This window comes from Microbulbifer sp. Q7 (genome assembly GCF_001639145.1).
Lineage (GTDB): Bacteria > Pseudomonadota > Gammaproteobacteria > Pseudomonadales > Cellvibrionaceae > Microbulbifer.
The window spans coordinates 861,543-919,213 of sequence record NZ_LROY01000002.1 but is presented as its reverse complement, the minus strand read 5'-3'; the positions used below and the strand labels follow the sequence as shown (position 1 = coordinate 919,213).

Below are 57,671 nucleotides of genomic sequence, written 5' to 3'. Positions count from 1 at the left end.
GACAGCATAGACTACGAACGGCGTGCCAACCCCTGACTGGGCTGCGCATATTGCGATCCCCATTTGTTATCCCCACAGCCATCTGCATTTCCACGAAGAAAGCGCCTATACCTGCCATTTGGCACATAAAGTAAGTTGTGCACCCCTTAAGCCGAAAATGCGTGTATTACACTTTTTGTTCCATGGGTATAAAAGGAGTTACCTTAAATGAAACGGATTTTGAAATTTTCGCCTATCCTCGCGCCATTGGCTTTGGCGCTGAGCAGCACCGCCTCGGCGAACCCGCTAGGCTTGACCGGACCACAGGACTTTATTGTCCGAGTGGGCGGCTATTACATTGAGCCCAATACAGACCAGGTTAGCTTTGTCGACGAGACCTTCGAGTTCTTCGATGCGTTTCGCTCGACCGTTGACCCAGGTTCCGAGTGGGGCTGGTATGGGAACCTCGAGTGGAAAGCGAACGAACACTGGGGCATCGAGCTCGGCTATATGGATGGCGACAACCATACCAGCAGTCACGGTGACCGCTTTTTCACCTTCGGCTTCGACGATGTCGACTATCGCGACGTGGTCAGTTTTGATGCCGACATCACTACCCTAAGCCTGAAATACTACCCCCTGGATGAGACCTGTATGGTTCAGCCCTATATAGGTGGTGGGATTAGCTATACCGACTTCGGCGACGGCAGCCTGAGACGAGAGCTGCGGGACGACCTGGCAGACTTTGGCCTGCGTGGCGACTTCAACATGGGGTATGCCTGGGGCTATACCTGGCAAATGGGTATGGACTTCAACTTCGGGCGCGATAGCTCCTGGCTGGTCAACGTCGCCGCAATGTACGCCAGATCCGAGACAGATCTGCGGGTACGGGTTTTTGACGACGTACCGCCGCCCCCGGATGTAGATCCCATTTTTGAGTCCTATTCCGGGGACTACAGCTATGATCCCTGGATGTTCAATCTGTCAGTAGGCTACAAGTTCTCCTTCTGACACTCGGAATTCGGCAGGTTAAATCGGGCGTTTCGGCGCCCATTTTTTTGGACAGGATCAATCGATCTGACGGCGGGCGCCATCGGTCCGGCGGGGCAGCGGCTCACGAACCCGGCGTGCCTGATCGCGCTTATCTGCTTTCTTTCTGGACCTCTTTTCCTTTTTCTTTGGTTGCTCGCGCTTTGCTTGCTCACGTTCCTTACGCGGAGCTGGCTTCGCAGCAGGAGCGCGCTGCTCATCTGACACATTGCGCTGGCGCTGGGGCTTGCCGCGGTGGTTTTCTGGTTTGGACCTGTCGCGTACCGCGCGGCGATCGATTGCCGGGCGTTCCACTGCAGGAACGACTCGCGGACCGCGGCTACTGGCCGGCTTGTCCGTAACTTTAACTACCCGCTCGTCCTTGGTTAATTTTCGGTCTGGATTCCGGCGCTCATAACCGCGGTCATTACGGCGATCCCCACTCCGGTTATCTGCCTGAAACGCCCGCCCCTTTGGCTTGGCTACACCAGCAAACCCATGCACGCCGTCTCGGCCAAGATCCTGGCGCTCCTCACGACGATCCTGGCGTTCCTCACGACGCTCCCAGCCCTTCTCACGACGATCATGCCGATACGCCTTGCTGTCATACCGATCCCGCTGCTTGTATCCGTGATCATGACCGTGCCGGCGCGGCGGTCTGTGGTGGTGACCTCCAGCGTAGTAATGGCCGTGACGACGCAAGCGCGTATGCCAGCGATCATTGAAGTTTACCGAGAACGTGAGATTCCGGGCCGGATACCAGGGGCCACGCCAGTGGCTGGCACTGATCCAATGGTCCTGATGCCAACGATAGTAATGCCCCTGTCGATAGAAAACGTCACTGCGGTCGTAGAACACATAAACGCCGAGGGTATCGTCGTAGTAGCGATAGCCGGGGTCGGTGATCACTGAATAGGAGTAAACCGGAGGAGCCGCGCGGACATAAGTGCTCCCGCCGATGACCGGCGGAGCTACTGGGTAAGTGACACAGCCACCGAGCGTCAAAGTGATGGTGAGAGCGGCGAGTAATCGGTATGGGAGCTGGCGCATGGTGCGTTTTCCTTGGATTCACACCTGCTTTTTAACCCGGCGCAACTGAATCAACCCTGAATCAGCGCACAAAAGAACAGAAAACAACCAATAACGAGAAATGCGTACAACCCCACAAATCAATTATCATCCAGAGAGCTCAATTTTTATACGCTCATCCTCATTGGTAATAAATGGCAACATACGGCTCGCCGTCATCCATGCAACACCAAATGCCATCAATCCTGTTGCTTCGACATAGTAAGTCACCCGCTGGGTAATACCGCTAAAGTCTACCCCCAAAATATCGAGCAACTGCACGGCCATAGCGCCAACCATGGCTACTGCGCAGATTCTATAAATTCGCCCCCTAACCTTCGCCTCTTTAGATTTCTTACCTTTAGCTCTCAGATAAAATAGCCAACAAAAAATTGCGAGGATAATGAACATTGAAATTGCCGAGGCGGTATGGAGAATCCCAGTCAACGAGGGTTCTGCAGCTGCTCCCTCAACACCCCGACCTGTAAAGCAGTCGCACGGGAAAAATGCCACGGCTGCGACAGCGACTGCTGCAACTTTACTTAAGACAGCCTGAAACAAAGAGTAGCCATTGTACGACCAGAGAAAAGCCGAGATAACGCAGAGAGAGCCAACGAATACATTTCGGGCATTATCCGTTAAATGATAGGACAGACTTATCGAGCTAATACTGACCCCAGGCGTCAGTAAGTCCGTGAAAATCGCGAGTGACAAAGCGATAAACCCCACGATGAATTTAGCCGTGTGGTGATCAATTTCGGTGTCTAACGGTTTCGCTTCCATGATCCCAACCTCATACGATTGAATTCACCAGCAGGTGGACGTGGCTGCTCATCAATACGAGGCATGTACTTGGATATCGAACTGCCTTGCATTCTACTTGAGTCACCCGGGCAGGCGATTATGGCCTGACAAGTCGAGAAGCAAACCTGCCGATTGCTACCCTGGTGTATTACAGGCTGCGGAATCGCGGCAGGCCCGAGGCGCGGCAATCTGGCCCTTCGAGATTTCCTTTTCTCTTAGCTTTGACCAAAGTCTAATGGACCGGAAAGCGCAGCCAGTGCAAATGGGTGCCACACTGGTGATTCGACCACATCTATTCCAATTATGGCGTCGAACGCACTCTACCCGATTTATACCACGATGATTCATTAACCAATTTGGACGACGCTGCACCTGCCTGATCTAGCATCCCGAGGCGTCTTTTCTACTCGAATAAGCTAATAATCCTATCGACTCCCAATAACTTTGCCCTTTTGTCTTCTAATTATTTTTTCCCGATTGATAAGATGCCAAACATATAAATATTAACGACATTTCGATTGAGCTGCGGGATACTACTGTCCTCGCCCCGCCACTCGGACTCCATTTCCGGGGACATAAAACGAATAACAGGCACGGGGACATCTTTTCGGGAAGCCGAAAGCAAACTCTTTCAGAACCCAAGCCATCTACAAGAGCGTCCAGGCTCAAGACACACGCTTTCGATAATTGCATCTACTAAAAAGGAGGAAATTAATCAAATTTAACAATAGCCATACTATGTGAGCAGTTTTGGAATACTAGAAAATACTTCAATAAGGACATTATTCAATGAAGCTAATAAACAGGACTGGGCAAGTCATCACTATAAAAACCTACAAATGGGAAGACGGCTTGAAATCTTACGACAAAAGCTATGAATACATACACAAGGACCAACACTGGAGCAGCAATCAAGGATTTGCAAACGCCGCCGTTTCCGTTTGGCATGGAAGGGTATCCCCATCTGACTTCTTCTTGATGGCAAAAAATACACTCGACCCAAACCGACTAATTGATGCCGGCCCGTGCTCTAACACAGAAGCTCACATAATTCGCAAAAGCGGAAAAACCTTTAAGATTATTCACTGGAGCAAGGTGGAAAAGAAGTGGAAAGGCAACTCAATAAAGCTGGGTGGTGACAACGACGGCAATAATGCAAACATTGAGAAAGGACTACAAGCTGGAATGATCTTACTCAGCGGTCTGGCAACGGGAATCGCTGCTTTAGGGCCCGTTGGCGCTGCCCCCTCTGGATTAATCATGGGATTCGGTAATTTAATTCTTTTTGCTTTCATGCCTGACAACATACAGCCGCCGCCCCCACCAAACCTGGAGGAAATCCAAGACGCGGTCAGGAAGGTGGTAAAAGAGGAATTAGATATCACTGAAGCCGAAAAAGTAGCCACCAGTTTCGAGCAAACTTCAAACTGGTTTTACAATCTCGGCAACTTGGCTCACTCTCAACTTCAAGGGAGAGGCGCAGGAGAACCCCTAACTGAACTCTCTCAACACGACAAACAGGATGCCATCAACAAGATTGAAAACATTATTAGCGGGCTCGATCCTTTCGAAATCAATCTAGCGCACATGAACAGGTATCCAGAAATAGCCCGTGCTATTCTTCCCGCTTACATTAGTGGAATCGCAAGTAGCCTACACATTCGCCGATTACATGAGTGGCTACGTCGGAAAGACGGATCAAGAATTACTGACGATACATTAACTGCCTACCTGACTCATTTAAATAGCTGTATTACCGGGCTGGATAAAGCACGCACTTCCTTTGTCGAACATTGCAGCGCCTTGATTGCAGCAGACGGACTCGATGGAATTGCCGAAGCAGAAGTGCTCAAAAAACTATACAACAAAACTCGTTGCGGCGAAGAGACACTGGACTTCGTAGATAAAGCAATAGGTTTACTAGACGGTATCCGCCAGGATATTCAGTCTGACATTGACAGCCTGAAACGCGGCGAAAACCCCATTCACTTCTGGAAGGAAGAGTGGTTCAAGTCAGCCGAAACTGAGCCTGCATAATTGTTTAGAGCGTCACGCATTTGTTGTTTACCAATTATTGGCAGACCAAAATGAGCCTCGTATGAGGCTCACTTTCCTACTGCCGATGTCAGTTTAGGCAGCTTTCAACTTGATTCGTGATTTTTACAATACAGACTAAAAGCAATCACCAGGCACCCGCACCCACCCCTCCATCAAAACCCGCGCACTGCGGCTCATAATGGCCTTGGTGGCAGTCCACTGCCCATTGACGATTTCCGCTTCCGCGCCAACCCTTAAGGTGCCGGACGGATGGCCAAAGGTCACGGCATTGCGCTCCCCTCCCCCAGCAGCCAGATTGACCAGGGTGCCGGGAATGGCGGCGGCGGTGCCGATGGCTACCGCAGCGGTGCCCATCATGGCGTGGTGTAGTTTGCCCATGGACAGGGCGCGCACCAGCAGGTCGATATCCCCTGCTGCCACTTCCTTGCCGCTGGATGCCGTATAGCCCTCGGGTGGCGCGACGAACGCGACCTTGGGGGTATGCTGGCGAGCGGCGGCCTCTTCCACCATTGCGATCAGGCCCATCTTCACCGCGCCATAGGCTCGGATGGTTTCGAACATGGCCAGCGCCTTGTCGTCACCGTTGATGGCCTCCTGCAGTTCGGTGCCGGTGTAGCCGATATCCGCGGCGTTGACGAAGATGGTCGGGATGCCGGCGTTGATCATGCTGGCCTTTAATATACCGACGCCGGGCACTGCCAGGTCGTCCACCAGGTTGCCGGTGGGGAACATGGCCCCTTCGCCGTCCGCCGGGTCCATGAATTCGATCTGCACTTCCGCCGCCGGGAAGGTGACACCGTCCAGCTCGAAATCACCGGTCTCCTGCACTTCCCCATTGGTGATGGGGACGTGGGCGATGATGGTTTTCTTGATGTTGGCCTGCCAGATGCGCACGGTGCAGATGCCATTCTCTGGAACGCGCGCGGCATCGACAAAACCGCTGTTGATGGCGAAGGCGCCGACGGCGGCGGTGAGGTTGCCGCAGTTGCCGGACCAGTCCACGAACGGCTTGTCGATGGAGACCTGGCCGAACAGGTAATCCACGTCGTGCTCCGGCTGCTCGCTCTTCGACAGGATGACGGTTTTGCTGGTGCTGGAGGTGGCTCCGCCCATGCCGTCGGTCTGCTTGCCGTAGGGATCGGGGCTGCCGATCACCCGCAGCAGCAGGTTGTCGCGCGCGGCCCCAGGAACCTGTGCGGATTCCGGGAGGTCCTGCAGGCGGAAGAACACGCCCTTGCTGGTGCCGCCACGCATATAGGTGGCCGGCACTTTGATCTGTGGGGCAAAAGCGGTCATTGCGCGGCACCCTCGGCTTCAAGGAAGTCGTTGGCGAAGCGCTGCAGTACGCCGCCGGCGTCATAAATGGAGACTTCTTCTGCGGTATCCAGGCGGCATTTCACCGGCACTTCTACTGTCTCACCGTTTTTGCGGTGGATCAGCAGCGTGAGGGTTGCGCCCGGGGTGCGGTCGCCGAGTACGTCGAAGGTTTCGGTACCGTCGATGCCGAGGGTCGTGCGGGTGGTGCCCGGCAGGAACTCCAGCGGCAGCACGCCCATGCCGATCAGATTGGTGCGGTGAATGCGCTCGAAGCCTTCCGCCACAATCGCTTCCACACCGGCCAGGCGCACGCCTTTAGCGGCCCAGTCGCGGGAGGAACCCTGGCCGTAGTCGGCGCCGGCGATAATGATCAGCGGCTGCTTGCGGTCCATGTAGGTTTCGATGGCTTCCCACATGCGGGTGACCTTGCCTTCCGGCTCGATACGCGCGAGAGAGCCCTGCTTCACTGCACCGTTTTCGTCACGCACCATTTCGTTCAACAGTTTCGGGTTGGCGAAGGTGGCGCGCTGGGCGGTGAGGTGATCGCCCCTGTGCGTGGCGTATGAGTTGAAGTCCTCTTCCGGCAGGCCCATTTTCGCCAGGTATTCACCGGCGGCACTGCTGGCCAGGATCGCGTTGGACGGCGACAGGTGGTCGGTGGTGATGTTGTCACCCAGCACCGCCAGCGGGCGCATGCCTTTCAGCGCGCGCTCACCGGCCAGCGCACCTTCCCAGTACGGTGGGCGGCGGATGTAGGTGCTCTGCGGGCGCCAGTTGTACAGCGGCTCGCCCTTCTCTGCTTCGGCCTTGTTCAGGTCAAACATCGGGATGTAGACCTCGCGGAACTGCTCGGGCTTCACGCTTTGTTTGACGATCGCGTCGATCTCTTCGTCGCTCGGCCAGATATCTTTCAGGGTGACCGGGTTGCCGTCTTTGTCGTGGCCCAGTACATCTTTTTCGATATCGAAGCGGATGGTGCCGGCGATGGCGTAGGCAACGACCAAGGGCGGCGAGGCCAGGAAAGCCTGCTTGGCGTAGGGATGGATACGGCCGTCGAAGTTGCGGTTGCCGGAGAGTACGGCGGTGGCGTACAGGTCGCGGTCGATCACTTCTTTCTGGATTTTCGGGTCCAGCGCGCCGCTCATGCCGTTGCAGGTGGTGCAGGCAAAGGCGACTACGTCGAAGCCCTGTTGCTGCAGCTCCGGCAGCAGGTTGGCTTCTTCCAGGTACATTTTTACGGTCTTGGAACCGGGAGCCAGGGAGGTTTTTACCCAGGGCTTGCGGGTCAGGCCGAGCTTGTTGGCGTTGCGCGCAATCAGGCCCGCGGCAATCATGTTGCGCGGGTTACTGGTGTTGGTGCAGCTGGTGATGGCGGCGATGATTACCGCGCCGTCGGGCATCAGTCCTTCTTCTTCCTTCCAAGCCTTCGCTATTCCACGAGAGCCCAGTTCGGATACCGGCAGCAGTGCGTGCGGGTTGGACGGGCCGGCCAGGTTGCGGCCTACGGAAGAGAGGTCGAACTTGAGTACGCGCTCGTATTCGGCATTCTTGAGGGTGTCTGCCCAGAGGCCGGTTTCTTTTGCGAACTTTTCTACCAGGGCTACCTGCTCGTCGTCGCGGCCGGTGAGTTTCAGGTAGTCGATGGTCTGCTCGTCGATGGCGAACATGCCGGCGGTGGCACCGTATTCCGGGGTCATGTTGGCGATGGTGGCGCGGTCGCCCAGGCTCAGGCTGGAAGCGCCTTCGCCGAAGAATTCGAGATACGCACCCACCACGCGCTCGCGGCGCAGGAATTCGGTCAGGGCCAGCACCATGTCGGTACCGGTGATACCGGGCTGCAGTTTGCCGGTCAGTTCGACGCCGACGATGTCGGGCAGGCGCATGTAGGAGGCGCGGCCGAGCATCACGCTTTCGGCCTCTAAACCGCCCACGCCCACGGAGATTACGCCGAGCGCATCCACCATCGGGGTGTGGCTGTCGGTGCCGACGCAGGTATCCGGGAATACCACTGTTCTTCCGTCTGGGCCCTCTTTCTTCTGCACTACCGGAGACATTTTCTCCAGGTTGATCTGGTGCATGATGCCGTTGCCGGGCGGAATGACGTCGACGTTTTCAAACGCGGTCTTGGTCCAGTTGATGAAGTGGAAGCGGTCTTCGTTGCGGCGCTCTTCCACGGCGCGGTTCTTTTCGAACGCGTCTTTTTCAAAACCGGGGTGTTCGACGGCCAGGGAGTGGTCGACGATCAGCTGGGTGGGCACGACCGGGTTTACTTTGGCGGGGTCACCGCCCTTTTCGGCGATGGCGTCGCGCAGGCCGGCGAGATCCACCAGTGCGGTCTGGCCGAGAATATCGTGGCAGACGACGCGCGCGGGGAACCAGGGGAAGTCGAGGTCGCGCTTGCGTTCGATGATCTGCTTGAGGGCGTCGGTGAGCATTGCTGGCTCGCAGCGACGCACGAGGTTTTCTGCCAGGATACGGGAGGTATACGGCAGTTTTTCATAGCTGCCCGGCTGGATGTTTTCGACCGCTTCTCTTGTGTCGAAATAATCCAGGTCTGTGCCGGGGAGTTTTTTTCGGAATTCGGTGTTCATTTGGGGTCACCCAGTCGGGTCGTTGAGTGGCGGCTCTGCTGACGGGTAGCCCTTTGCTGGACACGCCGTGAACCCATCCATGGGGGCTTGGCTGCGAGATCCCTCTCGCAGACAGTCCAGCAAAGGGCTACCCGTCATCAGCGCCTTAGCATCATACTTTCCAGGAATCTTTGAATAACGTAGCGAGCGGGTGGCTGGTGGTGGCCGCCTGCGCGGAGGAAGCGGAGCGTACTTAAAGTACGTGAGCATTCTGACCGGGCTGGCGCACCAGCACAGCCGGACGCCGCCAGGCGCCCGCGCAGTAGTTATCCAATGGTTCCTTAGCGTTCGGCGATCGGGGTCACCTTGCGCGGTTCCGGGCCGACGTACTCGGCGCTCGGGCGGATGATGCGGTTGTCGGCGCGCTGTTCGAATACGTGGGCGGCCCAGCCGGTCAGGCGGGACATAACGAAGATCGGCGTAAACAGTTTGGTGGGAATGCCCATGAAGTGATACGCGGAGGCGTGGAAGAAGTCGGCGTTACAGAACAGCTTCTTCTCGCGCCACATGACTTCTTCGCAGCGTACGGATACCGGGTACAGCACGTCGTCGCCGACGTCGGCAGCCAGCTTCTCGGACCACTGTTTGATGATGGCGTTGCGCGGGTCGGATTCGGTGTAGACCGCGTGGCCGAAGCCCATGATTTTTTCCTTGCGCTCCAGCATGCCCAGCAGTTCTTTTTCGGCTTCGTCGGCAGAGGAGAAACGCTCGATCAGTTCCATGGCCGCTTCGTTGGCACCGCCGTGCAGCGGGCCGCGCAGGGAGCCGATGGCGCCGGTGATGCAGCTGAACAGGTCAGACAGGGTGGAGGCACAGACACGCGCGGTGAAGGTGGAGGCGTTGAACTCGTGCTCTGCGTACAGGATCAGGGAGACGTTCATTACCTGTGCGTGCAGGTCATTGGGCTTTTCGCCGCGCAGCATGTGCAGGAAGTGGCCGCCGATGGAGTCGTCATCGGTTTCGGTTTCGATGCGCACGCCGTCGTGGGTGAAGCGGTACCAGTAACAGATGATGGACGGGAATGCGGCCAGCAGGCGGTTGGCGCGGTCCTGTTGCTGGTCGAACGATTCTTCGCCTTCCAGGTTGCCCAGCATGGAGCAGCCGGTGCGCATGACGTCCATGGGGTGTGCGTCGGCGGGGATGCGCTCCAGCACTTCGCGCAGGGCCTGCGGCAGGCCACGCATGGTTTTCAGCACGCCTTTGTAGTCCGCCAGTTGGGCGGTGGTGGGCAGTTCGCCGTTAAAGATCAGGTAGGCAACTTCTTCGAACTCGCAGTTTTCTGCCAAGTCTTTGACGTCGTAGCCGCAGTAGGTCAGGCCGGAGCCGGATACGCCTACGGTGGACAGTGCGGTTTTACCAGCGACCTGGCCACGCAGGCCTGCTCCGCCAACTTTTTTCTCTGCCATCTCTTTTTCCCTTTTCTCTAATTTACGGAAGGTTTATGTCTTGAACGCTTACTTCTTGAAGAGCGCGTCGAGCTTGTCTTCAAACTCGTGGTAGTTCAGGTAATCGTACAGTTCGGCGCGGGTCTGCATGGTGTCGACCACCGCTTGCTGGTCGCCATTGGCCAGGATACTGGTGTAGACGTTTTCCGCGGCCTTGTTCATGGCGCGGAAGGCGGACAGCGGGTACAGCACCATGTCGGCACCGGATTCGCCCAGCTCGGCCTTGTTGTACAGCCTGGTTTTGCCGAACTCGGTGATGTTGGCGAGGATCGGCACATTCAGTGCGTCTTTGAACGCGCGGTAGTGTTCCAGTTCGGTCACGGCTTCGGCGAAGATGCCGTCGGCGCCGGCTTCGATGCAGGCCTGGGCGCGTTCGATAGCGGCTTCCAGGCCTTCCTGCGCGAAGGCGTCGGTGCGGGCCATGATGAAGAAGTCGTCGTCGGTGCGCGCGTCAACGGCGGCCTTGATGCGGTCGACCATTTCCTCTTTAGAGACGATCTCTTTGTTCGGGCGGTGGCCACAGCGCTTCTGCGCAACCTGGTCTTCGATATGTACCGCGGCAGCGCCGGCGCGGATCATTTCCTTGATGGTGCGGGCGATGTTGAAGGCCCCACCCCAGCCGGTATCGATATCCACCAGCAGCGGCAGGCTGGAGGCGGCGGTAATACGGCGTACGTCTTCCAGTACGTTTTCGAGGCTGGTCATACCCAGGTCCGGCAGGCCGTAGGAGGCATTCGCCACACCGGCACCGGACAGGTAGATGGCCTGGTGGTCGATGCGCTCGGCCATGATGGCGGTGTAGGCGTTGATGGTGCCCACGACCTGCAGCGGCTGGTTGTCTTTCAGGGCCTGGCGAAAGCGTGCGCCGGCGGATTCTGTTCTGCTCATAGGCTGCCCCTGTTCTCTCATTTAATCGGTTTGGGAAAGTTTCTTTTCGATGTTGCTGCGCGACGCCCGAATGTGGCGGCGCATCAGGATTTCGGCCAGTTCGCCGTCGCCGGCTTCGATGGCTTCAATAATGTGGCTATGTTCGCGGAAGGCGCGGTGCGCGCGCGGGCTGGCCATGCCCAGCTGGTAGCGGTACATGCGCACGCGGTAGTAAAGCTTGTTGCACAGGGTGTCGATCAGCAGGTCATTGTGGGAGGCCTGCACGATGCGGAAGTGGAAGTCGAAGTCCCCTTCCGGCTGGAAATAGGCGGTGCCCTTTTGCAGCTCTTCCTGCTGTTCGTGGCGGGCGAGCATCTGGCGCAGTTCGGCGAGGTCTTCCTGCGAGCGGTTTTCTGCCGCCAGGCGACAGGCCATGCCTTCAAGCGCCTCACGCACGTCGTAAATTTCCAGCAGGCCGCGTTCGGTGAGGTCGACGACCCGTGCGCCTACATTGACCCGGCGCTCGATCAGGCTGAGGGATTCCAGGCGCATCAGCGCTTCGCGCAGGCTACCGCGGCTGGCATCAAACCGACGCGCCAGTTCCGGCTCGCTGATTTTGCTACCCGCGGCGATCTGGCCCTCGACAATCTCACTGCGCAGGGTGAGGAACAGCCGGTCGGCAAGGCTCTGGGAGCCACGGGCCGCTCTCGCGCTGCCAGCGGTGCTGTCCGCGTGACCCGCGATGTCGCCGCTACCCACGGCACCCTCTGCCGATGTTTTCTGCCCCTGCCCGTCCATTCTCTACCGCCCCGGTCGCGAGACCACTCGTCCAATTCTTGCCGGTGTTGTACAAACCACACCAGATTGTCGACACTTTATAGGAGAACAGAGCTTAAATAGCCAATTTTTCTGCGTCAACCTCAATTTTTGTCAACACATTGCGACTTGATGGCTGACTTATCGGTCATGATTCTGCGCGGGAGCAATTTATTGCGTCACTGAGGGCGAGAGCGAGAATAGTAGTCTTGAAAAAGTGATGTAGGCATAATAGCGCCGGCGTTGGCTGCATTGGCTGCTGCGAGGCATCAAGCAGCGCTGATCACTCTATTCTTAATAGGGTAACCGGGGCGCGAACTGCCAGGGTCGAACGTTCCCGGTCGAGAAGATGAGTCGCGATTCTCATTCGCGGAGATTAATCGAGAGTATCGAGCAGATTTGAATCATGCCTAAGAGTGTTATCAGGCGCTGGCTGCCAACTCCCGAACAAGTGCGTGCAAATAACGGCCTGAAGATACTCGGCACCCTGCTGCACGACCCCAACCTGTTCCACCTCAACCGCCACTCTGTGTCTGTCGCATTTGCGGTGGGCATCTTTACCGCCTTCCTTCCCCTGCCCGGCCAGATGCTGATTGCCGCCCTGCTGGCACTGTGGTTCCGCTGCAACCTGCCGCTGTCCATGGCGCTGGTATGGATCAGCAACCCGGTGACCATGCCGGCCATTTTTTACAGTACCTACAAACTCGGTGCCTGGTTGCTCGGCACGCCACCCATGCCGTTCAAAATAGAATTGTCGTGGGAGTGGCTGACGGAGGAAGTAGGAAGAATCTGGCTGCCGTTGTTTTCCGGCTCACTGATCGCCGGCATCTTTTTTGCTGCCGTGGCCTACTTTGTTATGCAGGCGATCTGGCGCTGGCAGGTGGTCAAACGCTGGAAGGCTCGCCTGGAACAGCGCAAGACGCAACTCGGTGAAGATAATTAATTCGTCGCAGAATTAAACCCCCCGCTTTTTTCAATTCAAATTCCCGATTAATCACTCTTTGCTCCACAACCCGCATGGTAGTTCGTTGCCGTGCCGGCCAGGCATTTATTGGTCGACCAATTTCTGCATTTTTTCTTGATTTTCATTGACGAAGTATTTTTTGCTTCAGTAATGTGACCCCCGGTTAAACGAAACACACATAATAATTATCGGTTTAATCTTTATTACATTAACCACGTTCGTGGTTTCGCAGTTTGTAATAATTTCTTCAATCAATTCATCGCGCGGCACACTCGTTCGGCAAGCCTCTATATGGCTCGCCTGTGGGATCGTGCGCGCCTTGAAAATAATAACGCAAGGAATTATGTAATGAATGCGCAAAAGTTTTCGCCTATGAAGTGGGCCGCAGCCCTGCTGATTGCATCGCAATCTGCACTGAGTTTTGCTGCCGATCCCGTAGGTGTTACTGCCTCTAGCGATGATGGCAATGCACCCGAAAACACACTGGATAACAGCCTGTCGACACGCTGGTCTGCCCAAGGTAACGGTCAATGGATCCGCTATGACCTGGGAAGCAGCTATACGGTGGAGGCTCTGGATATCGCGCTGTACAAGGGCGATCAGCGTACTGCCACGCTGGATATCCAGACGTCGTCCAACGGTACAGACTGGCAGACGGTTTTTTCCGGCAACCAGCCTTCGAGTACCGCAAATCAACAAACCTTTGACGTGAGCGACTCCGTTGCACAGTTCGTACAGATTGTTGGGTATGGAAATTCCTCCAACGACTGGAACAGCATCACGGAAGTGGATATCACCACCTCTCCAGCGAACGGTGGTGGCCCCGGTGATCCACCGGACTGTACCGCCTGCGTACCCGCCGTGGTGGCCACCGCCAGTAGTGACGACGGCAACGTGGCAGACAATGTGCTCGACGACGATCTCAACACCCGCTGGTCCGCCAACGGCAGTGGCCAGTGGTTGCAGCTCGACCTCGGCCAAAGCCAAGTTGTGGGCAGCGTAAATATTGCGTTCTACAAGGGCGACCAGCGGACTTCATCGTTCGATATTCAGACCAGTGATGACGGCACAAGTTGGGAAACCGTCTTATTCGGTGGCGTCAGCAGTGGCAATTCCACCTCACTGGAAAACTTCTCACTGTTTGAAACCGAAGCGCGTTATGTCCGCTATGTTGGTTACGGCAATAGCGATAGCTCGTGGAACTCGCTGACCGAAGTGGGCGTGAGTGCCGATAACGGCAACTCAGACCCAGTGGGTGGTGGCAGTAGCAGTAGTAGTAGCGGCGGCAGCAGCAGTGGCGGGTCCGGCAATTGCGAAACCTCCAGCACGTCCAGCAGCGTTACCGTGGGCTGCCTGGAATATGGATCCGGCGGCACCTTGCCCATGGCCAACCTGAACCCCGCCAATGATCCTGGTGAAAATTTCGACCTGAGCAACTGGAAAATTACCTATCCCGACGCCAGTGAAGAATTCCCGCCACAGGTGAGCAACAACGAGTTCTACACCGACAGCTCAACGGGCGCGATGGTCTTCCAGTGTCTCAATACCGGTGGTTCTACCTCAAACTCGTCCTACTCACGCAGCGAATTGCGCGAAATGCTTAATGCGAGCGCGGGTACCACGAGCCTCGGCAATAACTGGGTCATCTCCACCGCGTCCAGCTCTGACCAGAGCGCTGCGGCGGCGGTTGACGGGAACATGAAGGCCACCATTTCCGTGGACCGTGTTTCCGATACTTACGACTCGGGTTCCGAGTGGCGTGTTGGCCGAGTGATTGTGGGGCAGATTCATGCGTCCAACGACGAGCCGCTAAAACTCTACTACCGCAAGCTGCCGGGGCACACCAAGGGTTGGGTCTATATGGCCTATGAAGACTCGGATACCGAAATCTTTATTCCGCTGTTCGGTGAGTCTGGAACCGATCAATACGGTCTCACTTCCACCATTGAACCAGTTGAAGATGGTATTGAGCTCGGTGAAAAATGGGGTTATGAAATCGACGTGGTTGGCCGCGAGATGACGGTCACCGTCACTAAATCCGATGGCACCTGGGCTCGCCAGACCATTTTCTGGGCCAACGAGTACGACTCGGACTGGTTCTACTTCAAGGCCGGCGCTTACAACCAGAACAATGGTGGTGAAAGCGGAGACTACGCACAGGTTTCGTTTTACAACCTTGAAGTTTCCCACGGCGCTGACGGCGGTTCAGGTTCGAGTTCCGGTGGCGGCTCCAGCTCAAGCTCCAGCAGCAGTTCGTCCGGCGGCAGCAGCGGTGGCTCCTCGGGTTCAGGCCCGGTTCCATCGGATTTGATGGATAACTGCAACCAGTGGAAGATTACCTACCCAGACGGTGTCGAAGACAAAACACTTTGCGGCGAGAGCAATAACGAGTACTTCTATGTCAATGCGGAAGGCGATGGCATGGTGTTTTATGCCCCCATCCGCAGCGACAACGGTACCACGCCGAATTCCAGCTACATTCGCTCCGAGCTCCGTGAGCGCGAGCCGGACGGCAGTGTGGATGTCTACTGGACGACAACAGGCCAACACACGGTTTATGTAAACCAGGCCATTACCCACCTGCCGATGGTGAAGAACCATCTGGTAGCCACTCAGATTCACGGCAATAAATCCGCAGGTATCGATGACGCACTGGTACTACGCCTGGAAGGTAGTCACCTGTTCCTGAGCTTCAATGGCGGCAAGCTGAGAAGTGATGTCACTATCAAGGAAGACTACGTGCTGGGCACCCGCCACGAAGTAATGTTTGAAGTGATCGATGGCAAGCACTACGTCTACTACACCGAAGATGGCAACCTGGCCAACGCTTACGCGGCGGGTAACGCCGATCAGTATCTGGTGAGAGACGGCTCCAATGACTACGTCATGGATCGTGACTACGGGGAAGCCTACTTCAAAATCGGTAACTACACGCAGAGTAATGCCGACCGCGAAGGTGAATTCGCCGACCACCCCGACAACTACGGTGAAGTTGTGGTGTACGATTTCTGGATAGACCACCAGTAACGGATTGGCTTCCCCATCGCCACAAGGCGATGGGGAAGTTTTCACTGTGTGATTACTCGTTGCGCAATGCCGCAGCCGGCTGTACGCGGCTGGCCTGAAAGGCAGGATAAAGCGTGGCGATCAAACTGAGCAGGAAGCCTGCACCCACCACCAGGGCGACATCGCCCCACTCCAGTTCGGACGGCAGGTAATCGACCGGATAGACGTCGGACTTGAGGAACTGGATACCGAACAGCGATTCCAATCCCGCCACCGCATCAGTGACCACCAGCGAGCCAAGCACACCCAGTGCGCCCCCCACCAGCACACCGACCAATCCAACCAGCGCCCCCTGGCTGACAAAGGTGAGCAAAATCTCACGGGTACTCGCCCCCATGGTGCGCAAAATGGCAATGTCACCGTGTTTGTCGATGACCACCATGACGAGGGTGGAAACCACGTTGAATGCAGCAATCGCAATAATCAGAAATACCAGCAGGCTCACCAGGTTGCGCGACATCTGTATCGCCTGGTACAGGTTGCCGTGGGTACCGGTCCAGTCATTGCCGTAAAAACCTTCCACCGGCAACTGGCGCAACAGCTGCTGGAATACCGCAAACGAGCGCAGCATGTCGTCCACACGTACCTGTACGCCAGCGCCGCCCGCGCCACCGGCCAGCGCTTTCGCCTGCGCCCAGTCCACCAGTGCGAGGGAGTGATCCAGTGCGGTACCGGAGTGGAAAATATCCACCACGCGGAAGCCCGCGAGCTGCGCCGCCGTACGTCCGCTGCTTTGCGGTGTGCCGCTCTGGGGAACGATGACGGAGAGCTGCTCACCCACCACGATACCCAGCTTGTCCGCGATCCCCTTACCGAGAATGATGCCGGGTTCTGCCGGGTCACTGGTCAGCGCGGTGAAACTTCCCGGCTGCAAAAAATCGCCAATGGACGACACATCGACAATGGTTTTCGGATTCACGCCCTGTACCAGCAGCGGCGTCACCTCAAGCCCGTTACGGGCCAGGCCGTTGACCTGCCACACTTCGGCAGCAGCAGTGACACCCGGTTCTGTAGCGATCTGGTCGCGCACCTGTGTCCAATTGATATCGGGACTGGCGTTGTACACCGTGGCGTGAGGCATGATGCCCAGAATACGCTCGCGCAATTCGCGGTCGAAGCCGTTCATCACCGACATTACGACGATCATCAGCGCCACGCCGAGGATAAGCCCGATCATGGATAGCCCGGAGATAAACGACACCAGCCCGGCGGAGTCCTCGCCGCTGCGTTGCGCGCCCGCGTAACGCAGGCCGATAAAAGCAGGTAATGGTCTAAACATGCTTCACCTTAGGCGCCGCCGCTCTGCTGCCCGTCGGGAACCAGGTCCCCGTCCACCAGATGCAGGCAGCGGTCGAGTGCGCCGGCAAGGTCGGGGTCGTGGGTGACGATGACAAAACTGATTCCGGTTTCACTGTTCAAACGGTCCATCAGCTTGTGAATGTCGCGGGCGGTGGTGCGATCCAGGTTGCCCGTAGGCTCGTCCATCAACACGCAGGCCGGCCGCGCCACCAGCGCGCGAGCGATTGCCACCCGCTGGCGCTCGCCACCGGAGAGCTGTGCCGGCTTGTGCGTGAGGCGCTGGCCGAGGCCTACGGCCTCGAGCATTTCCTGTGCGGCAGCGCGAGATTCTGCAATCGACTGCTTGCCAATCAACAGCGGCATGGCGACATTTTCCAGCGCGTTAAATTCGTTCAGCAGATGGTGGAACTGGTACACGAAGCCCAGGCTGCGGTTGCGCAACCAGCCGCGCTCGTTCGCGTTCAGGGCGGCAAGGTTTTTGCCCTCCACCCAGACCTCCCCGGAAGTCGGTGTATCCAGCCCGCCCAGCAGGTTAAGCAGTGTGGACTTGCCCGAACCCGAGGCGCCGACAATCGCCAGCCGCTCGCCTTTGGGGACCTGCAGTTCAACACCGCGCAACACGTCCAGCTGGTTGGCACCCTGCCGGTAGGTTTTGGTGAGTTGATGGCAGGCCAATACCACATCAGCGGCCGCCTGCGGGCGGGACTCTTCCGGGTGAATTTCCACTTGGCTGTTCATCTTATGCTTCATTTACCTTGTGGCGTGCAGACGTATCGGCACGCCGAATTATTTGGGTTTATTCGTAGCGCAGTGCTTCTGCCGGCGCAATCTGGGCCGCGCGCCAGGCCGGGAACAGGGTTGCCAGCAGGCTCATGATGACCGCGGCACTCAATACCATCACCGCATCCCCGACACGAAACTCCGAGGGCAAAAAGCTCACGAAAAATACCCGCGGGTCGAAAATCTGTGCGCCCACCACCCCCTCAATCCAGGAAACCAGGTCGGTGAGATTGAGCGCGATCAGGGTGCCTAACAGGCCGCCTATCAGTGCGCCGATAATGCCAATGGCGCTGCCCTGCACCACGAACACCGCCATAATCTGCCGGGAGGTCAGGCCGAGCGTGCGCAGCACCGCGATATCCGAGCGCTTGTCCGCCACCATCAAGACCAGTGCCGAGACAATGTTGAAGGCGGCCACGGCGACAATGATCATCAGCATCAGGGTCACCACGGTCTTTTCCATCTTCACCGCCTGGAACAGGCTGCCCTGGGAATGGCTCCAGTCTTCGCCGGTAAACCCGTCTCCCAGGGACTGGGCGTAACCTTCCACGCGCCCCAGTGCGTTGTTCATGTCATCAAACTTGAGCTGCAGGCCCTGCACTTTGCCGCGCATGCGCAGCAGGCGCGCGGCATCGTCCAGATGCATCAGCGCCATATTCTGGTCCACCTGCGCACCGACAGAGAATACGCCGGCGACGGTGAAGCGTTTGGTGCGGGGAAAGATACCGGCGGGCGTGATGACCACTTCCGGCAGGGTGAGAATGACACTGTCGCCGGGAATCACGCCCAGCTGACGGGCGAGAATACGCCCAAGCACGATGTTGTAACTGCGCGACTGCAGGGCATCCAGACTGCCCATCAGCATGTGTTCGCCAACTTTGGAAACTTCGCGCAGGGCAACCGGGTCCACGCCCTGAAACTCAACCCCCTGGGACTGGTTGTTGGCTCCGAGCAGCGCAAAGCCGCGTACAAACGGGCTGGCGGCAACCACGTGGGGCTTCTGGCGCAGCGACTCTGCAGCGGCATTCCAGTCTTCCAGGCCACCCTTTTGTTCCACAAACCCGTGCGGCACCACGGACAGAATCCGGGTTTTCAATTCCCGGTCAAAGCCGTTCATCACCGAGGTCACCACGATCAGCGCCAGCACGCCCAGTGCCATGCCCAGCAGGGAGAATCCATTGATGAAGGAAATAAACTGCTGCCGACGGCGGGCGGCCACGTAACGCAGGCCGATATAAAGAGGAACTGGTTTTATCATGGGTTGATTTAAGCGGAAAAACGCCAAGAAATCCAAGTATTTACGCACATCCGGTGCAGGGTATGGCTACTTGGACCACAGCGGTCACTTGGGATTCCACTTGAGCAACTTTTCATTCAACCGCTCGATCCTGGCTTCGTCCCAGCCCTCAGGCTCGGTCAGTCGTTGCCAGGCGCGCACATAGTCCGCCGGCGCGTAGCTGTGCCCATACCCCATGGGTGCAATACCGGCGTGCATATCCATCGCCAGCTGCAACATGGTGACGATGGGATACCACTGGAGGTCCGGCGAAACATCCTGCGCCCGCGGCTCGGCCATCCACGCCGGCCGGCGCCAGGCTGCAGCGGGGTCAAAGAACACGATGGGATCACTGCCGTGCTGCAGGTAGGCAATGCGGAACCGGCCCCAGGGTACGCTTCCCTTGTCGTACCCGCCAAAATGGTTGCCAAAGCGCACCATCGCGCCGCCACGAAATTCCGGCAACCAGGCGGGCGAGCCCTCATCCCGGTGGGCAGTCACCTGGCGCCAGGTGTCACTGCGGAACGGCGGGCCAGTCCACAGGGCACCGTGAAACGGGTCGTCGAGGATGTCGTAGAAATCGAAGGAGCGGTCCGAGTTGAGCGCGCCCAGGCTGAGGCCGAACAGATACAGCTTCGGCCGCGTGGCACGCGGCAACGTGCGCCAGTAGCCGTAGATACTGCGAAACAGCGCCTGGGCTGTTTCGCGACCGTAGGCGTCTTCGGTCATCAGCGCAATCGGGCTTGGCAGGTAGGAATACTGCGCGGCGACGCTGGCGATATCACCGGCAAACAGGTATTCCACGGAGTTGATGGCTCCCGGGTCCACCCAGCCGGTGCCCGTGGGTGTGATCAGCAGGAGCACCGAGCGCTCGAAGCCCCCGACCCGCTTGAGCTCTTCCAGCGCCAAGCGCGCACGCTCATCCGGTGCATCGGCGGCATTCAGCCCCGCGTATACCCGGATGGGATCTTTTGCCTCACCGGTGACCTCCGCGATGTCCTTGGCCGTGGGGCCAAGCGCCAGATACCGCCGCCCCTGATGCCCCATATCCTGCCAGCGCAACAGGGAGTCAGGCCCCCCGGCTTTCAAACTTCCCTCGGGCGCCTTCATGTCGGGCACAATGCGCGCGTCGAGCCGCTGGTATATGCCATCCACCTGGTGGAGCGCTGCGGTCAGCAGCACATCATTGAACACTGCCCAGAACAGCCAGAAGGCAGCAAACAGGCCGAGGATACCCGCGATACGCCGGGGCACGCGGTGCGCCAGCTTGCCGAAGACGAACGAAAACAGGAGTTTAAAGAGTTTGCCCAGCAGTAGAAACAACAGAAACACCAGGCCGGCGACCAGCGCGATGGTCAGCGGCCGCACCCCGGAAACGGTTTCCAGGCCCATCAGGGCGCGCACCGAGTTCTGCCATTGCGTGGCCTGCCAGAGAAAGCTGAGCGCCAGCAACACACAGAATCCGGCTGCCAGCCAGCGCAACAGGCGCGCGGTTTTCGCACTGACGGAAGGCAGCTCGAAGAAATGCCACAACCACACCAGCAACACGCCTACCCCGTAGCCCGCTGCCAATGAGGCACCGGAGATCACGCCCTGTACCACGCCTTCGCGGGGAATGAGGGAGGGGGTAAGCGAAAGCGCGAAAAAGAGCGTACCGACCAGCAGGCCCGCTGTAGAGAAAAAGTGCCGCCATTGCATGCGTGACTGTCCAAAGAGTCAAACTCCTAGCAGCCTAGCACAAGCGGGTTTGCCGGCCCGGTACCCGCGCAGATACGCCATCAGACGGTAGCCACCAACAGCACCGTGCAGCAGGAAAAACGTGAAGAATTCCGCATGTTTGGGCACAATATCTGCTTTAATGTCTGACACTTAGAACAACATAATTCGGAGAAGGACCATGCTCAGCAGACTCCGCAAACAGATTCCCGCACTGGCCGGCGCCGCCTGCCTTGCCCTGTCTGCAACGGCCACCACCAGCATCCACGCGGAGACGCTTGAAGTACCGGTGGGTAGTCAAAGCAGCGACACTTATGTGGAGCAGGTGCGTGGGCTCAAGAAAGACGAGGTGACCGCGCGGCTGGGCGAGCCACTGGGGATTCAGGGGCCGGTGGGCGAACCCGCCATCACCCGTTGGGAGTACCCGGAGTTCTATGTGTATTTTGAGAAGGATGTTGCCCTGCATACGGTGAAAAAACACCGGGGCTGAAGGCAGTTCGGGCGGATCACGTCATGGATCCGCCCTCTTCCGCGATCGAAACAGGGTTCGACGCCGATTGATAATCAATAAAGGAAGGTAGCGGTTCCGGTAGAGATCAGCTCTTCACGGTCGTTATGTAATTCCATCCGCGAAACCACCAGCTTGTTGCCGACCCGCAAGATAGACCCGCTGCAGACAAAGTGCTCGCCGCGGCCAGGCTTCAGGTAATCCACCCGCATATCCACAGTGCCAAGGCGCATCAGGCGTTGCACCTTCTCCTCCCAGTCGATGGCACCTCCCATACGCTGATAGGCCGCCACCATCGCGGTAAACCCACCCACCGTGTCCAGCGCCGTGGCAATCACGCCACCGTGCAGAATATTGTGAAAGTGGTTGCCGATCAGCTCCGGCTTACGGGCAAATTCTGCCGACAGCGTCTGCGCTGCAAAATCGAAGGCGTGAAGCTTGAGGCCGACTTCACGCACAAAGGGCACCTGTTCGAAGACGCCCTGCACCAGTGTGCGAAACTCTTCCGAGGATGGCTCCGTCACAGTCGGGTAATCCGGTTGAGACCATCCAGTGCCGCGCTGCGGTACGCTTCCGCCATGGTCGGGTAGTTGAAGGTGGTGTTCACGAAGAAATCGATCGAATTGTTCGGCGCGGGCTGTTTCATGATGGCCTGCCCGATGTGCACGATCTCCGCCGCCTCAGCCCCGAAACAGTGGATGCCGAGAATCTCGCGGGTTTCGATGTGGAACAGAATCTTCAGCATGCCCACACGCTCGCCGGAAATCTGCGCCCGTGCGGTGTGCTTGAACAATGCGCGACCGACTTCGTAAGGCACCTTGGCGTTGGTCAGCTCGGTTTCGGTTTTACCTACGGAAGAGATTTCCGGCAGCGTATAAATACCGGTCGGGGCATCTTCAATCACACGATGACCGCGACCGACGATGGCGGCCGCCACTGCGCGGCCCTGGTCATAGGAAGCGCTGGCGAGGCTCGGCCAGCCGATGACGTCACCAGCCGCATAGATATTTTCCACCCCGGTGCAGTAGTGGTCGTCTACTGCCAGCTGGCCCCGGTGATTGGCCTCGAGGCCGATATTTTCCAGCCCCAGTGAGCCGGTGTTACCAGAGCGGCCGTTACACCACAGCAACGCATCCGCTGAAATCCGCTTGCCGGACTGCATTTCCATGGTCACACCACGGTCGGTGCCGATCACCTTGGCATACTCCTCGCGGTGGCGCACGGTAACGCCCATATCGCGCAAGTGATAGCTCAGGGCATCGGAGATTTCGTCGTCAAGAAATTCCAGCAGGTGGCCGCGGCTGTTGATCAGGTCCACTTTCATGCCGAGAGCGGCAAAAATGGAGGCGTACTCACAGCCAATCACGCCGGCACCGTAGATGATGATCGCCTGCGGCGTGTGCTCCATATCGAGAATGGTGTCACTGTCGTATACCCGCGGGTGGTCAAAATCCACATCCGCCGGACGGTATGGACGCGAACCCGTGGCAATGACAAATTTTTCGGCGGTAACAATTTCCTTGGCGCCGTCGGTCAGCTGCACTTCAACACTGTTGGCATCGCGGAAGCTGGCTTCGCCGACAATCAGGTCGACCCGGTTGCGCGCATAGCAGCTGGTGTGCATTTCCACCTGGTAGGAAATGACTTTGTTCACCGTCTGCATGACCTGCGGGAAGGTCAGGCGACGCGGTTCACCGAGGGCGCGGAACACACTGTGGGTGTTGTAGCGCATCAGCTGCTTCACGGAATGCCGCAGCGCCTTGGAGGGAATGGTGCCCTTGTGGGTACAGTTGCCGCCCACTGCGGAACGCCGCTCAATTACCGCCGCACGCAGCCCCTTCTTGGCCGCGCTCATGGCCGCGGCTTCCCCCGCCGGACCGGAACCAATTACTACCAGATCGTACTTGGAATCTGCCATTGATTTACTGTCTTTGTATTTTTAGTGGAATCAGGCTTGGATAACTCAAGACTGCTTGTTGGGCTTTTGGGTTGCATCGTACGCGAGGTCAGACGGCGCAGCGGCTTTTGCCAGTGCGGCCTGGCGCTGACGCTCCTGCTCTTTCTCGCACTCGTCGTCGTCACCACCACAAACTTCGCAGTCTTTCTTCATACCCAGTGTGTTCAGACCACCGCAAGTGCCTTTTATCGGCTTGTTTTGCAGGATGGCACCAATAGCCATACCGGCCACCAGCAGCACCATAAGAAAGAATGCAAAAATATAAATAGTCACGGTTACCTCCCCTGACTTTCTAGATAGGGCTGAAACGCACTACTGGCGCGCTCTTCGAACCCGGAATCGGTTTTTACCAGCAGGAACACCGCCAATTGCCGCTGCTCTGCCAATTTTAACGCTTTATCGGCGCCGATCACATTCAGCGCTGTGGCGTAGCCATCCGCCTCCGCACAGGTGTCGGCGATAACCGTGACCGAGGCCAGGCGGTGCTCTACCGGCCGCCCGGTGCGCGGATCTATGGTATGCGCATAGCGCTTGCCGTCCCGCTCGTAGTAATTGCGATAGTCACCGGACGTCGCCACGGCCTTGCCACTCACCACAATCGGTTTCTGCACCACCTGCCCCGCCGTCGGGCGCTCGACGCCAATGCGCCAGGGGTTACCCTCGGGGTTTACCCCCGCGGTGCGCAGCTCACCACCCACCTCCACCAGGTAATTGACGATACCGCGCGAGGACAGCAGCTCGGCCACACGGTCAACGCCGTGGCCTTTGGCAATGGCCGACAGGTCAATCTGCACCGGGCGGGTTTTGGTGAGCGTCGAGCCCTCAACAAGCAAGGCATCCGAACCGATCACATCGAGCAGCGCCGCAATCTCGCCATCATTGGGTATGGTTTCCGGCTCCGGCTGCGGGCCAAAACCCCACAGGTTCACCAGCGGGCCCACGGTCACATCAAACGCGCCGTCGCTGTGCTGATAGATCTCCAGGGCGCGTTCTACCACCTGGGCAAGATGCGGTGACACGGCCACCGCTTCGCCCACCGGTGCGCGGTTGAAACGCATCAGTTCCGAGTCGGGGATGTAGGTCGACATCTCCTGATTGACCGCAACCAGCTCCGCATCAATGGCACCCTGCAATTCTGCACGCTGCACCCCTGCGGGCACATCCACCACGGTAACGTGGTAGGCGGTTCCCATGGTGGGGCCGGTGAGCTTCCAGGTCTGCTTCTGCGGACTACAAGCGGCCAGGCTGACGGCAATGACCAGCGCCAGGCCGAGCCCAAGCAGCCCGACCAAGGAAGAAAACCCGCGCGGCACAAACAAAAACAGGGCCGAAAGGAGCGGCCCTGTTTTTGTGGATGTATTGTCACGTCCAATCATGCGTGATCAGCCACCGAAGTCGTCGAGCAGGATATTGTCATCCTCTACGCCCAGGTCTTTCAGCATATTGATCACCGCCGCGTTCATCATGGGCGGCCCACACATGTAGTACTCACAGTCTTCCGGCGCCGGGTGGTCCTTCAGGTAGTTTTCGTACACCACATTGTGGATGAAACCGGTGTAGCCTTCCCAGTTGTCCTCCGGCTGCGGATCAGACAACGCAATATGCCACTGGAAGTTGTCGAACTCTTCCTGCAGGCCGTTGTAGTCATCCTCGTAGAACATCTCGCGCAGGGAGCGCGCACCGTACCAGAAGCTGATCTTGCGGCTGGAGTGCAGACGCTTCAGCTGGTCAAAGATGTGCGAACGCATGGGCGCCATGCCGGCACCACCACCGATGAAGACCATTTCGTTGTCGGTATCCTTGGCGAAGAACTCACCGAAGGGACCGTAAACGCGCATGGTGTCACCTGGCTTCAGGTTGAAGACGTAGGAAGACATCTGACCCGGCGGAATACCTTCGGTACGCGGCGGCGGTGTCGCGATACGGATGTTGAACTTAACAACGCCCTTCTCTTCCGGGTAGTTGGCCATGGAGTAGGCACGAACCACCGGTTCGGTGACTTTGGACTCCAGCTTGAAGAAGCCAAAGTGCTCCCAGTCACCGCGGTACTCTTCTTCGATATCGAAGTCGGAGAACTTCACGTGATGGGGCGGCGCTTCCAGCTGAACGTAACCACCCGCACGGAAGTCGACGTTCTCGCCTTCCGGCAGCTTCAGGGTCAGCTCTTTAATGAAGGTGGCCACGTTGGGGTTGGATTCCACAGTGCATTCCCACTGTTTCACACCAAACACCTCTTCAGGCACTTCGATCTTCATGTCCTGCTTGACCGCAACCTGACAGGACAGACGCTTGCCTTCTTTGGCTTCACGCGGAGTGAAGTGTGCCGCTTCGGTCGGCAGCATGTCGCCACCGCCCTCTTCAATCACACACACACACTGTGCGCAGGAGCCACCACCACCACAAGCCGAAGCCAGGAACAGGTTGTTGGCAGCCAAAGTCTGCAGCAGTTTACCGCCGGCCGGTACGGTGAGCGTTTTCTCACCGTTGACCACGATATTGACGTCACCGGTGTTTACCAGGCGAGAACGGGCAACGAGGATAACCGCCACCAGTGCCAGCACAATCACGGTAAACATCGCAACGCCGAGAATAATTTCCAGATTCATCGTATTGCGCTCCCCGATTAGATATCGATACCACCGAAGGACATGAAGCCAAGCGACATCAGACCAACGGTGATAAAGGTGATACCCAGACCTTTCAGGCCATCGGGTACATCACTGTACTTAAGTTTTTCGCGGATACCGGCCAGTGCGGTAATCGCCAGTGCCCAGCCGATACCGGCACCAAAGCCGTAGGCAACACTCTCACCGAAGTTGTATTCGCGCTCGACCATGAACAGTGACGCACCCAGGATGGCGCAGTTCACGGTAATCAGAGGCAGGAATACACCCAGGGCGTTGTAGAGCGCCGGTACATACTTATCCAGGAACATTTCCAGGATCTGCACCAGAGCCGCGATTACGCCGATGTAAGACAGCAGCCCGAGGAAGCTGAGGTCAACGTCGGGATAACCCGCCCAGGCGAGCGCACCATCTTTCAGCAGGTAGGCGTAAATCAGGTTGTTGACCGGTACCGTAATGGTCAGTACCACAACAACTGCAACACCCAGACCGATCGCCGCATCTACCTTCTTGGATACCGCCAGGAAGGTACACATCCCGAGGAAGAAGGCCAGCGCCATGTTTTCAACGAAAATGGCGCGGATAATTAGAGAAATATAATGTTCCATCTATCAGGCCTCCTGCTGCGCCAGCGGCACTTTGGAATTGGACGTAATCTTGAATTCGTCCTCTTCCACCTGCGCAGGCTTCCAAGTACGGATCGCCCAGATGAACAGACCGATCAGGAAGAATGCGCTCGGCGGCAACAGCAGCATGCCGTTGGGGACATACCAGCCACCGTTATTAATGGTTTCGAGAATCGGATAACCAAACAGGGTGCCGGCACCAAACAGTTCACGAATAACCGCGAGACCGATCAGGATCACGCTGTAACCCAGTCCGTTGCCGAGGCCGTCGAAGAAGCTCTCTTTCGGGCCATGTTTCATGGCGAAAGCTTCCGCGCGGCCCATCACGATACAGTTGGTAATAATCAGACCAACGAATACCGACAGCTGCTTGGAAATATCATAGGCAAGCGCCTTGATCACCTGGTCCACCAGAATTACCAGCGAGGCAATCACGGTCATCTGCACGATGATACGGATGCTGTTGGGGATCTGGGTACGGATCAGGGACACCAGTACGTTGGAGCAGCAGACCACTACGGTCAGTGCCACACACATTACCAGTGTCACCTTCAGGGAGCTGGTTACCGCCAGCGCGGAACAGATACCGAGGATCTGCAACGCGATAGGGTTATTGGTAAAGATCGGCTCCAGCAGAGTATCTTTCAATTTCATGATGTTACGCCTCCCCTGCTTTCAGGTTTTTCAGGAAGGGGCCGTAACCTTCACTGCCGAGCCAGAACTCGACCAGGTTATCGACACCCTTACTGGTCAGGGTTGCGCCGGACAGGCCATCGACCTTGTACTCGGCATTCGGAGTGTTTTGATCAACACTGCCCTTGATCACGCTCAACGCCACGTCACCATCTTCGGCATAGACCTTCTTGCCTTCCCAGATCGCTTTCCAGTTGGGGTTGTCAACTTCGCCACCCAGTCCCGGTGTTTCCTTGTGCTCGTAAAAGCCCAGGCCGGCAACGGTATTGAGGTCATTTTGCAGCGCGAGGAAGCCGTACAGCTGACCCCACAGGCCGTAACCGCGCACCGGCAGAATCACCTTCTGCAGCTCGCCGTTCTCTTCCACCAGATACACTTCTTTGATGTGCTCGCGGCGGATGATTTTGGCAACGTCCTGCTCCGGAGTCAGCTTGTCGCTGGCGGAGGGGATTTTCGCAGCGGCGCGACCGCTGCCGCCTGCCGGCGCCTCATCGGTGAACTTGCCAGTGCGCAGGTCCACATACTTGATGGTGACATTGGCAAATGCGGACTCAACCGCATCCTTACCAGCCTGGTTCGGATCGATCAGGTCGCCAGCCAGCAGCACGTTGCGCTTGAGGTCCAATGCAGCATTTGCCTGCTGCATGGGCTTCAGCATCACCGCGGCGGTGGAAACAATGACGGAACAGACGATACACAGCACCAGGGCTACGATCAGTGTTCCCTTGACGGAATCTTTATTAGCCACGTGCCAACCTCCGTTTGATATTGGACTGCACCACGAAGTGGTCAAACAGCGGCGCGAACAGGTTGGCGAACAGGATCGCCAGCATGATGCCTTCCGGGAAGGCCGGGTTCACGACACGGATCAGGACGGTCATCACACCAATCAGGATGCCGTAGTACCAGCGACCCATATTGGTCATGGCTGCGGACACCGGGTCGGTGGTCATAAAGATCAGACCGAACGCAAAGCCGCCTACAACCAGGTGCCAGTACCAGGGCACATTGAAGAAGACGTTGGTCTCGGAGCCGATAAAGTTGAACAGCGTCGAGGTAGCCATCATACCCAGCAGGGTACCGGCCACGATGCGCCAGCTGGCAATCTTCATGCCCATCAGGATGACGCCGGCGATCAGGATCACAAAGGTGGAGGTCTCACCGATGGAGCCGTGCATGTTGCCGAAGAACGCATCCCACCAGGTCAGCGGGCCCGCTGCGGCATTCACCACACCGTTTACGACACCTTCGTTCGCCAGAACGGACAGCGCGGTAGCGCCGGTATAGCCGTCGACCGCGGTCCACACCATGTCGCCAGACATGGAGGCCGGGTAGGCAAAGTACAGGAAGGCACGACCAGTCAGCGCCGGGTTGAGGAAGTTCTTGCCGGTGCCTCCGAACACTTCCTTACCGATCACCACACCGAAGCTGATGCCCATGCCCACCAGCCACAGGGGCAGGTCCGGCGGACAGGTCAGCGCGAACAGGATCGAGGTCACGAAGAAGCCTTCGTTGACTTCGTGGCCGCGTACCGCTGCGAACAATACTTCCCAGATACCGCCGACGATGAACGTCACCAGGTAAATTGGCAAGAAGTACATGGCCCCGTAGACGAAGTTGTCCCAGACGCTACCGGCATTGTAGCTGGTGAGCGCGCCAATAATGGCGTGGCGCCAGCCTTCAAACTCGGTGGTGCCCATATCGGCGATGATCAGGTTGGACTGATAACCGATATTGTACATACCCCAGAAGGCCGCCAGCATGGCACAGGCCCAAACGGTGATCATGATGCGCTTCAGATCGATACCGTCACGTACGTGAGCGGTAGTCTTGGTGCGATCGGCCGGCTGAAACAGGCCGGTATCAATCGCTTCGTATAGCGCGTAGAACTTTTCGTATTTGCCGCCCTTGTGGAAATGCGGCTCGATGGAATCGAGGAACTTGCGCAACATCCTTAACCCTCCTTCTCAATACGGGTCAGGTTATCCCGCAAAATGGGACCGTACTCGTACTTGCCTGGACACACGAAGGTGCACAGGGCCAGATCTTCCTCGTCCAGCTCCAGCGCGCCCAGCTGCTGGGCGGTCGCGGTGTCACCGACAATCAGTGCGCGCAACAGTTGCGTCGGCAGCACGTCGAGGGGAACCACGCGCTCGTAGGCGCCGATCGGCACCATGGCACGCTCGGAGCCATTGGCACTGGTGGTGAAATCGTACAAACGATTCTTGAACAGGCGCGACAGGTAAATCGGCAGTGCAGAGAAACGCTTGTTGCCCGCCCGCAGGTAGTGCAGGAACGGACGTTCTTTGCCTTCCACCAGCACGCTCACCTGATTGGCGTAGCGGCCGAGATAGGCCAGCGGGCCGGTAGCAGTAAGCCCACCGAACACAGAACCGGAAATGAGACGGTTGTCGCCGTCTTTCAGTTCACCCGCAGTCAGCGCTGTCAGGTCGGCGCCCAGACGGGTGCGGATCAGACGCGGATTGTTGACCTGAGGGCCACCCAGGGCAATCACACGGTCGGTGAACAACTTGCCGGTTTCGAACAGTTTGCCCACGGCAATCACGTCCTGGTAACCGATGGTCCATACCTGACGGCCGGGCTTGACCGGGTGCAGGAAGTGGATATGGGTTCCCGAGAGACCTGCCGGGTGCGGGCCTGCAAAGGCTTCGCGCTGCACGGAAGCCGTGCCCGGCACCGGAATGTCAGCATCCGGCGCGGTGCAGACAAAGGTCTTGTCAGCCAGCTTGGAAAGGATCTCAACACCCTGAGCGAACGCATCGCGCTGCTCGGCGATGACCACAACCGGGTCAGCGGCCAGCGGATTGGTATCCATGGCATTGATGAAGAGCGCGGATGGCTGGGCATCAAGTGCCGGCACCTTGCTGAAAGGGCGGGTACGCAGAGCCGTCCACAGGCCGGACTCCACCAGGTTTTCACGCACCTGCTCCGCAGTCAGGCTGCCCAGCTGGTCAGCGCTGTAGCTGGCAAACTGCTCGGCCTCATCACCTTCGACTTCGATGACCACAGACTGCAGCACGCGACGGGCGCCACGGTTGATGGCAACCACGCGACCGGCGGCCGGTGCAGTGTAACGCACGCCTTCGGTTTTCTTATCGGTGAACAGCAGCTGTCCGAGTTTGACGCTATCCCCTTCCGCAACCGCCATGGTGGGCTTCATCCCGTTGTAATCGGGACCGACCACCGCAACAGTTTTGGCAGCAGGGCCATCGTGGATGACCTGCTCGGGCGCGCCGGATATGGGTAAATCCAATCCCCGACGGATCTTTCTCATACGCCTATGCCTAAGTTCTAAGTTGGTAGGTTTATAAAAATCTAGAGTTAGAAAACACTAAAAATGAAAAGCAGAAACCCATGGCGGGGACTTAGGCCGTGGTACTCCTGAGGATAGCCCCGAACTACCGGCGCTATGGCTCCCGCTCGCCTGGCGACCTCTGTGGCGCTGCAGGCAGCGGCTGCTGCACTCCGGGGGGCGTAAAGTCTCGCATTGCGACCGCAACACGCGGCCTTCACGCAAACACACTCCCGGCGCACGGCGGCCCCGCAAAATCGCGCGCATTATAAGGATGGGGCCGTGGCTTTACCAGAGCAGATAGAGCCAAATCGACTCAGGATGAGGAAAATTTTGCTGAAAAAACAACGACTTTAGTTGGAGGCGCCGACCGGGGAACCGGCTCGGCTGGCGTGAATGGCGTGGCGCGGAATTGATCTGCCTGACCAATCGACCGCGCCACGGGCACCACAGAGAAGAGCCAGCGCCCTCCCCTGCGGCATCAGGACCCGTTAGTCCTTCTTCGGGAACAGCTCGTAGCGTACGCCAGCCATGTCTTCCAGGCAGCGCACCACCTGGCAGCTGTAGCCGAATTCATTGTCGTACCAGCAGTAGAGAACCGCATTGTCCTCTTCCACGATGGTGGCAATGGAGTCGAATACACAGGCGCGACGGGAGCCCACGAAGTCACTGGATACCACTTCCGGGGAATTGGTAAAGTCGATCTGCTGACGCAGCGGTGAGTGCAACGCAACCTCGCGCATGTACTCGTTCAACTCTTCCTTGGTGGTGTGCTTGCCCAGGCGCAGGTTCAGGATCGCCATGGACACGTTCGGGGTCGGTACGCGGATCGCGTTACCGGTGAGCTTGCCTTTCAGCTCCGGCAAGGCCTTGGACACCGCTTTGGCCGCGCCAGTCTCGGTCAGTACCATGTTCAGCGCAGCGGAACGGCCGCGACGCTCGCCCTTGTGGTAGTTGTCGATCAGGTTCTGGTCATTGGTGTAGGCGTGTACCGTCTCCACGTGACCGTGCTCAACGCCGTATTTGTCCATCATGGCCTTCAGCACCGGCACAATCGCGTTGGTGGTACAGGAGGCCGCCGACAGGATCTTGTCTTCCGGCTTGATCTCGCCGTTGTTGATGCCGTACACGATGTTCTTCAGGTCACCCTTGCCCGGTGCGGTCAGCAACACCTTGGCGGCACCCTTGCTTTCGAGGTGCTGGGACAGGCCCTCTTCATCGCGCCATACACCGGTACTGTCGACAATCAGCGCATTGTTGATACCGTGCTGGGTGTAATCCACTTCCTGCGGGGAGTTGGCGTAGATCACCTTCACTTCGTTGCCGTTGCAGATCAGGGAGCTGGTCTCCTCGTCTACACGGATGGTGCCGTTGAAGGCGCCGTGTACGGAGTCGCGACGCAGCAGAGAGGCGCGCTTGACCAGATCGTTGTCGGCCTTGCCCTTGCGCAGCACGATGGCGCGCAGACGCAGCACATCACCACTACCTGCTTTTTCAATCAGCAAGCGGGCAACCAGACGACCGATACGTCCGAAACCGTAGATAACCACGTCCTGGGTTTGCGGCAGCGGCTTGCCCGCGCCCCCGGCGTCGGCGAGTTCTTCGCGCACGAACTCTTCAATGGAGAGGCCACGCTGGTCGCGCATGTACTTATTGGTCAGCGTACCCAGGTCGATATGTACGGGACCCAGATCCAGCTTGCAGATAGCCTCGAGCACCGGATAGGTTTCAAACTCAGACAGCTCGTTCTCTTCCACCTGACGTACAAAACGGTGGGCTTTCATAATGCTGAGTACGGAGCGGTTCACCAGGTTTTGGCCGTACATATAAATGCCGACGTTGCTTTCCCGGTTGAGCTTGCCAATCATCGGAATCATGGATTCCGCCAGCGCTTCACGCGCTTTCCAGTCCTTGAAGAAGTCAGCGGGCTTCGGTCGCTTCTGAGTCACAGTCGGACACCTCTGCAGAGTGATAATGGGGGTCGCGCCTCCGCCCGGCCCGGACGATCAGAACGGCTCTGAATCTCGCCTCGGGGGTGAAGGCCGGCGCATTATGTGTATTCACTTGGGGCCACGCAACCGCGTAAAAAATAGGCTAAAAACTGTAGTTAAACTACATTTTCCCGACGCCGAAAGCACCGGAGAATCCGCTCTCCGTCCCGCGCTCATAACCGCAAATTTTGCCCCGCGCGGAGCCCAAACCTGCACCGGCCACGTTTCACCGCTACAATAGCCGCCCCCGGGCCGTCAGCGGTCAGAAAGCACGGAATTATAAGGAAACATGAGTCAATTCCCCCCTTTGTCACCCCCCGCCTTTCGCGCACCCAATGACCGCCAATTCTGGGGCCAGCTGCACGGCGCCAGCGCTGCCCTGGCCATCCTGACTGCCGCGAGAAACAGCAGCGCCCCCACCCTGTTGATCGCGCGCAACAGCCAGGAAGCGCAGCAACTGGAACTGCAGCTGAAATTTTTTAACAAGCCCGGGCGAGATGACGGCGCCGAAGCGGCGCATTCAGGGTTACCGATTTTCCAATTTCCGGACTGGGAAATTCTGCCTTATGACACCTTCTCTCCGCACCAGGACATCATTTCGGACCGACTGGCGACGCTCTACCGGCTGCCACAGATGCAGAGCGGGATTGTCATCGCGCCGGTCAGCACCCTGTTGCACCGGCTGGCCCCCAAAGATTACGTCGCGGGCAATGCCCTGATTCTGCAGGAGGGCCAGAAATTCGACCTCAACAAGCAGCGTCGACTGCTCGAGCAGGCCGGTTACCACTGTGTCGATACGGTATACGAGCACGGCGAGTTTGCGGTGCGCGGATCGCTCATGGACATATTCCCCATGGGTAGCAACCTGCCCTACCGGATCGACCTGTTCGATGACGAAATTGAATCCCTGCGCACATTTGACCCGGAAGATCAGCGCACCATCGACACGGTGGAGCGCATTCACCTGTTGCCCGCACGGGAATTCCCGATGCACAAGCCAGGCCTGGCAAAATTCCTCGAGCGGTGGCACGAGCAGTTCGAGGTAGACCCGGGCCCTGTCTCCATCTACCAGGACATCAGTGCCGGCATTGCACCGGCGGGTATCGAATACTACCTGCCGCTGTTCTTCGACCAGTGCGCGAGCCTGTTCGATTACCTGCCGGAGGGCAGCCAGGCGTTTATCCAGGGCGATTTGCAGCAGCCGGTCGAATCATTCTGGCGGGAAACCGATAACCGTTACCAGAGCCGCCGTGGCGACCTGACACGGCCGATTCTGGAACCGCGCCAAGTGTTGCTGGACATCGACGAGTTCTATGCCGCATTGAAGTCGCTACCGCGCGCCTTCTTTTCCCCGGAAACACTCCCGGATACAGCCGGCAACTACAACTTTGCCAGTGCCGTGCCGCCCAACCTGCCCGTCGACGGAAAATCCGAGCAGCCGCTGAAAGCCCTGGAAGCCTACCTGATGGAATACAGTGGCCGCGTGCTGTTTTGCGCGGAGAGCGGGGGCCGCCGCGAGGCATTGCTGGATCTGCTGAGCGGCATCCGCCTGGCTCCCAAAACCTTCGACAGCTGGCAAAGCTTCCTCACAAGCGATGCCCAGTACGGCATTACCGTAGCCGCCATCGACAAGGGGCTGTTGCTGGAACAACCCCCGCTGAACCTGATCGCCGAACCCCAGCTGTTTGGCGAACGGGTACTGCAACAACGCCGCCGCAAAAAGGCCAAAGACGATGCCGACAACGCGGTAAAAAACCTCGCCGAATTGCGTGTGGGCGCACCGGTTGTGCATATCGATCACGGGGTTGGGCGCTATAAAGGCTTGCAGAGCCTCGACATCGACGGCCAGCAGGCGGAGTTCCTGACCCTAGAATACGGCGATGGCGCCAAGCTCTATGTGCCGGTGGCCAGCCTGCACCTGATCAGCCGCTACTCTGGCGCGGACGAAGAGCTGGCGCCGCTGCACAAGCTCGGCAGCGAGACCTGGCAGAAGGCAAAACGCAAGGCCGCCGAAAAAGTGCGTGATGCCGCGGCCGAGCTGCTCGACATTTATGCCCGCAGGGAGGCCCGTGTTGGGCATGCCTTCGGTGACCCGGGCCTCGCTTACCGCGAATTCACCGCCGGCTTCCCCTTCGAGGAGACACCGGATCAGCAGCTGGCCATTGAATCGGTGGTTGGCGATATGCTGTCGGACAAGCCGATGGACCGCCTGGTATGCGGCGATGTCGGTTTCGGTAAAACCGAAGTTGCCATGCGCGCTGCGTTTGTCGCGGCACATGGCGGCAAACAGGTGGCCATGCTCGTGCCCACCACCCTGCTCGCCCAGCAGCATTTCCAGTCGTTGCAGGACCGCTTCGCGGACTGGCCTATCACTATCGAAGTCATTTCCCGCTTCCGCAGTAACAAGGAAGTGGATGCGATCAAGGAGCGTGTGGCAGCTGGTAAGGTGGATATTCTTGTGGGCACCCACAAATTGCTGCAGAGCGACCTGAAATTCAAAAACCTGGGCCTGCTGATTATCGACGAGGAACACCGCTTTGGCGTGCGCCAGAAAGAAAAGCTGAAGAGCCTGCGCGCCGAAGTGGATATCCTCAACCTCACGGCAACGCCGATTCCACGCACGCTCAATATGGCTATGGCGGGGATTCGCGATCTCTCGGTCATCGCCACGCCGCCCGCGCGCCGGCTCTCGGTAAAAACGTTTGTGCGCGAGCGCGACGAAGCCCTGATCAAGGAAGCCATCCTGCGGGAAATCCTGCGCGGCGGTCAGGTGTACTTCCTGCACAATGAAGTGAAAAGTATCGAGCGCCTTGCCCGTGAGCTGGAGGCTTTGGTTCCGGAAGCCCGCATCGGCATTGGCCACGGGCAGATGCGCGAGCGCGAGCTGGAACAGGTGATGAGCGATTTTTACCACAAGCGCTTCAATGTGCTGGTGTGCACCACCATCATCGAAACCGGTATCGACATTCCAAATGCCAACACCATCCTGATCGAGCGCGCGGACAAGTTCGGGCTCGCCCAGCTGCACCAGCTGCGCGGCCGCGTGGGGCGTTCTCACCACCAGGCATACGCCTACCTGCTTACGCCCAACAAGCGCGCCATGACGGCGGACGCGGTGAAGCGCCTGGAAGCCATCAGCGAGGCCCAGGACCTGGGTGCCGGATTTACCCTGGCCACCCACGATTTGGAAATCCGCGGTGCGGGTGAACTACTGGGCGAGGAGCAGAGTGGCCAGATCCAGAGTGTTGGCTTCAACCTGTATATGGAAATGCTCGATCACGCGGTAAAGGCCATTCGCGAGGGGCGCACCCCGAACATCGACGAGCCCCTGGAATCCCCCGCGGTCGACGTTAACCTGCGGGTACCCGCGCTGATCCCGGAAGACTACCTGCCGGACGTGCACAGCCGCCTGATCATGTACAAGCGGATCGCTAATGCGGAGGACAAGGCGGCCCTGAAAGAGCTGCAGGTGGAGATGATCGACCGGTTCGGACTGCTGCCAGAACCGGTGAAGCACCTGTTCCGCATTACCGAGATCAAGCTGCAGGCCAACCGCATGGGCATTCGCAAACTGGAGGCCTCGGCCACCGGCGGACGCATCGAGTTTTCCGAAAATGCCAAGGTCGATCCGCTGACCCTGGTGAAGATGGTGCAGACCCGCCCCACCACCTACCGATTGCAGGGCGCCAACCAGTTGAACTTTACCCTGGATGAGAGCGGCCCGGAGCAGCGCTTGCAGCAGGTCAATGAGGTTTTGCAACAGCTGTCCCAGTAACCACAACCCCACGGTCGACAAGCGCCGCCAGCGGTGGCGCAGTCGACACATTCGCCAATCAATCAATGTTAATATGGGCGAATTCGTCGCCATCACGCGGCTCGGACAGCCCGGTACCAGACCGGGCGTCCACACCTATGTACATCGGCACAAAGAATAAGCGGTATCAACATGACCCTTAACCACAAGCAGGTCGCAGCTCGCCTGAAACAGCTGACCGGAACGGCTCTCCTTGCCCTGTGCGCTGCAGGCGCGGAGGCGGCGGGCTATGCGGGCACCCAATTCGAGGTTGAAATGGTGGTGTTCAGTCGCGAGAGCGGTATGAGCCAGTCGCGCGAAACCTGGCCCGCGACCCCCCGGCTTGCTTACGACAGCCACTGGGTGGACTTTGACACCCCCTCCAAGGCCGACCCGATGATTCCCGCCCTGCAGCCAGCGCCCAACCAGCTGGACAACAAGGTGGCGGCTTTGGCGCGCAGCGCGGGCTATGAGGTCCTGTTCCACAAGACATGGCGCCAGGTATTACAGACCGAGCGCAATGCCCCGGCCATCCTGATAAACGGTGGCCCGGTGGACGGCAATCACCACCAGCTGGAAGGCAGCGTTACCCTGAGTGTATCCCGCTATCTGCACCTGAGTACGGATCTGTGGCTGAGTGAATGGCTACCAAACGGAAGCGACTCGTCCAGCTACGGTGCAATCGCCCCCATGACCAACACCGACATCCCGGCGCTGGCCGCGCCCGCCGCACCAAAGGGTATTTCTGTCCCTACGCGGCCGCGCGCGCCCGTCGACCGCACCGCTGCCGCGCTGGCCGGTGACGAGCCCATGGACCTGGGCAACCTCGGTGGCGCTACCGCGCAGACTGACGATTATGAATTCAGCACCACCAGCGGTTACAGCACAGCAGCCGATGCCGCGGTATTTCATGGGGAAGACGCCCAGCAAGATGCCGCAGCGGCCGAGCCCGCCGCGAAGTTGGCCGCGCGGGTTGCGGTGCTCAACGAGGAGCGCCGACTGCGCAGCGGCGAGCTCCATTACATTGACCACCCCAAGCTGGGCGTGTTGATCGAGGTGCGGGCCATTGAACAGATCGAAGAGCCGGCAGCGCAGGAAGGCGCCATCGACATCACGCCCTGAGCCTGAAAACGCATTCTCCACAGCGGCCCGCAAGGGCCGTTTTCCGTTGTAAACAGCAATACGTTCAGACACACACTAATAACAATCGGATTCAGCATGATAACGAATGACGCAATTATTCTGGGGATGCTCGCGGCCATCCTCGGCCTGGTGTTTTATACGGCAAGCAGCGAGCAACGCTTCTGGAAGCGTTTCTACCGCTTTGTGCCCGCCCTGTTACTGTGTTATTTCCTGCCTTCCCTGCTCACCACCTTCCACATTATCGACGCGCACAATTCCAATCTTTACTTCGTCGCTTCACGCTATTTGCTGCCGGCCAGCCTGGTACTGCTCACGCTCAGTATCGACCTGAGAGGCATCGTCAATCTTGGCCCAAAAGCGTTGATCATGTTTTTAACCGGTACCGCCGGTATCGTTATTGGTGGGCCACTCGCCCTGCTGATCATGTCTGCGATCGATCCGGGTATGCTCAACGGTAACGGCCCCGATGCCATCTGGCGCGGGATGACCACGGTTGCCGGCAGCTGGATTGGTGGCGGCGCAAACCAGGCGGCAATGAAGGAAATCTTCGATGTCGGCGGCAATGTTTTTTCCGCGATGGTGGCGGTGGATGTCATCGTCGCCAACCTGTGGATGGCGGTGCTGCTGATTATGGCCGGTAATGCGAAGCAGCTTGATGCGCGCCGGGGCGCAGACACCTCCAGCATCAACGCGTTGCGCGAGCGTGTGGAGACCATGCAGCGCAAGCACTCACGCAACCCCAGCCTGCAGGACCTGATGCTGATTGCCGCAGTCGGCTTCGGCATTACCGCCATCGCTCACGCCTGCGCCGACTTCCTGGCCCCGTGGTTCCAAACCCATGCGCCGCACATGGCCCGCTTCAGTTTAACCAGCCCGTTTTTCTGGCTCATTGTTGTGGCAACCACCCTGGGCATTGCCATGGCGTTTACCCCGGCGAAAAAACTGGAGGGCGCAGGCGCGGCGAAAGTCGGGTCGGTATTTATCTATTTCCTGGTGGCCACTATTGGCACCCACATGGATATCACGGCGCTGAAAAACAGCCCGGAGCTGTTTGTGCTCGGCGTGATCTGGATGAGTATCCATGCCGGACTGATACTGCTGGTTTCCAAGCTGATCAAGGCACCCACCTTCTTCATGGCCGTGGGCAGCCAGGCAAACGTGGGCGGTGCCGCTTCCGCGCCGGTGGTGGCCGCCGCCTTCCACCCATCACTGGCACCCGTAGGGGTACTCCTCGCAGTAATGGGGTATGCCCTGGGCACCTATGCGGCATGGTTCTGCGGGCAGCTGTTACGCATCGTTGGCGCCGGCTGACCGATACCGGCAAGAAAGACACAAAAAAAGCCCAGGCGGCTTCGGAATCTACCCGAGCCGCCTGGGCTTTTTAGTTGCCGGTGTCACTCAACTATCGCTGTCATTGCACAAAGCACTTGCTTTGGCTAACGACGCAACCCGCGATATTCCATCGAGGCCGACACGGCCAAAATGTCTACGGAATCGAGTGTGCGATCAATTGCGAATTACTCGCAGGGCACTACATCTTCCGCGAGCAGGCCTTTATCCCCCTGCTGCATTTCAAACTCGACTGCCTGCCCCTCGTTGAGGGTTTTGTAGCCGTCACCGCGGATGCTGCGGTAGTGAACGAAGATATCCTCGGAACCTTCAGCGCAGGTGATAAAGCCATAACCCCGGGCATTGTTAAACCACTTCACTGTACCCGTAACGCGATCACTCATTAAGCCAACCTCATTTATTGTTATTGCGCTCACCCCGGTTGCGGGCAATACGCCTACCCCAATTGCCGAAAGCCACCAGTCGACGGTGGCCTGCAGTCTCGAAGCGCCTGTGCGGTCATCCGCAGAGGTCGTTACCGATTCTTAGATAAAACAGCGCCACTGTCTAGGTTTCCGCGTGAAATTAATGTTACTTGCCGCCTGCGATGCGCAATAAATCACCAAAAATGCAACAAAAGGGTCACATGATTTGACAATGTATGCCGTTGCGGAAAATGTCACTTAACTGTCATTCAGGACCCAGCCGGCACCTCCCGCGCTCCGGCGATTGCCAGCTCCGGCAAATCGGCAATATGCAGGGTGGAGGTCGGGAAGGCACAGGAGGCGCCGTGCTGCTCGATAATCTTCAGAATCTGCAACAGGATATCCTGCTTGATCTCGTGGTAGCGCACCCATTCGGTGGTTTTGGTAAACGTGTAAATAAAGAAGTCGAGCGACGACGGCGCGAAGGAATTGAAATTCACAATCAGCGTCTGATTGGTATCGATTTCCGGGTGCTGCTCAAGCATCGCGCGCACATCTTTCACAATGGGCGCCATCAGGTGTGCGTCGTCGTAGCGGATACCGACCGTTTCGTAGATCCGGCGGTTCAGCATACGCGAGGGGTTTTCAACGGAAATCTGGGTGAAGATCCCGTTGGGAATGTACAGCGGACGCTTGTCAAAGGTGCGAATACGGGTCAGGCGCCAGCCGATGTCCTCTACCGTGCCTTCTATTTCTTGGTCGGGAGAGCGCACCCAGTCGCCCACCTTGAACGGGCGATCCAGGTAGATCATCAGCCCACCAAAAAAGTTGGCCAGCAAATCTTTTGCCGCAAAACCAATCGCCAGGCCGCCGATACCGCCAAACGCCAGCACACCGCTGATGCTGTACCCGAAGTGCTGCATGATCACCATGGCCGCGGTAATGATGATGGAAGCACGCACCAGCTTGCCAACGGCACGCACCGTTGTGGCATCCATCGGCTTGCCCATGAAGCGCGGGTCCGCAAGGTTCGTTTCTACCGCCTTGGCAAACCGCAGGGCAAACCAGGTAATCAGTACAATGAAGCCGATTTCACGCACGGTACCGGCGTAACTGAAAATTTCTGCGCTCGTTGCCTTGCCGGCACGCGCCGCTGCCAGCGACAGCCCCACCAGCCACACCACAATGGATGCGGGTGGGTTGATGGCCCCGCACAGGGCGTCATCCCATGGGTTGACAGTGCGTTCCGCCCTCGCCTGCAAGCGCGCCACAAACAGCGCCAGCATCCACGCCGCAAAGGCGGTGGCGAGAACAATCAGAAAAACTTCAGCAATCCAGAAACGATCTTCCCCCACCAGGGAGCGTATAAACGCCTTAGCCTGCTCCACAAATCACTCCATACGTCGACGATGTTCAAGGTTTATAAGTTTCTGCCGGTTTCTGCCGACTTAACGTTATCTGGCAGAGTCAGCAATACGGCTCATTATTCTGCGCATTTACATCCAGGATGCCAGCCACGCCCGGGTGGCCTGCCAACGGGGTGACTGTTCGAGCGAAGCCCAGTTTTCAATGACCGGCTTACCGCGCATGCGCTCGAGCCGCCGGCTGGATTCTGGGTTTGGTTCGTAACCTTCCAGTGCCGAGAGCACTTCCAGCGCACCCTGCCGGTTGTTGCACACAACCCCCATATCGCAACCTGCCTGCATCGCCGCCCGGATCCTCTCGGCATACCCACCGGCCGCGCCGGCGCCTTCCATGGTGAGATCATCACTGAAGATCACGCCGTCAAAGCCGAGCCGTTTGCGCAGGATCTCCTGCAACCAGAAGCGTGAAAAGCCCACCGGGTTCTCATCCACTTTCGCAAACCGGATATGCGCCGGCATGACCGCTTCCAGTTCTCCAGCGGCAATACTCTCGGCAAATGGTTGACCATCGGCCGCCAGCACCTCTTCCAGCGTGCGATGATCCACCGGCAGCTCTTCGTGACTGTCTTCAAGGACCTGCCCGTGTCCCGGGAAATGCTTGCCGGTGGTGGCCATACCAGCCTCGTGCATGCCCGCCATAAACGGGCGCGCTTTGGCCGCGAGTGCCAGCGGGTCACAGGCGAAACTCCGGTCGCCAACAATACGGCAGAAGTTGTCATCGGCATCCAGCACCGGCGCGAAACTGAAGTCGACACCCACCGCCAGCAACTCGGCCGCAAGCAGCCACCCCACGTCTTTCAGCTGTTGCCTATCCGCCCGCGCACTGAGTGCCTGCATGGACGGTAAACGGGTAAAGGAATCCCGGAAGCGCTGCACCCGCCCGCCTTCCTGGTCCACTGCCAGCAGAATCCCTGGCCGCACACTGCGGATGTCGGCCACCAGCGCCTCCAGCTGCGGACGATCGTGGTAGTTGCGCGCAAAGAAAATCAGTCCGCCAACCTGCGGATGACGCAAGAGTTCACGGTCTTCCGTCGTGAGTTCCGTACCCTCGACATCAATCATCACCGGACCAATCTGATCGGACATGAATTCCAGCTCCCACTCTCAGTCAATGTTGTTGCCGCGAAGTTGTTGCGCCGAAGGCCCGCAGTATCGGGTCCGTTGACTTCCACAAGTCGCAATGAGGGATTATGTATCTTTGGGCTCCGCAGCCGTCAGCATCGCCGCTGCGGCGGGGGCCAGCCGCGCCAGGGTCTCGTCGAGACTGCTCTCGGCACCGAAGTCTTCCCGAAGGATAGCTTCGATTGCGTCGAAGCTCGACAGGGAAAAGATGGTCGCGCCCAGCATGAAATACAGCCGCCAGTAAAAAGTGACCGGATCCACGTGCGGCAAGGTATTGGCGAGCAACCCGGCAAACCGACGGTAGCTGGCCCCGTAGCGGGACACGATGAACCTGCGCAGGTGTCCCTGTGACTGGGTGTAGGCCAGGCCCAGCAGCCCCATAAAACGCTTGGGGTCTCTCCCCTCCTTTGCCAGGCCAGCAAGGGCCACGCTGTACAGGCTGTCGAGCAGGTCATCTACCTGCAATTGCTCCCCCGGGGACGTTTCCAGCTGGGCCTGCCGGCGGCTGAGCTCTTTATCCAGGTTCTCCGTAAACGGGGTCAGAAAGCGCTCGAATACCGCCTGTATCAGTTCCTTTTTCGAACCAAAGTGATAATTCACCGCCGCCAGGTTCACGCCCGCCGTGCTGGTGATGGTCCGCAGTGAGGTCTCGGTAAATCCGCGCTCGGCAAACAGCACCTCGGCGGCATCCAGTATACGGTTGACGGTGTCCAGCTGACTCATGCCCTACTCACAGTTTCAAACTGATAATTAAAACGTTTGTTTAAACCGAGAGACTAGCATAGTCATCCCCGCGCGGCAGCCCACCAGCGCTCACTGGTCGACACAGAAAGATCGCCACGGGTGAAACCGACCTCTCACCGTCACGCGCCAAGGTAACACTGCATGCCATTTGCGACCTGCCAGTTACCGAGACTCCCGCCTCCACACTAGATTGAGTGCAGAGGCTCTGTTAATCCGAGCCACAACGCATTGACCCGGGAGGGCCACATCATGGCTAGAATTGCTCCTGAAATTGGTAGCTGGTTTGAAAATTTCGACAGTGGGGACTTGTTCGAAGTGGTGGCCGTAGACCATCCGTCCCGCACCATCGAAATCCAGTACCTGGACGGTTCACTGGGGGAAATCGACTTTCAAAGCTGGCCAAGGCTGCCGGTGATTGGCGCCGCGGAACCGGAAAATGCCAATGCCGGTTACGGCATCCTCGCGGAAGAAATGCAGGACGAAGAAGACTCAGGGTTCCGCAGCCCGATTCTTTCGCCGGTGCAGAGCGCCATCGACAGGTTGGAGGGCGACTCGTTTCCAGGGACCGACGATTCCTTCTGATCTCGAAACCGGTGATCGCGAAACCGGCCGCAGGCTTGCAGCCTCCCCCAGCAGATAGTGTCCGCAGACAGGGGCCGTTGAAATACCGATAAATGGGCGATGGATTAACGGGCTTCCCCGTCACACTCGCGGATAAACTCGATTATGATCTGTGCCGCTTCATCGACGGTGTCTACCAGCGTAAACAGGCTCAGATCGTCGGCATCAATACAGCCGCGCGTCAGCACGGTATTGCGCATCCAGTCCACCAGCCCTGCCCAATATTGTTTCCCCACCAGAACAATGGGGAAGCGCCGGACCTTGCGCGTTTGCACCAGCGTAAGTGCCTCAAATAACTCATCCAGGGTGCCATAGCCGCCGGGCATGGCAATAAAACCCATCGCGTGTTTGACGAACATAAATTTACGCACAAAAAAATAGCGAAAATTCAGGTTGATATCGAGATAGGCATTGGGCAGTTGTTCGTGCGGCAACTCGATGCTCAACCCGATGGATTCCCCAGACTGGCAAAACGCACCGCGATTGCAGGCCTCCATAATTCCCGGCCCACCGCCGGTTATCACCGGCACCCCTTCACGGGCCAGCAACTCCCCAAGGCGTAGGCCCTCCTGATATTCTGCGGCTTCTTCGGGAAACCGCGCACTCCCGAACACGGTCACCGCACCCTTGAGGGTAATCAGCCGCTCGATGCCATCCACGAGTTCAGACTGAATACGCAGCACTCGCCATGCTTCGGGCATTTTTGCATCCAGCATATGCCTGCTCCTTATCCGTATGCCTGGCGAAGCGCATGGGCAATGTCAGCGATACACACCAAACCCCATACACCAAACCCGCTTACAGTCTAGCAGTTCCCGCAATCCACCCGGCGTTTGCGGCTTCAGCAAATCTGTATATAATCACAGCAACTGTATAAAAATACAGACCCCGGGAAATCGGGATGGAAGATCTCGAATAACAGGAACTGCCCATGACAAACCTCACTGCCCGCCAGGCCCAGGTACTTGCGCTGATCAAAACGTACCTGGACGACACCGGTTACCCCCCCACCCGCGCGGAAATTGCCCAGGAACTCGGCTTCCGCTCCCCCAATGCGGCGGAAGAACACCTGAAGGCGCTCGCGCGCAAGGGTGCCATCGAGATGGTCGCCGGCGCCTCCCGTGGTATCCGTATCCCCGACCACCACACCGGCCTTCCCATTGTCGGCCGTGTTGCCGCTGGTAACCCGGTGCTGGCAGAGGAAAATATTGAGGAATATTGTGAGATTCCCGCCGAGTTTTTCCACCCTCCGGCGGATTATCTACTGCGGGTGCACGGTATGAGTATGAAGGATGCGGGTATTCTCGACGGCGACCTGCTGGCGGTGCAGCGGACTGACAACATTCGCAACGGCCAAATCGTGGTGGCGCGAATCGAGGACGAAGTGACAGTGAAACGATTCAAGCGCCGCGGTAACCAGGCGACGGTTCAGCTGTTGCCGGAGAACGAAGACTTCAATGTAATTGAAGTTGACATGCGTGATCGCAACTTTGCCATTGAGGGGTTGGCTGTGGGTGTTATCCGGCAAAACCCGGTTTGATAAACGTGCAGCGCACTACGGCAAACGCCGACGCATAAAAAAACAGGGCCTTGGCCCTGTTTTTTTATGCGTCCGAATCAACCGGCATCAATGGATCGTGTGCTCGGTCAAATCCACGTCCTCTTCTTCAAAAGGCTCTGGCTCCAGGGCATTGATTTCCTGTACCGCTTCGATACCTGCCTCCAGCATGGCGCGCGCAATGGTCACTTTGTGCTCACGCAGAAAATCGAGGCTCTCGGCAGAAAAATGGATACGCACCAACGGATCATCTTTGTGACCAGCACGCCGCAGCGCCACATCACCATTGGACAACTCGATGATTTCGTAGGTCTCAGAAGACATTCATCTCTCCACTTATCTTCCCGGGAAGCGCCTGCCACCAGCCGGCGCGATTTTTGGCAGTGTATCACAGGGAGGGGTGATTAATCAGAGGACAGACCCGAATCCAGCTCGGGTGGGCTTACCACTCCTGCCCGTGGGCCCGCTGGCGCACTACCAGCTCGTTCAGCGCGCGCAGCCACTTCATCAGCAGATCCCGGCTCAGGGGCTCAGGGGCTGCTCGGTCAAGCTGCTGCACAGGGATCAGGGTCTGCACGCCCGCGGCGCCTTCAGACTGAGCCGCTTCCGTACCTGCCGGCCGCCACAGGGCCTCCCAGGCGGCCTGCATGCCCTGAAACCAGCTTTCCGGGTTTTCCGACAGGCTCACCAGCTCATTGACTTCGGCGCTGAACTTACCGCGCGCTGACACCAGTTGCGCCAGTGCCTGCGCAGTATCCGGCTCGGCCCCGGCTCGGAACCCCAGCTGGAGCTGCTGCCCCTGCTCCGCAAGAAATGCTTTGTAGGCCCGCCACAGCTGCATCAGCGCCGCTTCCTGCAAAGCACTTTCCAGCAGCGCCTGCTGACTGTCTGCCGCCTCACCCGGGACGGGGGCCTGGAGGATCAGCTGGGCTTTGCGCAGTGCTGACGCAACGCTACCGGTATAGGGATTACTCAACCTGCATACTCCCTATTTCTCCCTGTTTCTTACAACGACCTGCTGAGCAGAGTAACCGGCCAATTACTTGGCCGGGGATTTTTTAGTGGTGGCCTTTTTCTTGGCTGGTGCCTTTTTAGCGGCCGCTTTTTTAGCCGGTGCTTTTTTCGCCGCAGCTTTCTTCTTGGCGGGTGCTTTCTTCGCCGGCGCGTCTACCTGCCATTTGCCATCGCGATAGAAGGCCTTCCAGCCGGTGGCCTTACCCTCTTCCTCGCTCTGGACATACTGCTCCTGAGTCTTGCGGCTGAACCGCACCACCGTGTCGCGGCCTTCGTTGTCTTCCGTGGGCGCCGAAAACAGGAAGCTGTATTTCGGGTCGATCTCGTCCTTGTGTGGCAGCAGTTCCTTCACCAGCGGGGCGCGTGTCTCACGGTTTTTCGGGAACTGGCTGGCCGCCAGAAACAGACCGGAGGCACCGTCACGCAGAATGTAGGTATCGTCCACTTTTTCGCAGGGCAGCTCCGGCATGGGTACCGGATCCATTTTGGGCGGTGCCGGCTGGCCGCTCTTCAGTAGCTTGCGGGTGTTCTTGCAGGTCTCGCTGGTACAGCCGAAGTACTTGCCGAAACGGCCGGACTTCAACTGCATATCCGCCCCACACTTGTCACACTCGATCAGCGGACCGTCATAGCCCTTGATCTTGAAAGTGCCTTTTTCCACTTCAAAGCCGGGGCAGTCCGGGTTATTACCGCAGATGTGCAGCTTGCGCTGTTCATCCACCAGATAACTGTCCATTGCCGTGCCGCACTTGCCACAACGGCGCTTCTCGCGCAGCTGGCGTGTTTCCGCCTCTTCATCTTTATCGGCGTCAACGGCTTCTTCACCAGACACCAGGTTCATGGTGTTGGTGCAGCGCTCCTTGGGGGGCAACGCATAGCCGGAGCAGCCCAGAAAGACGCCGGTTGAACCGGTGCGGATCTGCATATGGCGGCCGCACTGGCTGCACTCAATGTCCGTATCCGTGGGCGAATTACGGCGCATGCCGCCTTCTTTATCCTGCGCCACTTCGAGACGCTTGCTGAAACCGGCATAGAAATCATTCAGCAGGTCTTTCCAGCCCCGCTTGCCCTCTGCAACCGAGTCGAGGGACTCCTCCAGGCTGGCGGTAAATCCGTAGTCCATCAGGTCGGTAAAGCTCTCGCTGAGGCGATCAGTGACGATGTCACCCATTTTCTCCGCGTAGAATCGACGGTTTTCCAGACGCACGTAACCGCGATCCTGGATCGTGGAAATAATGGATGCGTACGTCGATGGACGGCCAATACCGCGCTTTTCCAGCTCTTTTACCAGCGCCGCTTCGCTGAAGCGCGCGGGAGGCTTGGTGAAGTGCTGCTTGGGATCGAGCTTTTTCAGGTTCAGCTTTTCACCGACCTTGATGTCCGGCAATACCAGGTCTTCGTCTTTCTTGCTCTGCGCCGGCGCCACCTTCAGGAAGCCGTCGAAGCGGATAACGCGACCGCGGGTGCGCAATTCGAAGTCCCCTGCCGTGACCACCACAGACGTCGAGGTAAACTGCGCCGGTGTCATCTGGCACGCCACAAACTGCTGCCAGATCAGGGTGTACAGGCGCTCGGCATCCCGCTCCATGCCCGACAGCATGTTGGGTTTCACCCGCACATCGGACGGACGAATCGCCTCGTGCGCTTCCTGTGCGCCCTCTTTGCTGCTGTAGCGATTCGGATTTTCCGGAAGGTACTTGTCACCGTAATTTTCTTCGATGAACTCGCGCAACGAGGACACCGCTTCCGCACTCAGGTTGGTGGAGTCGGTACGCATGTAGGTGATGTAGCCCGCCTCATAAAGCCGCTGGGCCATCATCATGGTTTTCTTTACGCTAAAGCCCAAACGATTACTGGCAGCCTGCTGCAGCGTAGAGGTGATATAGGGTGCGCTAGGCTTGGAGCTGGTGGGCTTGTCATCCCGCGCGCTCACCGTGAAGTCGCTGGTCTGCAGCGCCTTCAGCGCCGCCATGGCGTGCTCTTCGTTGGTGGGCTTGAAGGCCTCACCGGCCTGCTTTTTCACTTCCAGGCGCAGGGCGTCAGATTTGGCGGTTTGCGTATCCGCAAACAGGGTCCAGTACTCTTCGGGAATAAACGCCCGAATTTCCCGCTCGCGCTCCACTACCAGTTTCACTGCCACCGACTGAACACGGCCTGCCGACAGTCCGCGCGCGACCTTTTCCCACAACAGCGGGGAAACCATGTAGCCCACGATGCGGTCGAGGAAACGCCGCGCCTGCTGTGCATTCACCCGATCGATATCCAGGGGGCCCGGATCCTGAAACGCCTCCTGAATCGCCGATTTGGTGATTTCGTTGAACACCACCCGGCGGTACCGTTGCTCGTCACCGCCAATGGCTTCCCGCAGGTGCCACGCAATGGCCTCCCCCTCGCGGTCCAAGTCCGTTGCGAGATAGACGTGATCAGCGTTGGCGGCGAGTTTGCGCAGTTCATCCACCACCTTTTCCTTGCCAGGCAGGATTTCGTAGTGGGCTTCCCAGTTGTGGTCGGGGTCGATCCCCATGCGCCGGATCAGCTGCTCGCGGCTTTTCTTGCGCTTGTAGATCTCTTTCTGTTCGGGAGAAAGCTTGCGGGTTTCCGCAGCGCGGCGCGCGCGCTCCTTGGCGTCCACCGGCTGCTTGTTCGATGCCCCAGTGGGAAGATCCCGGATGTGACCAATGCTGGACTTCACCACAAAGTCTTTTCCGAGATACTTGTTGATCGTTTTCGCCTTCGCCGGCGACTCGACGATGACCAGTGATTTACCCATAAGCTTTTGATTTTTAATAGAAAATTTACTGCTTTCGCACCGGGGGCTGCAGCCGTTTTCAACGGTGCGCTGCGCGAATATATATGCTTCGCCCCCGGTGCGGTCAAGCAAGCGTCACAAATTGATGAGCCAATTGTGTGTTGATTAACCGTCTGTGCCCGCCTCTCTGACCGGCGATTCAGTACTACTGCGGCAGCGCTCGGCACGGCCAACGGAGGTGCCAGAGCGCGAGTGGTCGGTAAAAAATAGACCACTCCGGCAAGGCGCAGCGTTAACTCAGGGAATCGCTCTCATCGCCGGCATCCTCCGAGCGCGATTGCTGCTGCCGAATCGCTTCTTCTATTACCGGCCGCATGGTATCCAGCGCCTTCTGCAGCGCCGCCAACCCGCCGTTCCCACTGCGTTCGCGCCACTGCACACCCAATCCACTGTCATTGGCATAGACTGCCGTGGCATCTGCCGGCAGCATTTCAAGAAATTCTTTCAGTGGTGGCTTGGCCACCTCCGGGGCTTCACGGCCGTTGCGCCAGTCCCACACGCCGTTGAAGTTCATCTCGTGGGACATGCGCTGCAATTCCAGTCCCCAGCCCGTTTGCAGCCGTCGCGGATTGCGCCACTGGGCGGAATACACCGCCGCGTTACCCGCGTCCTGGGATTTCGGCAACGGCTGCATTTGCACTTTGAGTCCGGAAGCTGCCGCGTGCTGGCGAAGCTCTGCAAGCTTGCGATCCCGGCTACTGGGCTTCAGCCAGACCACCGGCCCGATCACCAGGGCAATCGCAAATATTATGATGACAATAGGCAGCCAGCTGGCCATGAGCGTAATTCCATGTCAAATTGAGAATTGTGGTGCTAACGACCAATAAACCGCCGCTAAACCCTTGTGCAGGCGCGCATTTCCCTGCAAGTCGGCGGTTGTGTCAAGTCTGTTTTTTTTAAAGTAGACTCAATAGAAGCACCGGGGTTTCAATATTTCCCGGTATTTTTTGATATCTAACCAGACCGCGGGAGCCCAAATGTCAGGGTATAACAACATATTGGTGGGACTGGACCTCTCTGAAGAATCCTCTCAGGTATTGGATCGAGCCGCCCAGCTTGCCGCCCATAACAACGCGAAGATGAGCCTCGCCCACATCATCGAGCCACTGACGTTTGCCTATGGCGGCGACGTACCAATGGACCTTTCCGAGGTGCAGGAGCAGCTGCAAAACCAGGCCAAGGAGCAATTAAGCAAGGCCGCCGCCAACCTCAACATTCCCCCTGACCGCCAACATGTGGTGCTGGGCCAGCCCGCCACGGAAATTCACCGTCTGGCGGAGGAATCCGGTTGCGATTTGATCGTAATCGGCAGCCATGGCCGCCATGGACTGGCGCTGCTGCTGGGATCCACGGCCAACGGTGTTTTACACGGTGCCGGTTGTGATGTGCTGGCAGTGCGGGTGCACTCGCCCAACGAATAGCGCGGAGCGATCGCAAAGCGGGGGCAGCTGCGCCCCGCTTGTGCATGCCCCCACCTGTGCACAGGTCACCCCTGATGGCTTACAGGCTGTCCAGCTCTGCCCAGCGCTCAAACGCGTCATCAAGCGCCTGCTGCAAATCGGTCAGTACTTGCAAGCGGGCCTGCACCTTCTCGCTGTCCTGCTGATAAAAATCCGGCGCCGCAACCTCTTTTTCCATTGCCGCTATTTCATTTTCCAGGGTTTCAATTTTTGCGGGCAGCGCGTCCAGCTCGCGCTGCAATTTATAACTGAGCTTTTTGGCTTTTTGCGCCTTGGGCGTTGCCTCAGGTGAAACCGCGGGCGGACTGTCGGCCGGGCCGGCTGCCTTGGCCTCCGCGGCCTTGCGCGATTTCAGCTGGTCTTCAGCACTGATGAAGCGCCCCCCCTGGCGCACAAAATCGTGATAGCCGCCCACATACTCGCGCACGATGCCATCGCCCTCGAATGCCAGGCAACTTTCCACCACATTATCCAGAAAGGCCCGGTCGTGGCTCACCAGCAGCACGGTGCCGGAGAAATCCATCAGCAATTGCTCCAGCAATTCCAGGGTTTCCACGTCGAGGTCGTTGGTCGGTTCATCGAGCACCAGGATATTGGCGGGCTGGCTGAAAAGCTTTGCCAGTAGCGCGCGATTGCGCTCTCCCCCGCTCAACGCACTCACCTTGGTGCGCGCCTTGAGACCAGTGAACAGAAAATCGCTGAGGTACGACATCACGTGGCGCGTGCTGCCCCCCACTTCGATGTTCTCCCGGCCCTCGGCAATGTTGTCGACCACGGTCTGATCGGGGTTCAGGGTGTCGCGACGTTGATCAAAATAGGCCACCTGCTGCTTGGTGCCCAGGCGAACCGTTCCGCTTTGCGGCTGAAGGTCGCCCAGCAGCAAACGGATCAGGGTACTCTTGCCGGCACCGTTGGGGCCGATAAGCCCGACCTTGTCGCCGCGCATCAGGGTGAAATCCAGGTCGCGAATCAATGGCGTCGCATCCCCGTCAAAGCCAAAGGTGACGCCCTTGAGCTCGGCGACCAGCTTACCGGAGCGTTCGCCGGCATCCAGCGCCATCTTGGCCACACCCTGGCGTTCACGCCGGGCCATGCGCTCTTTGCGCAGGGACTGCAGTGCCCGCACACGGCCTTCATTGCGGGTGCGGCGGGCCTTGATCCCCTGGCGGATCCAGGTTTCTTCCTGTGCGAGTTTCTTGTCGAACAGCGCGTCATTGCGCGCCTCTTCCTCCAGCAGCTTTTCTTTTTCCTGCTGATAACGGTTGAACGGGCAGTTGAATACCCGCAGCGTGCCCCGATCAAGATCCCACACCGACGTGGCAAGACGCTGCGCCAGGGCCCGGTCATGGCTCACGAACAGCAGCGCGCCGCGATAGCTGGCGAGGAAGTCTTCCAGCCACTCCACTGCGGCAATATCCAGGTGGTTGGTAGGCTCATCGAGAATCAACAGATCCGGCTCGGTCACCAGTGCCCGCGCCAGCGCCGCCCGCCGTTGCCAGCCGCCAGACAGGTCGTTCACCCTGGCGCTCTCATCCAGATCCAGACGATCCAGCACGCTGTCGATGTTCGCCAGCAATTCCCACCCGTGCGCATTTTCGATCTTGGCCTGCAGCGCGGGATCCTGATGGTCCCGGTACTCCGACAGCCAGACGCCAACGTCGCCCAACCCCTCGGCTACGTAGCGATACACCGTATCTGTGCAGTCTTCCGGCAACGCCTGCTCCAGTGTGGCGAGCACCATGCCACTCTGGCGAATAATCTCGCCATCATCCGGGTCCCCCTTGCCGCCAATCAAGCGCAGCAAGCTGGACTTGCCCTCGCCATTGCGCCCAACGAGGCAAATACGATCCCCGCGTTCGATCTTGGCATTCACATGATCCGCCAATACCTGAACGCCATAGCGCAAACACACGCCATCCAACTGAAGCAACATAAATACGCACTACAATGTTTTTGGAGTACCTCTTGAACTTTCCTTGTGAAAATTTTGAAGGTGCTCGAGTGAAAAAGGACATTTTACGCTTTATTCTCGTCCCTTCGAATAAGCGATTTCTCAATCGGGTTGTAAGTATGTCGATTGGCAGCACAGGACTCGCCCTAATCTCCGCAGCACTGCTGGTCTCGGGCCTCGCAGCGACCAGCCTGGCCGAGGCCCAGCAGGCCGCAAAAAGTGGCCGCTCGACACCGACGGCGGCACTGCCACTCAAGGCCGAGAGTAAAGACACCAAAGCGGCGCGGGCGGCCGTTGCACAACGCGAGAAGCTGCAGGAAGCGCGGCAGGCCATTGCGAGCAATGACCAACGCCGACTCAAGCGCCTCAGGAGAGAGCTGGAAGACTACCCACTGCTCCCCTACATCGACTACTGGGCCATCAGCAAGAAGCTCTCGCGCCTGCCGTACGACGACATCGACCAGTTTCTGGAAACCTATGACGGTACCGCGCTCGGCGACTGGATGCGAGTGCGTGTACTGCGTGAGCTTGGTGGCAGAGAACGCTTCAAGGCCTATCTCAAATATTACGACCCGGAGAAAATCCGCCGCACCCAGCTGCGCTGCTATTACGCCGATGCGCTTTCCCGCCACGGTGACAAGCAACAGGCTTACGCGCTTATCGAAGAACTGTGGACGGTCGGCGCCTCTCAACCAAAAGAATGCGACCCCGCTTTCAGTCGCTGGATGCGGGATGGTGGACTCACTCAAGAACGCGCCTGGAAGCGCCACACCCTTGCGGTGCGCGCGGGCAACCTCGACCTGGCGGACTTTATCGCGCGCAAGCTGGACAGCGACCGCGCCAAGCGTGCGACCCTCATGCGCGCGGTCTATCGCAAGCCGGACCAGATAATGGATTACGACCGGTTCATCCAGCAAGAGCCGGAGTATCGCGACATCATCACCATCGGCCTGCGGCGCCTCGCGTCTCAGGACCCGAACAAGGCCAGCGAAGCATGGCAGCGCTATCGGGCGAGCTACCTGTTCAGCGACGAGGAACGAGACACCTTCCTGCGCTACGTGGCGCTGCAGTTCGCCCGCAAAGATGACCAGAAAGGGCTCGAGCAACTGATCAAATCGAGCCCGGGCTTTTTTGACCTGCGCACCTCCGAGTGGTTGATCCGCCAGTCCCTGCGAGAAATGGACTGGGCCCAGGTGGAGTTCTGGATCGACCAGCTGCCGGAACCGGATCGCAACCGGGACCGCTGGCTGTACTGGAAAGCCCGCGCCATCAACGAGCAACTGGCCGACAGCAACAACAATACCCCCCAGCGCTCGGAACTCTCGCGCCAGCTCTTGAAGAGCGCGGCGCAAGAACGTAGTTACTACGGCTTTCTCGCCTCGGATACGCTGGGCAAGGACTACAGCTTTGTGGACCGCCCTGCCCCGATCACACCCGAACTGGTGGAAAAGGTCGCGGCACTGCCGGGCATGCAGCGGGCGGAAGAATTACAGGCTATCGGGGAGTTCTATCACGCCCGCCGGGAGTGGGACTACGCCACCCAGGACATGACCACCGAAGAATTGATGAGCGCCGGCAAAGTCGCCAGCACCTGGGGCTGGTATCACAAGTCCATCCAGTCGATCCTGGCCGCGGATTATCTCGATGACCTGGAGCTCCGCTTTCCACTGGCCTTTGGCGACATTGTCAGTGACGTGGCCGGACGCATGGGCAAGAAAACAGCACTGGATTCGTATCTGGTACTGGCGGTGGCGCGGCAAGAGAGCCATTTCAGCCACGATGCCAAATCCCACGCCGGCGCCATGGGCCTGATGCAGCTGCTACCGTCCACCGCGCGAGCCACGGCGCGCAAAGCGGGCGTGCCCTACCGCCGCAGTTGGGACCTACTGAACCCGAACACCAACATCAGCCTGGGCGCATTCTACCTGAATTCACTACTGAAGCGTTTCGATAACAATCGCTTCCTGGCGGCGGCGGCCTATAACGCTGGCCCCACGCGCGTGTCCCGCTGGCTGAGGGATACCGACAAAAAGCTCCCGTTCGACGTGTGGATCGAAACCATTCCATACAGCGAAACCCGCAAGTATGTGCAGAACGTGTTGTCGTATTCGGTGATCTACGCGTACCGCAGTGGCGACAAGGCGCCACTGCTCAGAAAGAACGAAGCGGAAGCAAAACTGTAACCGGAAGATGGGGCGGGATGGCGCTCACGCGCCTAGTGTCGTGAAACCGAGCGCTTAATCAAGGCGTGCGCGGAGCCATCCTTCCAGCTCATGGGAGTTGAATGGCCAGCACAGCACATCGTCAACATCGCCGAGGCCGACCACGGGGATGCTCCAGCCGAACCGGCGACTCAGCTCCTCGTCATCGGCAATGTCGACCGACGCAAACCGCAACTGAAATGCCTCCAGCTGCGGCCAGATTTCCACCTTGGCTTTTTCGCAGAGGCTGCAGCCAAGGGTGGTGTAAAGAATAAGGGTGCGATCAGACACACAGGCTCCTCAGCGGGGCAACAAGAAACAGGGCTAAACCAGGCCCTGACCCTGGGCCCAAAAATAACCAGCCACCGCAGCCCCGGCTACCAGCAGGCCTGCCCACATCCAGCCCCGGCTACCCGCCGCAGCGGAGTCGCCCGCGTAATCCTGCGCCGGCGCCGGCTCTTTTGAGGACGCCGCCTTGGCGCTGTCGCGAATACGGCCCCGCTGCATGGCCTGATCCAGCGCCGCACTTTGCCGCGCGGCCTCCGGCAGGGTTACTGCCTGGCGCACGGTGGTTTTATCGATATCGTCCGCCGGGCCCACCACGCTGAAGCTGAGGCTGTCGAAGCGCAGCTCATCCCCGCGGCGCACCCGCGATTCTGTCACGCGCTGGTTGTTCAGGAAGGTGCCATTGGCGGAGCCGAGGTCCACCACAAAAAGCAGTCCGTCGCGCACTTCCAGGCGCGCATGGCGCCGGGACAGGTGCGACATGGAGAAGGTCAGGTCACAATCGTCCGACCGCCCCACCACACTGGTTTCCCGCACCGGAAACACGCGCCCGGCAATCGCGGGGTGATTGGCGCGCAGTGCCCAGGCCACATTGGCGCTGGCGCCGGCTGCCTTAAGGCGCGTGATCTTCGGGTCGATTACAGCGAGATTGCGATCTCCCAGCTGGATACGATCGTTGCGCCGAAGCTTGCAACTGCTCTCTACCGCCTTGCCATTGACCGACACCTGGCCGCCAGCCACCAGATTGCGCAACTCCAGATCCTCACCGTCCACCAGGATTTCGGCGTGCAGTTTGGCAATAGAGGCATCGGCAAGTGTCAGGTCACACTGATTACCACGGCCAATCGTCACCCTAGGTGCCACCAGCCACACGCTCTGGGAGGCATCTTTTACGTCGCAAAGTTTCAACATTGTCCGGCTTCCTAAACAGCGGATGAAAGTGTACAATTTTTGACCACACTTTCGGCTCGCAGTGGCTACTTCTCAATTATGTTGCGGCGAAGTTTATCACGGCCAATTTCATTGGCCTGTGATTCCGTTTGCAGCTTACAATGCCCGCAGGCTCTAGTATGGAAGTGTTTAAATCCGCATGGATCTGCGCGGTTTGGCACTTTCGACAATAACGACAGGTAACAGGTAGTTGCATACCAGTGAGTGAAGCCAAAGTACGGGAACGCCCCAGTGGTGTGAGCCAGTCCGCCGCCAATTCGTTGAAGCGCAGTGCGGGCGCCACCCACACCGGGTACCGGCGAGAACAGAACGAAGACGCCTACTGGGGTGATGAGGCACAGGGCATCTGGGTAGTGGCAGACGGACTCGGCGGCCACCACGCCGGGGAAATCGCCAGCCAGACCGTGGTCGAAGAAATCCAGCGCTCTTCCGCAACCGATCGCCATTACGAACAGGCCCTGCGCAGGGCCCATGCACTGCTGATCGGTGACGAAAACACCACCACCGCCATGGGCACCACCGCAGTTGTGGTGGCGGAAGATGGTGGTTACTTTCATATTTACTGGGTCGGTGACAGCCGCGCCTACCTCTGGACTCCGCCGAACCCAACGCAAAATGACCCTTTGCATGCAAATGGAACTCTGAAGCAACTGACGGTCGATCACTCGTACGTGCAGATGCTGGTGGACTCCGGGGCGATCAACCAGGAAGAAGCCGCCAACCACCCCAACCGACACGTGATCACCCGCTGCATCGGCGGCTCCTCTAACCCCACGCTCGAAATCGATCGCGCCTCTTTCTCGTGGGAAAAAGGGCAAAAACTGTTGCTGTGCAGTGATGGCCTGAGCAATGAGGTCAGTGAGGCAGAAATCTGTCAGGTACTCGCCAGCAATGGCGACAATCAACGCGCCAGCGAGTTACTGATTGCCGCCGCGCTTGACGCCGGTGGGCGCGACAACGTGACCGTGCAGGTGATCAGTTCGCCCGACAAGGCCGCGCCAACTTCTGAAAACCTGAACTCCCGCACATCATCACAGGAAACTGGGTCCCGCTATTTATTGGCCAGCAAGGGCACACTGTTCGCGAAAGTCGCTACAATTGCGATTATTTTTTCACTCAGTGTTTTCGCGGCCTGGCAGCTGCTGAACGGATAAATAGGGACAGGCTCGAATGGAAGTTGTCAGCAGCGGCACCGCTTCGCTGGAAATTCCCGGCTATCAGATCCTGAAGAAAATCAATCAGGGCGGAATGTCGACGGTCTATCTGGCAACCCAGCGCAGCATGGGCCGGCAGGTGGCACTCAAAGTCATGTCCCCGGTGCTGAATGCCGACCCGATTTTCAGCGAACGCTTCCAGCGGGAAGCGAACATCGTCGGTCAGCTCTCCCACCCCAACATCGTTGCGATTCACGATATCGGCCGCTATCGCAGCCTCAACTACATCGCCATGGATTACCTGCCAGGTGGCTCTGTGGCCGATGCGCTGACCAAGGGAGCCATTGAGCCCCTCGAAGCGCTGCATATCACACGCCAGATTGCCATGGCGCTGGATCATGCCAGTAACAAAGGGTACGTGCACCGGGACCTGAAACCCGAAAACATCCTGTTCCGCGAGGATGGCTCCGCCGTTCTCACCGACTTTGGCGTGGCCCGTGCCGTGGCCCGCACCACCCGCATGACCAACACCGGCATGGTGGTTGGCACGCCCCACTATATGAGCCCGGAACAGGCCCGCGGTGCCGCCGTGGATGGCCGCGCCGACCTCTACAGTCTGGGGGTGGTGTTTTACGAGATGCTGACCAGTGCGGTGCCCTTCCAGGCGGAAGAAGCAGTCGCTATTGCGATCAAGCACCTGACCGACCCGATTCCGCGCCTGCCCGCCCGGCACTCGCTGTACCAGGGGCTCATTGATCGCTTCCTGGCAAAAGACCCGGACCAGCGCTTCCAGCGTGGGCTGGATGTGGTTGACGCCATCGACCAGCTCTTGTCCGCACTGGACGGCAAAACCCCCGCCTC

The 57,671-nt window shown here is 58.4% G+C and carries 48 protein-coding genes (1 of these 48 only partly in view); 14 read left to right on the top strand and 34 right to left on the bottom strand.

From position 1 onward, the window contains the following. Positions 1–207: 207 nt before the first annotated feature. On the top strand, positions 208–990 hold the full coding sequence (locus AU182_RS09475; RefSeq protein ID WP_066964165.1) for an OmpW family protein: 783 nt from the start codon (positions 208–210) through the stop codon (positions 988–990). A gap of 57 nt (positions 991–1,047) precedes the next feature. Here AU182_RS09475 and AU182_RS16550 read toward each other — a convergent pair whose 3' ends face one another. Then, positions 1,048–2,058, bottom strand: coding sequence for a hypothetical protein (locus AU182_RS16550; RefSeq protein WP_153039202.1), 1,011 nt, complete (start codon positions 2,056–2,058; stop codon positions 1,048–1,050). A gap of 126 nt (positions 2,059–2,184) precedes the next feature. After that, entirely contained in the window at positions 2,185–2,859 is a 675-nt protein-coding gene (locus AU182_RS09460) for a DUF998 domain-containing protein (protein ID WP_066964154.1), read from the bottom strand. An 810-nt stretch (positions 2,860–3,669) separates the two neighbouring features. Between AU182_RS09460 and AU182_RS09455 the strand changes: the two genes are divergently transcribed. Beyond that, positions 3,670–4,917 carry a hypothetical protein gene (locus tag AU182_RS09455; protein WP_066964152.1) on the top strand — a complete coding sequence of 416 codons (1,248 nt, stop codon included), beginning with the start codon at positions 3,670–3,672 and terminating at the stop codon, positions 4,915–4,917. 135 nt (positions 4,918–5,052) lie between these two features. Here the strand turns inward: AU182_RS09455 and prpF are convergent, their stop codons facing one another. The 5 genes from prpF to AU182_RS09430 all read right to left on the bottom strand — a co-directional run bounded on the left by prpF (position 5,053) and on the right by AU182_RS09430 (position 11,995). Continuing rightward, positions 5,053–6,234: a 2-methylaconitate cis-trans isomerase PrpF gene (gene prpF / locus AU182_RS09450; protein WP_066964149.1), complete on the bottom strand. Its 1,182-nt coding sequence runs from the start codon at positions 6,232–6,234 to the stop codon at positions 5,053–5,055. Further along, on the bottom strand, positions 6,231–8,846 hold the full coding sequence (acnD, locus tag AU182_RS09445) for a Fe/S-dependent 2-methylisocitrate dehydratase AcnD (RefSeq protein WP_066964146.1): 2,616 nt from the start codon (positions 8,844–8,846) through the stop codon (positions 6,231–6,233). Before acnD ends, prpF begins: the two co-directional genes overlap by 4 nt. Positions 8,847–9,166: 320 nt before the next feature. Continuing rightward, a complete protein-coding gene (gene prpC, locus AU182_RS09440; protein ID WP_066964142.1) occupies positions 9,167–10,291 on the bottom strand; it encodes a 2-methylcitrate synthase in 1,125 nt (374 codons plus the stop codon). 48 nt (positions 10,292–10,339) lie between these two features. After that, positions 10,340–11,218, bottom strand: a complete 879-nt coding sequence (gene prpB / locus AU182_RS09435) for a methylisocitrate lyase (protein ID WP_066964138.1) — start codon at positions 11,216–11,218, stop codon at positions 10,340–10,342. Positions 11,219–11,239: 21 nt separating this feature from the next. Further along, positions 11,240–11,995, bottom strand: a complete 756-nt coding sequence (locus AU182_RS09430; protein WP_082859335.1) for a GntR family transcriptional regulator — start codon at positions 11,993–11,995, stop codon at positions 11,240–11,242. A 424-nt stretch (positions 11,996–12,419) separates the two neighbouring features. Here AU182_RS09430 and AU182_RS09425 point away from each other — a divergent pair, with 424 nt between their 5' ends. Then, positions 12,420–12,956: a DUF2062 domain-containing protein gene (locus AU182_RS09425; protein WP_066964135.1), complete on the top strand. Its 537-nt coding sequence runs from the start codon at positions 12,420–12,422 to the stop codon at positions 12,954–12,956. A gap of 393 nt (positions 12,957–13,349) precedes the next feature. Then, the gene (locus tag AU182_RS16750; RefSeq protein ID WP_304439089.1) at positions 13,350–16,004 is read left to right on the top strand and encodes a polysaccharide lyase family 7 protein; all 2,655 of its coding nucleotides are present in this window, start codon (positions 13,350–13,352) and stop codon (positions 16,002–16,004) included. Between the two features lie 52 nt (positions 16,005–16,056). Here AU182_RS16750 and AU182_RS09415 read toward each other — a convergent pair whose 3' ends face one another. The 4 genes from AU182_RS09415 to AU182_RS09400 form a co-directional block, all read right to left on the bottom strand. Continuing rightward, positions 16,057–17,322 (bottom strand): lipoprotein-releasing ABC transporter permease subunit, encoded by a 1,266-nt coding sequence (locus AU182_RS09415; protein ID WP_066964129.1) that lies wholly within the window; start codon positions 17,320–17,322, stop codon positions 16,057–16,059. Positions 17,323–17,330: 8 nt separating this feature from the next. Beyond that, a complete protein-coding gene (lolD, locus tag AU182_RS09410) occupies positions 17,331–18,080 on the bottom strand; it encodes a lipoprotein-releasing ABC transporter ATP-binding protein LolD (RefSeq protein WP_066964126.1) in 750 nt (249 codons plus the stop codon). 58 nt (positions 18,081–18,138) lie between these two features. Continuing rightward, positions 18,139–19,380 carry a lipoprotein-releasing ABC transporter permease subunit gene (locus AU182_RS09405; protein ID WP_066967824.1) on the bottom strand — a complete coding sequence of 414 codons (1,242 nt, stop codon included), beginning with the start codon at positions 19,378–19,380 and terminating at the stop codon, positions 18,139–18,141. A gap of 84 nt (positions 19,381–19,464) precedes the next feature. Next, complete coding sequence (locus AU182_RS09400; protein WP_066964123.1) at positions 19,465–21,096, bottom strand: alpha/beta-hydrolase family protein; 1,632 nt, start codon at positions 21,094–21,096, stop codon at positions 19,465–19,467. Positions 21,097–21,295: 199 nt separating this feature from the next. Here AU182_RS09400 and AU182_RS09395 point away from each other — a divergent pair, with 199 nt between their 5' ends. Then, positions 21,296–21,604 (top strand): hypothetical protein, encoded by a 309-nt coding sequence (locus AU182_RS09395; RefSeq protein WP_066964119.1) that lies wholly within the window; start codon positions 21,296–21,298, stop codon positions 21,602–21,604. A 74-nt stretch (positions 21,605–21,678) separates the two neighbouring features. On the opposite strand, the gene AU182_RS09390 is transcribed toward AU182_RS09395, so the two are convergent. From AU182_RS09390 to AU182_RS09340, 11 genes are all read right to left on the bottom strand, one after another. After that, on the bottom strand, positions 21,679–22,146 hold the full coding sequence (locus AU182_RS09390; RefSeq protein WP_066964116.1) for a thioesterase family protein: 468 nt from the start codon (positions 22,144–22,146) through the stop codon (positions 21,679–21,681). After that, on the bottom strand, positions 22,143–23,540 hold the full coding sequence (sthA, locus tag AU182_RS09385) for a Si-specific NAD(P)(+) transhydrogenase (protein ID WP_066964107.1): 1,398 nt from the start codon (positions 23,538–23,540) through the stop codon (positions 22,143–22,145). Before sthA ends, AU182_RS09390 begins: the two co-directional genes overlap by 4 nt. Positions 23,541–23,585: 45 nt before the next feature. Next, positions 23,586–23,852, bottom strand: coding sequence for a (Na+)-NQR maturation NqrM (gene nqrM / locus AU182_RS09380; protein WP_066964105.1), 267 nt, complete (start codon positions 23,850–23,852; stop codon positions 23,586–23,588). A 2-nt stretch (positions 23,853–23,854) separates the two neighbouring features. Then, positions 23,855–24,871 (bottom strand): FAD:protein FMN transferase, encoded by a 1,017-nt coding sequence (locus AU182_RS09375; protein WP_066967821.1) that lies wholly within the window; start codon positions 24,869–24,871, stop codon positions 23,855–23,857. Between the two features lie 90 nt (positions 24,872–24,961). After that, positions 24,962–26,185 carry an NADH:ubiquinone reductase (Na(+)-transporting) subunit F gene (gene nqrF / locus AU182_RS09370; protein ID WP_066964102.1) on the bottom strand — a complete coding sequence of 408 codons (1,224 nt, stop codon included), beginning with the start codon at positions 26,183–26,185 and terminating at the stop codon, positions 24,962–24,964. 17 nt (positions 26,186–26,202) lie between these two features. Beyond that, on the bottom strand, positions 26,203–26,811 hold the full coding sequence (gene nqrE / locus AU182_RS09365; protein ID WP_066964100.1) for an NADH:ubiquinone reductase (Na(+)-transporting) subunit E: 609 nt from the start codon (positions 26,809–26,811) through the stop codon (positions 26,203–26,205). 3 nt (positions 26,812–26,814) lie between these two features. Beyond that, entirely contained in the window at positions 26,815–27,483 is a 669-nt protein-coding gene (locus tag AU182_RS09360; RefSeq protein ID WP_066964097.1) for an NADH:ubiquinone reductase (Na(+)-transporting) subunit D, read from the bottom strand. Between the two features lie 4 nt (positions 27,484–27,487). Then, on the bottom strand, positions 27,488–28,270 hold the full coding sequence (locus AU182_RS09355; protein ID WP_066964094.1) for a Na(+)-translocating NADH-quinone reductase subunit C: 783 nt from the start codon (positions 28,268–28,270) through the stop codon (positions 27,488–27,490). Continuing rightward, positions 28,263–29,474, bottom strand: coding sequence for an NADH:ubiquinone reductase (Na(+)-transporting) subunit B (locus tag AU182_RS09350; RefSeq protein WP_066964091.1), 1,212 nt, complete (start codon positions 29,472–29,474; stop codon positions 28,263–28,265). The genes AU182_RS09355 and AU182_RS09350 overlap by 8 nt, the downstream gene beginning before the upstream one ends. Positions 29,475–29,476: 2 nt before the next feature. Next, complete coding sequence (locus AU182_RS09345; protein WP_066964088.1) at positions 29,477–30,817, bottom strand: Na(+)-translocating NADH-quinone reductase subunit A; 1,341 nt, start codon at positions 30,815–30,817, stop codon at positions 29,477–29,479. 509 nt (positions 30,818–31,326) lie between these two features. Beyond that, positions 31,327–32,784 (bottom strand): glyceraldehyde-3-phosphate dehydrogenase, encoded by a 1,458-nt coding sequence (locus AU182_RS09340; RefSeq protein WP_153039200.1) that lies wholly within the window; start codon positions 32,782–32,784, stop codon positions 31,327–31,329. Between the two features lie 331 nt (positions 32,785–33,115). Here AU182_RS09340 and mfd point away from each other — a divergent pair, with 331 nt between their 5' ends. The 3 genes from mfd (at position 33,116) to AU182_RS09325 (ending at position 39,073) form a co-directional block, all read left to right on the top strand. After that, positions 33,116–36,601 carry a transcription-repair coupling factor gene (mfd, locus tag AU182_RS09335; RefSeq protein ID WP_066964083.1) on the top strand — a complete coding sequence of 1,162 codons (3,486 nt, stop codon included), beginning with the start codon at positions 33,116–33,118 and terminating at the stop codon, positions 36,599–36,601. Positions 36,602–36,772: 171 nt separating this feature from the next. Further along, entirely contained in the window at positions 36,773–37,741 is a 969-nt protein-coding gene (locus AU182_RS09330; RefSeq protein WP_066964080.1) for a CsiV family protein, read from the top strand. A 96-nt stretch (positions 37,742–37,837) separates the two neighbouring features. Then, a complete protein-coding gene (locus tag AU182_RS09325; RefSeq protein ID WP_066964077.1) occupies positions 37,838–39,073 on the top strand; it encodes a DUF819 domain-containing protein in 1,236 nt (411 codons plus the stop codon). Between the two features lie 206 nt (positions 39,074–39,279). Here the strand turns inward: AU182_RS09325 and AU182_RS09320 are convergent, their stop codons facing one another. The 4 genes from AU182_RS09320 to AU182_RS09305 form a co-directional block, all read right to left on the bottom strand. Then, complete coding sequence (locus AU182_RS09320; RefSeq protein WP_066964075.1) at positions 39,280–39,495, bottom strand: cold-shock protein; 216 nt, start codon at positions 39,493–39,495, stop codon at positions 39,280–39,282. A 290-nt stretch (positions 39,496–39,785) separates the two neighbouring features. Then, a complete protein-coding gene (locus AU182_RS09315) occupies positions 39,786–40,904 on the bottom strand; it encodes a mechanosensitive ion channel family protein (RefSeq protein WP_066964071.1) in 1,119 nt (372 codons plus the stop codon). Positions 40,905–41,012: 108 nt separating this feature from the next. Beyond that, positions 41,013–42,026: a beta-N-acetylhexosaminidase gene (gene nagZ / locus AU182_RS09310; RefSeq protein WP_066964068.1), complete on the bottom strand. Its 1,014-nt coding sequence runs from the start codon at positions 42,024–42,026 to the stop codon at positions 41,013–41,015. A 102-nt stretch (positions 42,027–42,128) separates the two neighbouring features. Beyond that, positions 42,129–42,785 (bottom strand): TetR/AcrR family transcriptional regulator, encoded by a 657-nt coding sequence (locus tag AU182_RS09305; protein WP_066964065.1) that lies wholly within the window; start codon positions 42,783–42,785, stop codon positions 42,129–42,131. Between the two features lie 270 nt (positions 42,786–43,055). Between AU182_RS09305 and AU182_RS09300 the strand changes: the two genes are divergently transcribed. Beyond that, the gene (locus tag AU182_RS09300) at positions 43,056–43,388 is read left to right on the top strand and encodes a DUF6763 family protein (RefSeq protein ID WP_066964062.1); all 333 of its coding nucleotides are present in this window, start codon (positions 43,056–43,058) and stop codon (positions 43,386–43,388) included. Positions 43,389–43,492: 104 nt separating this feature from the next. Here AU182_RS09300 and AU182_RS09295 read toward each other — a convergent pair whose 3' ends face one another. Continuing rightward, entirely contained in the window at positions 43,493–44,143 is a 651-nt protein-coding gene (locus AU182_RS09295; RefSeq protein WP_066964059.1) for a TIGR00730 family Rossman fold protein, read from the bottom strand. A gap of 215 nt (positions 44,144–44,358) precedes the next feature. Here AU182_RS09295 and lexA point away from each other — a divergent pair, with 215 nt between their 5' ends. Further along, the gene (gene lexA, locus AU182_RS09290; RefSeq protein WP_066964056.1) at positions 44,359–44,967 is read left to right on the top strand and encodes a transcriptional repressor LexA; all 609 of its coding nucleotides are present in this window, start codon (positions 44,359–44,361) and stop codon (positions 44,965–44,967) included. Positions 44,968–45,054: 87 nt separating this feature from the next. Here lexA and AU182_RS09285 read toward each other — a convergent pair whose 3' ends face one another. The 4 genes from AU182_RS09285 to AU182_RS09270 all read right to left on the bottom strand — a co-directional run bounded on the left by AU182_RS09285 (position 45,055) and on the right by AU182_RS09270 (position 49,586). After that, positions 45,055–45,309 carry a hypothetical protein gene (locus AU182_RS09285; protein WP_066964054.1) on the bottom strand — a complete coding sequence of 85 codons (255 nt, stop codon included), beginning with the start codon at positions 45,307–45,309 and terminating at the stop codon, positions 45,055–45,057. Between the two features lie 118 nt (positions 45,310–45,427). Next, complete coding sequence (locus AU182_RS09280; RefSeq protein WP_066964051.1) at positions 45,428–45,961, bottom strand: DUF6586 family protein; 534 nt, start codon at positions 45,959–45,961, stop codon at positions 45,428–45,430. Positions 45,962–46,024: 63 nt separating this feature from the next. Then, positions 46,025–48,769, bottom strand: a complete 2,745-nt coding sequence (topA, locus tag AU182_RS09275) for a type I DNA topoisomerase (protein WP_066967818.1) — start codon at positions 48,767–48,769, stop codon at positions 46,025–46,027. Positions 48,770–49,040: 271 nt separating this feature from the next. After that, positions 49,041–49,586 (bottom strand): hypothetical protein, encoded by a 546-nt coding sequence (locus tag AU182_RS09270; RefSeq protein ID WP_066964048.1) that lies wholly within the window; start codon positions 49,584–49,586, stop codon positions 49,041–49,043. A gap of 199 nt (positions 49,587–49,785) precedes the next feature. Between AU182_RS09270 and AU182_RS09265 the strand changes: the two genes are divergently transcribed. Further along, entirely contained in the window at positions 49,786–50,229 is a 444-nt protein-coding gene (locus tag AU182_RS09265; protein WP_066964045.1) for a universal stress protein, read from the top strand. Between the two features lie 79 nt (positions 50,230–50,308). Here the strand turns inward: AU182_RS09265 and AU182_RS09260 are convergent, their stop codons facing one another. Continuing rightward, positions 50,309–52,201 carry an ATP-binding cassette domain-containing protein gene (locus AU182_RS09260; RefSeq protein WP_066964042.1) on the bottom strand — a complete coding sequence of 631 codons (1,893 nt, stop codon included), beginning with the start codon at positions 52,199–52,201 and terminating at the stop codon, positions 50,309–50,311. A gap of 137 nt (positions 52,202–52,338) precedes the next feature. Here AU182_RS09260 and AU182_RS09255 point away from each other — a divergent pair, with 137 nt between their 5' ends. Further along, positions 52,339–54,402: a transglycosylase SLT domain-containing protein gene (locus AU182_RS09255; protein WP_066964039.1), complete on the top strand. Its 2,064-nt coding sequence runs from the start codon at positions 52,339–52,341 to the stop codon at positions 54,400–54,402. A gap of 54 nt (positions 54,403–54,456) precedes the next feature. On the opposite strand, the gene AU182_RS09250 is transcribed toward AU182_RS09255, so the two are convergent. After that, the gene (locus AU182_RS09250) at positions 54,457–54,711 is read right to left on the bottom strand and encodes a glutaredoxin family protein (protein ID WP_066964036.1); all 255 of its coding nucleotides are present in this window, start codon (positions 54,709–54,711) and stop codon (positions 54,457–54,459) included. A gap of 33 nt (positions 54,712–54,744) precedes the next feature. Next, the gene (locus AU182_RS09245; RefSeq protein WP_066964033.1) at positions 54,745–55,617 is read right to left on the bottom strand and encodes an FHA domain-containing protein; all 873 of its coding nucleotides are present in this window, start codon (positions 55,615–55,617) and stop codon (positions 54,745–54,747) included. A gap of 239 nt (positions 55,618–55,856) precedes the next feature. On the opposite strand from AU182_RS09245, the gene AU182_RS09240 reads away from it, so the two are divergent. Both AU182_RS09240 and AU182_RS09235 read left to right on the top strand, forming a co-directional pair. Next, a complete protein-coding gene (locus AU182_RS09240) occupies positions 55,857–56,810 on the top strand; it encodes a PP2C family serine/threonine-protein phosphatase (RefSeq protein ID WP_066964030.1) in 954 nt (317 codons plus the stop codon). A gap of 16 nt (positions 56,811–56,826) precedes the next feature. Next, positions 56,827–57,671, top strand: partial view of a bifunctional serine/threonine-protein kinase/formylglycine-generating enzyme family protein gene (locus tag AU182_RS09235; RefSeq protein WP_066964027.1) — the 5' end (the start) only. 1,549 nt of this gene lie beyond the right edge of the window; the window shows 845 of its 2,394 coding nt (coding positions 1–845); its start codon is at positions 56,827–56,829; its stop codon lies beyond the right edge, outside the window.

Excerpts from the sequence above, each read along its gene's own strand:
- AU182_RS09475 (WP_066964165.1), top strand. The coding sequence starts at position 208 with ATGAAACGGATTTTGAAATTTTCGCCTATCCTCGCGCCATTGGCTTTG.
- nagZ (WP_066964068.1), bottom strand. The coding sequence starts at position 42,026 with ATGTCCGATCAGATTGGTCCGGTGATGATTGATGTCGAGGGTACGGAA.
- lexA (WP_066964056.1), top strand. The coding sequence starts at position 44,359 with ATGACAAACCTCACTGCCCGCCAGGCCCAGGTACTTGCGCTGATCAAA.
- AU182_RS09460 (WP_066964154.1), bottom strand. The coding sequence starts at position 2,859 with ATGGAAGCGAAACCGTTAGACACCGAAATTGATCACCACACGGCTAAA.
- nqrF (WP_066964102.1), bottom strand. The coding sequence starts at position 26,185 with ATGAATCTGGAAATTATTCTCGGCGTTGCGATGTTTACCGTGATTGTG.
- AU182_RS09320 (WP_066964075.1), bottom strand. The coding sequence starts at position 39,495 with ATGAGTGATCGCGTTACGGGTACAGTGAAGTGGTTTAACAATGCCCGG.
- AU182_RS09265 (WP_066964045.1), top strand. The coding sequence starts at position 49,786 with ATGTCAGGGTATAACAACATATTGGTGGGACTGGACCTCTCTGAAGAA.
- AU182_RS09415 (WP_066964129.1), bottom strand. The coding sequence starts at position 17,322 with ATGTTTAGACCATTACCTGCTTTTATCGGCCTGCGTTACGCGGGCGCG.
- mfd (WP_066964083.1), top strand. The coding sequence starts at position 33,116 with ATGAGTCAATTCCCCCCTTTGTCACCCCCCGCCTTTCGCGCACCCAAT.
- sthA (WP_066964107.1), bottom strand. The coding sequence starts at position 23,540 with ATGGCAGATTCCAAGTACGATCTGGTAGTAATTGGTTCCGGTCCGGCG.
- acnD (WP_066964146.1), bottom strand. The coding sequence starts at position 8,846 with ATGAACACCGAATTCCGAAAAAAACTCCCCGGCACAGACCTGGATTAT.
- AU182_RS16750 (WP_304439089.1), top strand. The coding sequence starts at position 13,350 with ATGAAGTGGGCCGCAGCCCTGCTGATTGCATCGCAATCTGCACTGAGT.
- AU182_RS09285 (WP_066964054.1), bottom strand. The coding sequence starts at position 45,309 with ATGTCTTCTGAGACCTACGAAATCATCGAGTTGTCCAATGGTGATGTG.
- AU182_RS09330 (WP_066964080.1), top strand. The coding sequence starts at position 36,773 with ATGACCCTTAACCACAAGCAGGTCGCAGCTCGCCTGAAACAGCTGACC.
- AU182_RS09270 (WP_066964048.1), bottom strand. The coding sequence starts at position 49,586 with ATGGCCAGCTGGCTGCCTATTGTCATCATAATATTTGCGATTGCCCTG.
- AU182_RS09345 (WP_066964088.1), bottom strand. The coding sequence starts at position 30,817 with ATGAGAAAGATCCGTCGGGGATTGGATTTACCCATATCCGGCGCGCCC.
- AU182_RS09430 (WP_082859335.1), bottom strand. The coding sequence starts at position 11,995 with ATGGACGGGCAGGGGCAGAAAACATCGGCAGAGGGTGCCGTGGGTAGC.
- AU182_RS09260 (WP_066964042.1), bottom strand. The coding sequence starts at position 52,201 with ATGTTGCTTCAGTTGGATGGCGTGTGTTTGCGCTATGGCGTTCAGGTA.
- AU182_RS09405 (WP_066967824.1), bottom strand. The coding sequence starts at position 19,380 with ATGATAAAACCAGTTCCTCTTTATATCGGCCTGCGTTACGTGGCCGCC.
- AU182_RS16550 (WP_153039202.1), bottom strand. The coding sequence starts at position 2,058 with ATGCGCCAGCTCCCATACCGATTACTCGCCGCTCTCACCATCACTTTG.
- AU182_RS09300 (WP_066964062.1), top strand. The coding sequence starts at position 43,056 with ATGGCTAGAATTGCTCCTGAAATTGGTAGCTGGTTTGAAAATTTCGAC.
- AU182_RS09245 (WP_066964033.1), bottom strand. The coding sequence starts at position 55,617 with ATGTTGAAACTTTGCGACGTAAAAGATGCCTCCCAGAGCGTGTGGCTG.
- AU182_RS09295 (WP_066964059.1), bottom strand. The coding sequence starts at position 44,143 with ATGCTGGATGCAAAAATGCCCGAAGCATGGCGAGTGCTGCGTATTCAG.
- prpB (WP_066964138.1), bottom strand. The coding sequence starts at position 11,218 with ATGAGCAGAACAGAATCCGCCGGCGCACGCTTTCGCCAGGCCCTGAAA.
- AU182_RS09305 (WP_066964065.1), bottom strand. The coding sequence starts at position 42,785 with ATGAGTCAGCTGGACACCGTCAACCGTATACTGGATGCCGCCGAGGTG.
- AU182_RS09255 (WP_066964039.1), top strand. The coding sequence starts at position 52,339 with ATGTCGATTGGCAGCACAGGACTCGCCCTAATCTCCGCAGCACTGCTG.
- topA (WP_066967818.1), bottom strand. The coding sequence starts at position 48,769 with ATGGGTAAATCACTGGTCATCGTCGAGTCGCCGGCGAAGGCGAAAACG.
- AU182_RS09455 (WP_066964152.1), top strand. The coding sequence starts at position 3,670 with ATGAAGCTAATAAACAGGACTGGGCAAGTCATCACTATAAAAACCTAC.
- AU182_RS09360 (WP_066964097.1), bottom strand. The coding sequence starts at position 27,483 with ATGAAATTGAAAGATACTCTGCTGGAGCCGATCTTTACCAATAACCCT.
- AU182_RS09350 (WP_066964091.1), bottom strand. The coding sequence starts at position 29,474 with ATGTTGCGCAAGTTCCTCGATTCCATCGAGCCGCATTTCCACAAGGGC.
- AU182_RS09325 (WP_066964077.1), top strand. The coding sequence starts at position 37,838 with ATGATAACGAATGACGCAATTATTCTGGGGATGCTCGCGGCCATCCTC.
- AU182_RS09400 (WP_066964123.1), bottom strand. The coding sequence starts at position 21,096 with ATGCAATGGCGGCACTTTTTCTCTACAGCGGGCCTGCTGGTCGGTACG.
- prpC (WP_066964142.1), bottom strand. The coding sequence starts at position 10,291 with ATGGCAGAGAAAAAAGTTGGCGGAGCAGGCCTGCGTGGCCAGGTCGCT.
- AU182_RS09425 (WP_066964135.1), top strand. The coding sequence starts at position 12,420 with ATGCCTAAGAGTGTTATCAGGCGCTGGCTGCCAACTCCCGAACAAGTG.
- AU182_RS09395 (WP_066964119.1), top strand. The coding sequence starts at position 21,296 with ATGCTCAGCAGACTCCGCAAACAGATTCCCGCACTGGCCGGCGCCGCC.
- nqrE (WP_066964100.1), bottom strand. The coding sequence starts at position 26,811 with ATGGAACATTATATTTCTCTAATTATCCGCGCCATTTTCGTTGAAAAC.
- lolD (WP_066964126.1), bottom strand. The coding sequence starts at position 18,080 with ATGAACAGCCAAGTGGAAATTCACCCGGAAGAGTCCCGCCCGCAGGCG.
- prpF (WP_066964149.1), bottom strand. The coding sequence starts at position 6,234 with ATGACCGCTTTTGCCCCACAGATCAAAGTGCCGGCCACCTATATGCGT.